At 39.7% G+C, this 57,671-nt stretch carries 52 protein-coding genes (1 of these 52 running past the window's edge); 20 read left to right on the forward strand and 32 right to left on the reverse strand.

What is annotated here, in order from left to right; genetic code table 11:
- A partial coding sequence (locus A3GE_RS11040) for an HTH domain-containing protein (protein ID WP_018355966.1) occupies positions 1-170 on the reverse strand: 170 nt, incomplete at its 3' end.
- A 466-nt stretch (positions 171-636) separates the two neighbouring features.
- Positions 637-1,959, reverse strand: a complete 1,323-nt coding sequence (locus A3GE_RS0103910; RefSeq protein WP_018355967.1) for a cation:proton antiporter — start codon at positions 1,957-1,959, stop codon at positions 637-639.
- Between the two features lie 109 nt (positions 1,960-2,068).
- On the opposite strand from A3GE_RS0103910, the gene A3GE_RS0103915 reads away from it, so the two are divergent.
- From A3GE_RS0103915 to pntB, 3 genes are all read left to right on the forward strand, one after another.
- Entirely contained in the window at positions 2,069-2,908 is an 840-nt protein-coding gene (locus A3GE_RS0103915) for an endonuclease/exonuclease/phosphatase family protein (protein ID WP_018355968.1), read from the forward strand.
- Positions 2,909-3,155: 247 nt separating this feature from the next.
- Positions 3,156-4,694, forward strand: coding sequence for a Re/Si-specific NAD(P)(+) transhydrogenase subunit alpha (gene pntA, locus A3GE_RS0103920; RefSeq protein WP_018355969.1), 1,539 nt, complete (start codon positions 3,156-3,158; stop codon positions 4,692-4,694).
- A 10-nt stretch (positions 4,695-4,704) separates the two neighbouring features.
- Positions 4,705-6,129: a Re/Si-specific NAD(P)(+) transhydrogenase subunit beta gene (pntB, locus tag A3GE_RS0103925; RefSeq protein ID WP_018355970.1), complete on the forward strand. Its 1,425-nt coding sequence runs from the start codon at positions 4,705-4,707 to the stop codon at positions 6,127-6,129.
- A 60-nt stretch (positions 6,130-6,189) separates the two neighbouring features.
- Here the strand turns inward: pntB and A3GE_RS0103930 are convergent, their stop codons facing one another.
- Positions 6,190-6,594 carry a Cd(II)/Pb(II)-responsive transcriptional regulator gene (locus A3GE_RS0103930; RefSeq protein ID WP_018355971.1) on the reverse strand — a complete coding sequence of 135 codons (405 nt, stop codon included), beginning with the start codon at positions 6,592-6,594 and terminating at the stop codon, positions 6,190-6,192.
- 95 nt (positions 6,595-6,689) lie between these two features.
- On the opposite strand from A3GE_RS0103930, the gene A3GE_RS0103935 reads away from it, so the two are divergent.
- Genes A3GE_RS0103935 through A3GE_RS0103955 form a run of 5 tightly spaced genes read left to right on the forward strand, consistent with a single transcriptional unit; the run spans position 6,690 to position 9,757 of the window.
- Positions 6,690-7,373, forward strand: a complete 684-nt coding sequence (locus A3GE_RS0103935; protein WP_018355972.1) for a DUF4198 domain-containing protein — start codon at positions 6,690-6,692, stop codon at positions 7,371-7,373.
- 15 nt (positions 7,374-7,388) lie between these two features.
- Positions 7,389-7,880 carry a hypothetical protein gene (locus A3GE_RS0103940; RefSeq protein WP_018355973.1) on the forward strand — a complete coding sequence of 164 codons (492 nt, stop codon included), beginning with the start codon at positions 7,389-7,391 and terminating at the stop codon, positions 7,878-7,880.
- An 11-nt stretch (positions 7,881-7,891) separates the two neighbouring features.
- Entirely contained in the window at positions 7,892-8,515 is a 624-nt protein-coding gene (gene cbiM, locus A3GE_RS0103945; RefSeq protein WP_018355974.1) for a cobalt transporter CbiM, read from the forward strand.
- Positions 8,512-9,153, forward strand: coding sequence for an energy-coupling factor transporter transmembrane component T family protein (locus A3GE_RS0103950; RefSeq protein WP_018355975.1), 642 nt, complete (start codon positions 8,512-8,514; stop codon positions 9,151-9,153). Before cbiM ends, A3GE_RS0103950 begins: the two co-directional genes overlap by 4 nt.
- Positions 9,140-9,757 carry an energy-coupling factor ABC transporter ATP-binding protein gene (locus A3GE_RS0103955; protein ID WP_018355976.1) on the forward strand — a complete coding sequence of 206 codons (618 nt, stop codon included), beginning with the start codon at positions 9,140-9,142 and terminating at the stop codon, positions 9,755-9,757. Before A3GE_RS0103950 ends, A3GE_RS0103955 begins: the two co-directional genes overlap by 14 nt.
- A 233-nt stretch (positions 9,758-9,990) precedes the next feature.
- Here the strand turns inward: A3GE_RS0103955 and A3GE_RS0103965 are convergent, their stop codons facing one another.
- Positions 9,991-11,466: a leucyl aminopeptidase gene (locus A3GE_RS0103965; RefSeq protein ID WP_018355978.1), complete on the reverse strand. Its 1,476-nt coding sequence runs from the start codon at positions 11,464-11,466 to the stop codon at positions 9,991-9,993.
- A 109-nt stretch (positions 11,467-11,575) separates the two neighbouring features.
- On the opposite strand from A3GE_RS0103965, the gene lptF reads away from it, so the two are divergent.
- Positions 11,576-12,670 (forward strand): LPS export ABC transporter permease LptF, encoded by a 1,095-nt coding sequence (gene lptF, locus A3GE_RS0103970; protein WP_018355979.1) that lies wholly within the window; start codon positions 11,576-11,578, stop codon positions 12,668-12,670.
- Positions 12,671-12,678: 8 nt separating this feature from the next.
- Complete coding sequence (gene lptG, locus A3GE_RS0103975; protein ID WP_026215377.1) at positions 12,679-13,755, forward strand: LPS export ABC transporter permease LptG; 1,077 nt, start codon at positions 12,679-12,681, stop codon at positions 13,753-13,755.
- Positions 13,756-13,830: 75 nt separating this feature from the next.
- On the opposite strand, the gene fbp is transcribed toward lptG, so the two are convergent.
- The 5 genes from fbp to A3GE_RS0104000 form a co-directional block, all read right to left on the reverse strand.
- Positions 13,831-14,835, reverse strand: coding sequence for a class 1 fructose-bisphosphatase (gene fbp / locus A3GE_RS0103980; RefSeq protein ID WP_018355981.1), 1,005 nt, complete (start codon positions 14,833-14,835; stop codon positions 13,831-13,833).
- A gap of 586 nt (positions 14,836-15,421) precedes the next feature.
- Positions 15,422-16,720 carry an adenylosuccinate synthase gene (gene purA / locus A3GE_RS0103985; protein ID WP_018355982.1) on the reverse strand — a complete coding sequence of 433 codons (1,299 nt, stop codon included), beginning with the start codon at positions 16,718-16,720 and terminating at the stop codon, positions 15,422-15,424.
- 203 nt (positions 16,721-16,923) lie between these two features.
- Complete coding sequence (locus tag A3GE_RS0103990; protein WP_018355983.1) at positions 16,924-17,703, reverse strand: hypothetical protein; 780 nt, start codon at positions 17,701-17,703, stop codon at positions 16,924-16,926.
- 157 nt (positions 17,704-17,860) lie between these two features.
- The gene (lysC, locus tag A3GE_RS0103995; protein ID WP_018355984.1) at positions 17,861-19,213 is read right to left on the reverse strand and encodes a lysine-sensitive aspartokinase 3; all 1,353 of its coding nucleotides are present in this window, start codon (positions 19,211-19,213) and stop codon (positions 17,861-17,863) included.
- A gap of 112 nt (positions 19,214-19,325) precedes the next feature.
- Complete coding sequence (locus A3GE_RS0104000) at positions 19,326-20,081, reverse strand: SanA/YdcF family protein (RefSeq protein WP_018355985.1); 756 nt, start codon at positions 20,079-20,081, stop codon at positions 19,326-19,328.
- A 105-nt stretch (positions 20,082-20,186) separates the two neighbouring features.
- Between A3GE_RS0104000 and metX the strand changes: the two genes are divergently transcribed.
- The gene (gene metX / locus A3GE_RS0104005; protein WP_018355986.1) at positions 20,187-21,272 is read left to right on the forward strand and encodes a homoserine O-acetyltransferase MetX; all 1,086 of its coding nucleotides are present in this window, start codon (positions 20,187-20,189) and stop codon (positions 21,270-21,272) included.
- Between the two features lie 27 nt (positions 21,273-21,299).
- Here metX and A3GE_RS0104010 read toward each other — a convergent pair whose 3' ends face one another.
- The gene (locus A3GE_RS0104010; RefSeq protein ID WP_018355987.1) at positions 21,300-21,854 is read right to left on the reverse strand and encodes an NAD(P)H nitroreductase; all 555 of its coding nucleotides are present in this window, start codon (positions 21,852-21,854) and stop codon (positions 21,300-21,302) included.
- 111 nt (positions 21,855-21,965) lie between these two features.
- Between A3GE_RS0104010 and sppA the strand changes: the two genes are divergently transcribed.
- Positions 21,966-23,819, forward strand: coding sequence for a signal peptide peptidase SppA (gene sppA, locus A3GE_RS0104015; protein ID WP_026215378.1), 1,854 nt, complete (start codon positions 21,966-21,968; stop codon positions 23,817-23,819).
- Between the two features lie 61 nt (positions 23,820-23,880).
- On the opposite strand, the gene A3GE_RS0104020 is transcribed toward sppA, so the two are convergent.
- The 6 genes from A3GE_RS0104020 to A3GE_RS0104045 form a co-directional block, all read right to left on the reverse strand.
- Complete coding sequence (locus A3GE_RS0104020) at positions 23,881-24,813, reverse strand: bile acid:sodium symporter family protein (protein ID WP_018355989.1); 933 nt, start codon at positions 24,811-24,813, stop codon at positions 23,881-23,883.
- Positions 24,814-24,876: 63 nt separating this feature from the next.
- Positions 24,877-25,686, reverse strand: coding sequence for a peptide ABC transporter ATP-binding protein (locus A3GE_RS0104025; RefSeq protein ID WP_018355990.1), 810 nt, complete (start codon positions 25,684-25,686; stop codon positions 24,877-24,879).
- A gap of 2 nt (positions 25,687-25,688) precedes the next feature.
- A complete protein-coding gene (locus tag A3GE_RS0104030; RefSeq protein WP_018355991.1) occupies positions 25,689-26,741 on the reverse strand; it encodes a peptide ABC transporter ATP-binding protein in 1,053 nt (350 codons plus the stop codon).
- Between the two features lie 2 nt (positions 26,742-26,743).
- Positions 26,744-27,631: an ABC transporter permease subunit gene (locus A3GE_RS0104035; protein WP_018355992.1), complete on the reverse strand. Its 888-nt coding sequence runs from the start codon at positions 27,629-27,631 to the stop codon at positions 26,744-26,746.
- Positions 27,621-28,586 (reverse strand): ABC transporter permease, encoded by a 966-nt coding sequence (locus tag A3GE_RS0104040; protein ID WP_018355993.1) that lies wholly within the window; start codon positions 28,584-28,586, stop codon positions 27,621-27,623. Before A3GE_RS0104040 ends, A3GE_RS0104035 begins: the two co-directional genes overlap by 11 nt.
- A complete protein-coding gene (locus A3GE_RS0104045; RefSeq protein WP_026215379.1) occupies positions 28,586-30,283 on the reverse strand; it encodes an ABC transporter substrate-binding protein in 1,698 nt (565 codons plus the stop codon). Before A3GE_RS0104045 ends, A3GE_RS0104040 begins: the two co-directional genes overlap by 1 nt.
- 69 nt (positions 30,284-30,352) lie before the next feature.
- Here A3GE_RS0104045 and A3GE_RS0104050 point away from each other — a divergent pair, with 69 nt between their 5' ends.
- Positions 30,353-31,795 (forward strand): YcjX family GTP-binding protein, encoded by a 1,443-nt coding sequence (locus A3GE_RS0104050; RefSeq protein WP_018355995.1) that lies wholly within the window; start codon positions 30,353-30,355, stop codon positions 31,793-31,795.
- Position 31,796: 1 nt separating this feature from the next.
- On the opposite strand, the gene A3GE_RS0104055 is transcribed toward A3GE_RS0104050, so the two are convergent.
- Positions 31,797-32,678, reverse strand: a complete 882-nt coding sequence (locus A3GE_RS0104055) for a VirK/YbjX family protein (protein ID WP_018355996.1) — start codon at positions 32,676-32,678, stop codon at positions 31,797-31,799.
- Positions 32,679-32,759: 81 nt separating this feature from the next.
- On the opposite strand from A3GE_RS0104055, the gene A3GE_RS0104060 reads away from it, so the two are divergent.
- Positions 32,760-33,818, forward strand: coding sequence for a TIGR01620 family protein (locus A3GE_RS0104060; protein WP_018355997.1), 1,059 nt, complete (start codon positions 32,760-32,762; stop codon positions 33,816-33,818).
- Between the two features lie 39 nt (positions 33,819-33,857).
- Here A3GE_RS0104060 and A3GE_RS0104065 read toward each other — a convergent pair whose 3' ends face one another.
- From A3GE_RS0104065 to cls, 5 genes are all read right to left on the reverse strand, one after another.
- Positions 33,858-36,026: a TonB-dependent receptor gene (locus A3GE_RS0104065; protein WP_018355998.1), complete on the reverse strand. Its 2,169-nt coding sequence runs from the start codon at positions 36,024-36,026 to the stop codon at positions 33,858-33,860.
- A 68-nt stretch (positions 36,027-36,094) separates the two neighbouring features.
- Positions 36,095-38,065, reverse strand: a complete 1,971-nt coding sequence (gene fhuB / locus A3GE_RS0104070; RefSeq protein WP_018355999.1) for a Fe(3+)-hydroxamate ABC transporter permease FhuB — start codon at positions 38,063-38,065, stop codon at positions 36,095-36,097.
- On the reverse strand, positions 38,059-39,027 hold the full coding sequence (locus A3GE_RS0104075) for an iron-siderophore ABC transporter substrate-binding protein (protein ID WP_018356000.1): 969 nt from the start codon (positions 39,025-39,027) through the stop codon (positions 38,059-38,061). The genes fhuB and A3GE_RS0104075 overlap by 7 nt, the downstream gene beginning before the upstream one ends.
- 1 nt (position 39,028) lies before the next feature.
- A complete protein-coding gene (locus tag A3GE_RS0104080) occupies positions 39,029-39,793 on the reverse strand; it encodes an ABC transporter ATP-binding protein (RefSeq protein ID WP_018356001.1) in 765 nt (254 codons plus the stop codon).
- 75 nt (positions 39,794-39,868) lie between these two features.
- A complete protein-coding gene (gene cls, locus A3GE_RS0104085) occupies positions 39,869-41,329 on the reverse strand; it encodes a cardiolipin synthase (RefSeq protein ID WP_026215381.1) in 1,461 nt (486 codons plus the stop codon).
- Positions 41,330-41,347: 18 nt separating this feature from the next.
- Here cls and A3GE_RS0104090 point away from each other — a divergent pair, with 18 nt between their 5' ends.
- The 6 genes from A3GE_RS0104090 (at position 41,348) to A3GE_RS0104115 (ending at position 49,980) form a co-directional block, all read left to right on the forward strand.
- Positions 41,348-42,085, forward strand: a complete 738-nt coding sequence (locus A3GE_RS0104090) for a TIGR01621 family pseudouridine synthase (protein ID WP_026215382.1) — start codon at positions 41,348-41,350, stop codon at positions 42,083-42,085.
- Between the two features lie 225 nt (positions 42,086-42,310).
- Positions 42,311-43,516 (forward strand): restriction endonuclease subunit S, encoded by a 1,206-nt coding sequence (locus A3GE_RS0104095; RefSeq protein WP_018356004.1) that lies wholly within the window; start codon positions 42,311-42,313, stop codon positions 43,514-43,516.
- Positions 43,517-43,528: 12 nt separating this feature from the next.
- Positions 43,529-46,672, forward strand: a complete 3,144-nt coding sequence (locus A3GE_RS0104100; RefSeq protein WP_018356005.1) for a type I restriction endonuclease subunit R — start codon at positions 43,529-43,531, stop codon at positions 46,670-46,672.
- Between the two features lie 12 nt (positions 46,673-46,684).
- Positions 46,685-48,319, forward strand: coding sequence for an HsdM family class I SAM-dependent methyltransferase (locus A3GE_RS0104105; protein ID WP_018356006.1), 1,635 nt, complete (start codon positions 46,685-46,687; stop codon positions 48,317-48,319).
- 74 nt (positions 48,320-48,393) lie between these two features.
- A complete protein-coding gene (gene xthA, locus A3GE_RS0104110; RefSeq protein WP_018356007.1) occupies positions 48,394-49,197 on the forward strand; it encodes an exodeoxyribonuclease III in 804 nt (267 codons plus the stop codon).
- A gap of 9 nt (positions 49,198-49,206) precedes the next feature.
- Positions 49,207-49,980: a TIGR01619 family protein gene (locus A3GE_RS0104115; protein WP_018356008.1), complete on the forward strand. Its 774-nt coding sequence runs from the start codon at positions 49,207-49,209 to the stop codon at positions 49,978-49,980.
- A gap of 112 nt (positions 49,981-50,092) precedes the next feature.
- On the opposite strand, the gene A3GE_RS0104120 is transcribed toward A3GE_RS0104115, so the two are convergent.
- The 10 genes from A3GE_RS0104120 to A3GE_RS12475 form a co-directional block, all read right to left on the reverse strand.
- The gene (locus tag A3GE_RS0104120) at positions 50,093-50,755 is read right to left on the reverse strand and encodes an NAD(P)H-dependent oxidoreductase (protein WP_018356009.1); all 663 of its coding nucleotides are present in this window, start codon (positions 50,753-50,755) and stop codon (positions 50,093-50,095) included.
- Between the two features lie 90 nt (positions 50,756-50,845).
- On the reverse strand, positions 50,846-52,300 hold the full coding sequence (locus A3GE_RS0104125; protein ID WP_018356010.1) for a glycoside hydrolase family 32 protein: 1,455 nt from the start codon (positions 52,298-52,300) through the stop codon (positions 50,846-50,848).
- 7 nt (positions 52,301-52,307) lie between these two features.
- On the reverse strand, positions 52,308-52,919 hold the full coding sequence (locus tag A3GE_RS0104130) for a glutathione S-transferase N-terminal domain-containing protein (RefSeq protein WP_018356011.1): 612 nt from the start codon (positions 52,917-52,919) through the stop codon (positions 52,308-52,310).
- Positions 52,920-52,989: 70 nt separating this feature from the next.
- A complete protein-coding gene (locus tag A3GE_RS0104135; RefSeq protein ID WP_018356012.1) occupies positions 52,990-53,916 on the reverse strand; it encodes an aminoimidazole riboside kinase in 927 nt (308 codons plus the stop codon).
- Positions 53,917-54,032: 116 nt separating this feature from the next.
- Positions 54,033-55,220, reverse strand: a complete 1,188-nt coding sequence (gene tyrS / locus A3GE_RS0104140; protein WP_018356013.1) for a tyrosine--tRNA ligase — start codon at positions 55,218-55,220, stop codon at positions 54,033-54,035.
- 166 nt (positions 55,221-55,386) lie between these two features.
- Positions 55,387-56,421: a tyrosine-type recombinase/integrase gene (locus A3GE_RS0104145; RefSeq protein WP_018356014.1), complete on the reverse strand. Its 1,035-nt coding sequence runs from the start codon at positions 56,419-56,421 to the stop codon at positions 55,387-55,389.
- 10 nt (positions 56,422-56,431) lie between these two features.
- On the reverse strand, positions 56,432-56,674 hold the full coding sequence (locus A3GE_RS0104150) for a DUF4224 domain-containing protein (RefSeq protein WP_018356015.1): 243 nt from the start codon (positions 56,672-56,674) through the stop codon (positions 56,432-56,434).
- A gap of 224 nt (positions 56,675-56,898) precedes the next feature.
- Positions 56,899-57,030 (reverse strand): hypothetical protein, encoded by a 132-nt coding sequence (locus A3GE_RS12435; RefSeq protein ID WP_018356016.1) that lies wholly within the window; start codon positions 57,028-57,030, stop codon positions 56,899-56,901.
- 85 nt (positions 57,031-57,115) lie between these two features.
- Complete coding sequence (locus A3GE_RS12470; protein ID WP_033259702.1) at positions 57,116-57,469, reverse strand: P22AR C-terminal domain-containing protein; 354 nt, start codon at positions 57,467-57,469, stop codon at positions 57,116-57,118.
- 59 nt (positions 57,470-57,528) lie between these two features.
- A protein-coding gene (locus A3GE_RS12475; RefSeq protein ID WP_306291838.1) for a KilA-N domain-containing protein crosses the window boundary here: on the reverse strand, positions 57,529-57,671 show its 3' portion. The gene runs 106 nt beyond the window's last position; only the last 143 of its 249 coding nucleotides appear in the window; its start codon lies beyond the right edge, outside the window; the stop codon is at positions 57,529-57,531.

A 57,671-nucleotide genomic window follows, 5' to 3' on the forward strand; every position in this document is an offset into this window, starting at 1 on the left:
AATTTAGGTGAATCGGTGTGTTGACGTTGATAGTTGGGAATCTCAATCATATTGAGATATTTTTTGACGGTACGACGGCTGAGTCGAAGTTTTTCAGCGATTTTACGCTGAGAAAGCCCCTCTTTATGATAAAGGCGACGTATTTTTAAGATGGTTTCCATGCAAAGCATACCAGGTTATTCCCTGTTTAAATAACAAGGAGTTTATCAAAAGATGCAGTGGATCACTTTTCGATGATCTTACTGCATCAGCCTGGCGCATTTTTGCATGATCATTAACACTCGTGTATTCCCGTGAATAATTGTGCCATCTACGGCATAAGGATGAAGAGAGTTTTGCATAGAGAACCCCTTTTGTTTTTTTAATAGGCATTATAGGAAAAATTAATGCAAAATGAAATACAGCGAATTGCTGATGGCGGACATCGTTTCGTACAGATGATTGTTTGAGGTATCTTCAGATAGAAGGACATAAAAAAGAGGGAAATGGGTCTAGCGGTAGAATTTTAGATAAAAGAAATGCCTTTCGCAATTTTGGATTAGAAAGGCATTCCGCATTTATATGGTAATTAGTCAATTTTAGATCTTTGTACGGCTGTTGTATAACGCCCTATTTTTTAACCGCACTTTTTCCGGATTATTCTTTGTTATTTTTCGCTAAACCTACGCCGACGTAACCACGTTCACGCATGATCACTTCTTTTGATTTACGGATCATACTTTCGATGGTCATTCCCTGCACGAGAATAGAGAAAGTCACGACGGCATAGGTCATTCCTAAAATGAGATCGCGCACATCCATATTTAAGCCTTCAATGTAAGATTGTCCCATAGGAATAGAAAGTGCCATTGCGAGAGCTAATCCACCGCGTAATGCCCCCCAAGTAAGCACTCGTAAGGTGTAAGGATTGTATTTACGATAGCGTTTCATGACTTGGAAGGGAAGCCACACACTGATATAACGACAAATCAAGCAAATGGGAATGGCAAGAGCAATCAGAATTAAACCTTGCCATGAAACATGAATCAGTAGAATGGCTAAGCCGATTAAAATAAATAGAAGTGAATTGAGGAAGTGATCGATCATTTCCCAAAAATGATTGAAGTAGTGCCGACTTTGCTTTGAAAATCCGGTGTAGCGTGTCCAGTTACCAATTAAAATTCCGGCAACAACCATGGCTAGGGCACCGGAAACATGGAGTAAATTTGCTAACATAAAACCGGCAGTGGGGATAGTCAGAGTTAATAAAATCTCTAATGAGCCGTCATCGGTTGCAGAAATTAAATAGTGCGCAAGTAAGCCGATAACAAAACCAAAAGCAATGCCGCCTAATGCTTCTTTAAAAAAGAGATGTAATACACCGCCGGCTGTCGGTTCTTGCCCTCCGAAGGCAACAGCAAAAACGGTGGTAAAAATCACTAATCCGATCCCGTCATTAAATAAAGATTCACCTTCAACCTGCATTGCTAAGCGTTTTGGTGCTTTTAAGTTTTTAATAATGGCGAGTACGGCGATGGGGTCGTCAGGGGAGATTAATGCACCGAATAAAATGCAGTAGATTAAATCGATATGCCAGCCGAATAATTGACTGATACCATAAAGCATAAAACCGATAAAAAAAGTAGAGGCAAAGGTCGAAAAGAGAGCGAAGGTGGTGATTTCCCATTTTTGGTTTTTTAATACCGGCAGTTTAATGCCTAATGCACCGGCAAAAAGCAAGAAACCTAGAATACCGTTTAATAAGAAATCTTTAAAATCAATTTGTTCAACGACTTTTATTGCAAGCTCATCTAAATTAAACCAATTTAAATATCCTAATAAAACCAATATTAACGATCCCAACATAGAGGTGGCGGTAATCGCAATAGTGTATTGAATATTGTCGTTGAGCTTTCGTGTAATAAAACTAATTAAAATGGCAATAGTGGCAAGAAAACAGAGAGAGGTATAAATATTCATGGTTTAGTCCCAAACTAAGTAAGAATAGTAGGCATGATTAAATTAAGTGTTTGTCTAGTATAAGCAAACTGCTATCATTTATAAAGTTTGTATTGAGAGAAATAAAATAATGAAGACGATTAGTAAAATTTTTGCATTTTTACTCGTGATAGGTATTGCATTTGGAATTTATATTTTTAATCAATTTCGTATTTTTGAGCCGATCCAAATTGATTTAAAAACTACCTCTCAATTTTCTTTTGCTCCGATAAATACATTTTGTTTTTCCCGTGAGGAATCTATTCCCACCTTAGAAAAAAAACATATTCGATTATTAAGTTGGAATATTCATAAAGGGGCAGATAAAGGTTGGCAGCAGGATTTAAGGCATTTTTCAAAAGAGCAAGATTTTGTACTTTTGCAAGAAGCCACGCCCGAACAAAATTTACCTTCGTTTTCGACCGCACTTTTTATTTCAAGTTTTGCTTATAAAGGGCTGCAATCAGGCGTGAAAACCTTTAGTCAATTTGTGCCGAAAAGTTATTGCGGCATTTCGCAGCCTGAACCTTGGATTCGTATTCCGAAAGTTGCCGGTGTGATGACATTTCCATTGAATAATGGCGAGGAATTATTCGTCATTAATGCCCATTTAATCAATTTTGAGTGGGAATCCAAAGCCTATCGTAAGCAATTAGAGCAGATTTTTTCTCTTATTCCTTCCGATCAAAGTGCGGTTATTTTAGCGGGAGATTTTAATGCGTGGAATGCGGAAAGAAAACGAATTTTGGATGAATTTATCGTGGAAAACGGGTTAAGTGAAGTTCCTTTTGAGCAGGATGAACGCGTACGATTTTTTAATTACCCGCTTGATTATGTATTTGTGCGGGGAGTGAAACACCTAACAGCAAAATCGAAAAAAGTCGCTTCTTCCGATCATTCTCCGGTTTGGGTGGAATTAATTCTAGAGTAAGTGAAAGCAACTTTTAAGCATATTGTTAGTGAAAAAATGCGCTAAAAAATCAACCGTACTTTTGTTTAGTGTTTAGTTTTTGTGATTCCTATCACAATATATTGTAAAAACAGTTAAAAAATATATCTTATTTTAATTGAAAAATGATACAGTTAGCGCCATCTGACTTTTTGTCATTTATCGGGAGAATGAACCTAAATTCATTCAATTAAATCATCAACCCAATCATCAAACAGAGGGAAACAGTATGTTAATTGGTGTACCAAGAGAACTGCTTGATAATGAAGCGCGTGTGGCTGCAACGCCAAAAACGGTTCAGCAAATCCTGAAATTGGGCTTTGAGGTAATCGTAGAACACGATGCTGGCTTTAAAGCAAGTTTTGAGGATCAAGCATTTTTAGACGCAGGTGCAAAGATCGGTACGGTAGCTGAAATTTGGCAAGCGGATATCATTTTTAAAGTGAACCCGCCGACAGATGAAGAAATCGCACAAATGAAAGAAGGAGCAACGCTGGTCAGTTTCATTTGGCGTGCGCAAAATCCTGAGTTAATGCAAAAATTAACTGCGAAAAAAATCAATGTTCTTGCGATGGACTCAGTACCGCGTATTTCACGTGCACAAGCCTTAGATGCCTTAAGTTCCATGGCGAATATTTCCGGCTATCGTGCAGTGATTGAGGCAGCACATGAGTTTGGTAGTTTCTTCACCGGACAAATTACTGCAGCAGGTAAAGTACCGCCGGCAAAAGTGTTGGTGATTGGTGCGGGTGTAGCAGGTTTAGCGGCAATTGGTGCAGCTAACAGTTTAGGTGCGATTGTGCGTGCGTTTGACTCCCGTCCTGAAGTAAAAGAGCAAGTACAAAGCATGGGCGCAAGCTTCTTAGAAATCGACTTTAAAGAAGAAGGCGGTAGCGGCGATGGCTATGCGAAAGTGATGTCGGAAGAGTTTAATCGCCGCGCGATGGAACTTTACGCCGAACAAGCTAAGGAAGTGGATATTATCATTACAACGGCGGCGATCCCGGGGAAACCGGCTCCACGTTTAATTACTAAAGAAATGGTAGATTCCATGAAACCGGGCTCGGTGATTGTGGACTTGGCTGCCGCAACGGGCGGTAACTGCGAATATACCGAAGCAGGTAAAGTGGTTCTCACTGAAAATCAGGTGAAAATCATTGGTTATACGGATTTCCCAAGTCGTTTACCAACCCAATCTTCTCAACTTTACGGTACAAACCTCGTCAATTTATTGAAACTTTTATGCAAAGAAAAAGATGGCAATATCAACATTGATTTTGAGGATGTGGTGTTACGCGGTGTAACCGTTGTGCGTGATGGGGAAGAAATTCCTCCGGCACAAATTCAAGTCTCCGCTCAGCCAAAACAAGAGGCGAAAGCTGCGCCTATTGCGGAGAAAAAAGAAGCTAAACCAATGGATCCTCGAGTGAAATACGGGCTGATGGCTGGTGTCGGCGTGTTATTCCTATGGCTTGCTTCTGTTGCTCCGGCAGCGTTTTTATCGCATTTTACCGTGTTCGTATTAGCCTGTGTGGTGGGATATTACGTGGTTTGGAATGTAAGCCATGCCCTTCATACTCCATTAATGGCGGTAACTAATGCCATTTCAGGCATCATTATTGTGGGCGCATTATTACAAATTCGTCAGCCGACAGGAAACCTCTTTATTGACGCGTTAGCCTTTGTCGCAATTTTGGTGGCAAGCATCAATATTTTTGGTGGTTTCCGTGTAACACAACGTATGTTAGCAATGTTTAGAAAAGGTTAAGGAGATCGCAATGTCTGAAGGTTTAGTACAGGCTGCGTATATTGTTGCAGCATTACTTTTCATTATGAGCTTAGCGGGACTTTCTAAACATGAAACTGCTAAAGCGGGTTGTTGGTTTGGGATTGTCGGGATGACAATCGCCCTAGTGGCAACGATTTTCGGGCCTCATTCTGAGGGAACATTTTGGATCATCATTGCGATGATTATCGGTGGTGTGATCGGTGTTCAACGGGCATTAAAAGTGGAAATGACGGAAATGCCGGAGCTTGTGGCAATCCTTCATAGCTTTGTGGGCTTGGCAGCTGTGCTTGTGGGCTTTAACAGTTATGGTTTACACAATATTCCAATGATGCCAAATGGTTTGGATGAAGTGCAACAGGCGCAATTCCTTGCAGAGCAGGCAACGTTGACAACCATTCACAACGTAGAAGTCTTCCTCGGTATCTTTATCGGGGCGGTAACTTTCACCGGTTCTGTGGTGGCATTCGGTAAGTTAAGCGGCAAAATTAACTCAAAAGCCTTAATGTTACCTCATCGTCATAAATTAAATTTAGCTGCTCTTGTGGTTTCTGCGTTATTGATGGTGGCATTCTTAAATAGTCCGGACAATATTTTCCCTGTATTGTTAATGACTGCAATCGCACTTGCATTCGGTTGGCATTTAGTGGCTTCTATCGGTGGGGCGGATATGCCGGTGGTAGTATCAATGCTTAATTCTTATTCCGGTTGGGCAGCGGCAGCGGCAGGTTTTATGCTGAGCAATGATCTATTAATCGTAACCGGTGCATTGGTGGGTTCTTCCGGTGCAATTCTTTCTTACATTATGTGTAAAGCGATGAACCGCTCATTTATCAGCGTGATCGCCGGTGGTTTTGGTAATGATGTTCAAGTGTCTTCAGATGAGGAACAAGGCGAACACCGTGAAACCACCGCAGAGGAAGTGGCGGAATTATTGAAAAATGCAAGTTCTGTGATTATCACTCCGGGATACGGTATGGCGGTGGCACAAGCACAATATCCGGTGGCGGATATTACCGCAAAATTACGTGAACGCGGCGTTAATGTGCGTTTTGGTATTCACCCTGTTGCAGGTCGTTTACCGGGTCATATGAATGTACTTTTGGCGGAAGCAAAAGTACCTTATGATGTAGTGCTTGAAATGGACGAAATCAACGACGATTTCGCTGATACCGATGTGGTGTTAGTGATTGGTGCAAACGATACGGTAAATCCGGCGGCAATGGAAGATCCGAACAGCCCGATTGCCGGTATGCCGGTATTAGAAGTGTGGAAAGCACAGAACGTGATTGTATTCAAACGCTCAATGGCGGTGGGGTACGCCGGTGTGCAAAATCCATTATTCTTCAAAGAAAATACCCAAATGCTCTTTGGGGATGCGAAAGATCGTGTTGAAGATATTTTAAAAGCACTTTAAAACGAGCTAAAAATAAACCGCACTTTGGGAGACTAAAGTGCGGTATTTTTTGTATTAGATTTACCATCTCACAAACCGTACGCCACTATGCTGTAATAATAATTTCATTGGGTCTTCATCTGTGGTGGCACTTTTTTCTCTCAGTTCAATTAATTTCATACGTAAATGAGCCAATTCGTGAATACGCTTGGCAATATCTTTGATGTGGCAATCGAGCAGTTTATTCATTTCTTCAGTACGCTGTTCAGGGTAATGTTCAAGAGCAATAAGGGTTTTGATCTCATTGAGGGATAAATCCAAACTTCGACAATGGCAAATAAAAGAAAGGCGCTGAAGGTGATCTTCATTGTATTGGCGAAAGTTACCGGTGGTGCGTTGAGGGGGAGGGAGCAACCCTTGTTTTTCGTAAAAACGAATGGTTTCAACGGTACAATTTAGGGCTTTGGCAAGCTGACCTATTTTCATGATTTTCCTCAAAATTTTGCTTGACTCTAAAGTTACTTCATATTTTATCATTAGCCCCGTTTTTTTAATAATTAAATAAATGAGGAGACAAACAAATGCAACTCAAAAAACTCACAGTGGGATTAGTCGCCCTTTTCGGGCTATCGATGGCAAATGCACACAATGTATGGCTTGAACCTACTTCATCACAAGGTGAGTATGTGATGAAATTTGGTCATACCGAAACGGGCTCTTACCCTCAACATAAAATCCAATCTTTTCAAGTCTTAAATTCTCAAGGAAAATTAACCGCACTTGATTACAAATTTAAAGATGGCGAAGCTTACATCGTGCCAAAATCAGATATTGTATTCATCACATTTAATAACGGTGTATGGTCAAAATTACCAAGTGGCAAATATGTGGAAAAAACCAAACGTGAAGAACCCTCTGCGGAATTTAGTACGAATCCGTTGAAGTTGGGGAAAGCCATTTTGAAATGGGATGAACAATCTTTTAAAGCCCATGATGTCGCTTATGAATTGATCCCGCAGGCGAGAGCGGAGGCGGGAAAATCCCTTGCTATTCTTGTTTTACACAACGGTAAGCCGGTTCAGGGAATCAAAGTAGGCGTAGGTGAAGATGCACCTTTTAATTTAACCAATGAAAAGGGCATTGCCGAATTTACGCCTGTTAAAGGTTATAACAAAGTATGGGCTGAGTTTGAAGAAAATGTGCAGGGAAACCCTGATTACGATCGCCGCTCCATTGAATATATGCTAACCTTTGATGGCCAGTAAATGTGAGAGGTTGTGATGAAAATCAAGTATTTTTTCACCGCACTTTTAACGGCGCTTTTCACTACATTCTATTTACCGAATGCCAATGCTCACGCACTTTATGTATTTGCCCAGTATGATGGGCAAATCCTTTCGGGCAAATCCTATTATTCCGATATGACACCGGCGGCTTCTACCTATTTGGAAGTGTTTCGTTCCGGTATTGAAGAGCCTATTTTAACCGCTAAAACAGACGTATTAGGGGCATTTAATATTGTTGTACCGGATGTGGCGAATACTATATTAAAGGTTGTCGTAGAAGGTGAAGAAGGGCATAAAGTCTCGGTAGTAGCCGATCGCATCGTGGCGACAAATACACATAATAGTGGTGAGAATTTTATGTTACTCCGTGAAGATATTGCGCATTTAAAAGATAAAATTTATTTGCACGATATTTTAGGCGGTATTGGTTATATTGTAGGGATAGTTGGCTTGATCATTTGGTTGAAAGCCCGAAAAGTTAAATAAGGATTCAAATAATGCATTTATCTGAAGGGGTATTGCATACCCCTATTTTATTGGCAGGCGCAACGCTTGCCGTTATCGGTGTAGCTGTCGGGCTTCGTCAGTTAGAGCATGAACGTTTACCGCTTGCTGCCTTGTTTGCCGCCGCTTTTTTTGTCGCAAGCACCATCCACGTACCTGTGGGGATTGGCAGCGTACATTTAATCTTAAACGGTATGGCGGGGCTGTTTCTTGGATGGGCGGTGTTTCCAGCATTTCTTATTGCATTGTTGCTACAAGTGTTGTTCTTTTCCTTTGGCGGGTTTGCCGTCCTAGGCGTGAATCTCTGTATTATGGCAATTCCGGCCATTCTTGTTCATCATCTTTTCCGTTCATCTCTACAACCCCAGATGACATTGAAGGCTTGCTTATTAACTGGTATTGGGGCAGGTGTGATTGGTGTAGGGGGAGCAGCAGCCTTAGCATCTTTTGTATTAGTACTTGATGGCGGAAAAAATTACATTGATCTTATTTGGTTGTTGCTTGTTTCTCATCTTCCGGTGTTTATTTTAGATAGCTTGATTAGTGTCGGTGTGATTTCACTACTTTGCAAAATATATCCGGATGCACTGAATCCCACTGCACGGATTGCTTCATGAAAATTCATACGTTATTTCAACCGCACTTTCGATTAATTTATCTCTTTATTTGGGGATTTATTATCAGTGGTTTACAGAATATTAATTGGCTTATCACGCTAAATATTAGCGTGATGTTTACCTTTATTTTGTTTATTTCAATGGGAAAGCAAGATTTTTTTCTTTATTTCCAACGTTGGATTCGTTTATTGATTTTCATTGCTTTAATGTGGACGACATTAAGTTGGCGAATTGAGGAAAATGGGATTGAATTTTACCCTCAGGGAATCCGGATTGCAGAGATCCTTAGCCTTCGGACGAACCTTTTACTGTTTTCTGTTTGGCTTTTTTTATGGAACATCAATGAAACTGTTTTGATACAGGCACTAGGTAAATTGCCCTTGCCTGAAAAATTAATTCAATTATTTGCGCTGACGGTACGTTACATTGCCCTTTTAGGTGAATTGAGACAAAAAATGGATAGAGCAATGCGTGCCAGAGGGTATCAACCGAAATTTAATTTTCGAACGCTTTATGTCACGGCACAAAGTGTCGCATTATTATTAATTCATGCGTTGTTAAAAGCTGAAATGGCACAAATTGCCCTGAAATGTCGTGGTTTTCAATTTGGTAAAAGGAAAGAAGATGCTGAGCGTTAAAAATCTTTGTATTGAACGTAATAATAAAACGATTATTGAGGATTTAACTTTTCACCTTGAGGGGCAAAAACATCTATTTGTTCAAGGGGATATTGGCACGGGGAAAACCACCTTATTACTTGCGTTACTCGGTTTTGTTCCTATTTCAAAAGGTGAAATTAGACTGTTTGATAAAATCTGTCAAAAAGAAAAAGATTTTGCGCCATTCAGAGGAATGGTGGGAATCTGTTTTCAAAATGCCGATGATCAACTTTTTGGCCCTACCGTATTAGACGATGTGGCTTTTGGTCCGCTTAACCAACAGCACCCTCGTGAATATGCCTATCAGCTTGCCGAACAACAACTTGAACGTTTGGGAATCGCTCATTTAAAGAATCGCACGGTGCATACCCTTTCCGGCGGTGAGAAAAATTTCACCGCCCTTGCCGGTGTACTTGCTATGCAGCCTAAGATTTTATTATTGGATGAGCCAACCAATGGACTAGATCGTAAAAATATCGAAAAACTGACCGCACTTTTGCGTGAACTTGGGCTGCCTATGCTCATTTCTTCACATCATCAAGGGTTTATTGACGGATTAGCCGATGAAATTATCAGTTTATGATTTTCATAAAAATATGAAATAAAAAAACGGATGCGTACCTTTGGGGAAAGGGCAGTAAACTATCAGGAATAGATGCTATTTCAGATATTTTCGAATTTGCTGCAAGAGCAGAGGAAGGTTGTGAGGAAAATAATTATGGCGATGGATAAGGCATATCGTTCGGGAAAATAATTCCTAAAAACTGACCGCACTTTGTTGTGATAACGAAAAGTGCGGTCAATTTTATCTCGGTTTTATTTCACCTGATTAATTAAAAATTGCGTGAGTAAAGAAACTGGGCGGCCGGTTGCGCCTTTATTTGCCCCTTGTAACCATGCTGTGCCGGCGATGTCTAAATGCGCCCAACGGTAGTTTTTGGTGAAGTTAGCCAAAAATGCACCGGCTGTACTTGCACCGCCCCAACGTCCGCCAATATTGGCGAGATCGGCAAATGGCGATTTAAGCTGTTCTTGGTATTCTTCGCTTAACGGTAAACGCCAAGCTTTATCCGTGGTTTGTTGAGCGGCGTTGAGTAATTCATTTGCAAGATTTTCATCTTCTGACATCAAACCGCTATTGTGCTGTCCTAGTGCGACAACGCACGCACCGGTGAGTGTCGCCACATCGATAACAAGCTCAGGCTCAAAGCGTTCCACATAGGTAAGTGCATCACATAGCACAAGGCGACCTTCCGCATCTGTATTTAATACTTCCACAGTTAAGCCGTTCATGGTGGTGAGAATATCACCCGGACGATAAGCATTGCCGTCCGGTAAATTTTCGCAACCGGCAAGTACGCCGATCACATTTAAAGGCAAATTAAGTTCAGCAATAGCTTTCATTGTTCCGAATACGGAAGCTGCGCCACCCATATCGTATTTCATCTCATCCATATCCGCAGCGGGTTTTAGGGAAATACCACCGGCATCAAAGGTTAGACCTTTGCCAACAAGTATAATCGGTTTGGTGTTTTTGTCCGGCGCATTATTGAAGTGGAGAATCGACATATAAGCCGGATTTGCCGAACCACGAGAAACCGCAAGATAGGCATTCATCCCTAATTCAGCCATCATTTGTTCATCAAGGATTTCAAGGGAAAGTGCGGTGGATTTTTCCGCTAAATTTTTAGCTTGATTGGCAAGATAAGCCGGGTTGCACACATTCGGTGGCATATTGGCAATATCCCGAGCGGCTTTCACGCCGCTTGCAATAGCTTGGGCGTGCGTTATGGCTTGTTGTGCCTGTTTGCAATCGGTATTGAAAATAAAATCTTCTAGGCTGATGTTTTCCGATTTTTTAGATTTAAATTGATCGAATTGATAGAGAGTATGTTCGATAGTTTCAATAGCGAAACGGATATTCCAGTAGAGATCACGATTTTTTAGTTCAACCTCCGTTAAGTAAGACACAACTTCCCGAACATTTGTTTCTTTTAGGTTTTTTAAAAGATTTTGAATGAGTTGCTTATATTGGTGTTCGTTGAGTTCGCCTTTTTTACCACAGCCGATAATTAAGAGTCGTTTTGCCGAAACGCCATTGAGATCCCGTAGTAATAAGGTTTGCCCTAATTTACCGGTAATTTCACCGGATTTTATGAGACCACTGAGATAACCTTGCGTTGCAAGATCGATTTCATTGAAACTTTTTGAAAATTCATTGTTCTCATACACACCTATTACAATACATTCGCTAGGTTGTGAAAGTGTGGTCAATTTTGCCTGATATTTCATATGATTTCCTTATTTTTTGACTATTTAAATCAGTGAAAATAAGGTATCATACGCGGTCAATTTTATCCAGTTTTCCCCTCAGTTTTAACGATAAACATAACGAAATAAGATGATTTTAACGCGATATTTAACGAAAGAAGTCTTCAAGAGCCAAGTTGCGGTTTTGTTCATTTTGCTGTTGATTTTTTTCTGCCAGCAACTTGTGCGAGTGCTTGGTTCTGCGGCAAATGGTAATGTACCGGCAGATTTGGTTTTTTCTTTGCTTGGGCTTGGTATGCCGACCATGGCGCAATTAATGTTGCCGTTGTGTTTGTTTATTGCCATTTTGCTGACATTTGGGCGTTTGTATGCGGAAAGTGAAATTACTGTGATGCGTGCTTGCGGTGTCGGTCAGCGGATTTTAGTGCGTGTTGTGCTCATGCTGTCTTTGTTCACCGCTGGTTTGGCCGCATATAATGCCTTATGGCTTTCTCCTTGGGCGATTCAAAAACAAAGCACTATTGTAGAAGATGCGAAAGCGAATCCATCAATGGGGGCACTTTCTTCCGGACAGTTTATGTCCGGCAGTAATAATAATTTTGTATTGTTTATTGATAACATTAAAGGCAATCAAATAAATGAGGTTTACCTATTTCAAACCGCACCAAAAGGACAAACCAAACCTTCCGTCATTACTGCGGAAAGAGGGGAATTAAAAGTCCTGCCAAATGGCGATCAAGTACTGAATTTGCAAAATACACAACGGGTGGAAGGCACTGCCGCGTTGCCGGATTTTCGTATCACCCACTTTGACGATTATCAGGCTTATCTGGGATTTCAAGCCACAGATAACAAATCTGACGAAGCCGCAGCACTTTCTTCTGAAGAATTAGTGAAACAAAATAGTGTAGCGGCAAAAGCTGAATTACATTGGCGGATTAGCCTTATTTTAGCTGTACCGTTAATGGCGTTAATTGCAGTGCCGTTAAGTCGTGTGAATCCAAGACAAGGGCGTTTTGCAAAGATTTTACCGGCATTATTGCTCTATCTCATTTATTTTTTATTACAAAGTTCATTTAAATCTGCCGGTTCGGCAGGAAAATTAGATGCGGCAATTTTTATGCCTGCCGTGAATGTTATTTTCTTATTACTTGGAATTGTATTAAATAGTTGGGATAGCGTACCGATGTATAAATTGCGCCGTCTTTTTAGCCGAAAAGGGTAAGCTGAATGATGATGAATACCTTAGACCGTTATATTGGTAAAAGCATTTTAGGGGCGATTTTTGCAACATTGCTCACCCTTGTGGGGTTGTCTGCAATCATTAAATTTGTTGAGCAGTTTCGCAGTGTTGGTAAAGGCACTTATGATGTTCTACAGGCGGTTAGTTTTACTTTTTTAACCATACCCAAGGATGTGGAAACTTTTTTTCCTATGGCGGCATTATTAGGTGCGTTGATCGCTCTTGGTAATTTAGCCAGCCGCAGTGAATTGGTGGTGATGCAATCAGCCGGTTTTTCACGTTTTAAAATTGGATTAGCAGTGATGAAAACCGCCTTACCATTGGTTATTTTGACGATGGTGATTGGTGAATGGGGTATTCCTCAAACGGAGCAATTCGCTCGTGATATGAGAGCCCGTGCAATCTCAGGCGGTTCAATGCTTTCAATAAAAAATGGCGTGTGGGCAAAGGATGGTCAACGTTTTGTTTTTGTTCGCCGTGTCACTGATAATGTGAAATTAAATGACGTTTATATTTACACTTTTGATGACAATCGAAATTTAACGCAGTTGAAACATGCCAATCAGGCGACTTATTCCTTGGAAGAAAATAAATGGAAACTTCATCAGGTAAACGATTCAACTATTCAAAAAGAAACGATTACTACGATAAATCGTTTAACCGAGTCTTGGGAAACGAATTTAACACCGGATAAGTTGGGCGCTGTATCATTGCGTCCAACCTCATTATCTATCAGCGGATTATATGAATATATTCACTTTTTAAAAGAAACCGGACAAGATACACGGCGTTTTGAATTAACGTTTTGGCGTAAGGTTTTTCAACCACTTTCTGTGGGGGTGATGATGATGTTAGCGTTGTCTTTTATATTCGGATCATTGCGTAGTGTAACGGCGGGCGCGAGAATTGTGACGGGAATCTGTTTTGGCTTCTTATTTTATGTCGTAAATGAGATTTTTGGACAAATGAGCGTAGTTTATAATATGCCGGCAGTATTTGGTGCTTTGATTCCAAGTTTATTGTTTATTGCGATTATTTGGTGGTTATTGAGCCGAAAGCGGGATTAATTTTTATATAGAAAAAGTGCGGTCAGTTTCAGAAGAGTTTTAAAATTCCTTTGAAACTGACCGCACTTTTGTTCATTATTCTTCTTTAAAGATAAGCATCATTTCTTCCGCTTTTTTTACCATTTCTTCAGAGCCAACAAACAACGGTACCCGTTCGTGTAATTCTTTCGGTTCAATATCTAAAATTCGACGATAGCCATCAGTGGCTAATCCCCCCGCTTGTTCAGCCAAAAATGCCATAGGGTTGCCTTCATAAAGTAAACGCAATTTCCCTTTTGGATAGTTAGTAGCGCTAGGATAAATGTAAATTCCACCTTTTAATAAATTGCGATGAAAATCGGCAACAAGGGAACCGATATAACGTGAAGCATAAGGACGTTGTGTCGCTTTATCTTCCTCTTGGCAATATTTAATGTATTTTTTCACACCTTGTGGAAATTTGAGATATTGTCCTTCGTTAATGGAATAAATACGCCCATCTTTTGGCATTTTCATATTTTCGTGGGAAAGACAAAATGTGCCAATAGAAGGATCGTAGGTGAATCCGTTTACACCATGTCCTGTGGTATAGACCAGCATCGTGGACGAACCGTATACAATATAGCCTGCGGCCACTTGTTTATTGCCGGGTTGGAGGAAATCTTCCATGGTGACCGGTGTGCCAATAGGAGAGACGCGGCGATAAATCGAGAAAATAGTTCCTACGGATACGTTTACATCAATATTGGATGAGCCATCAAGGGGATCGGTTAAAATCACATATTTCGCATTGCGACCACGTTCTGTATCAAAGGCGATAAAACTTTCCTCTTCTTCAGAGGCAAAGCCGGCTACTTCTTCGCGCGCCATAAGGGCTGCTTTCATTGTATTGTGAGCAAAGAGATCGAGCTTCATTTGGCTTTCACCTTGCACGTTTTCAAGCCCGGATTGACCTAAAATATTAGTTAGTCCGGCTTTGTTTATATCGCGATGAATAATTTTAGCCAATAAGCGGATCGATGATAAAATTCCACTTAATTCTCCTTTTGCATTAGGATATTCAGCTTGGCGTTCTACAATAAATTCACTTAATGTTTTCATAATGTTTCCTTTTAGTAATGCTTGTAGAAATTATATGTCATTTAAAATTTTCCCAAAAAGCCAATTTTCAATAATGAGATCTCGATCACAAAAATTTTATATTTTTAAAATTAGGGTAGCGCCACCACAGTGATAGCGATGCAGCCCATTATTGGCTAAGATATTTTTCTAAATGAATATCCATAATATCGACTAAATATTTGAGAAAAGAAACATCTTGCCTATTGATCTAATTTCTGTTCAAGGGAAAGGAAATTTTGAGCTTGAAAGAATTTCTTTTGGAGTGGAATTAATGCGAAGAAAATATTGGCTTCTTGGATCGCCAGTAGATGAAGTTTTTCAAGTTGTGAGGCGAGAGCGGTAATTTCTTGACGGTATTTGGGTTAATTGGGCTTCAGTGAGTGAAATCGTCCTTTTTTGCGGATGACGAAAAGTCAGCTTTTTTAAGAGTGAAGGGGGCGGCTAAAGAAAACGGGAGGCGTTTCAAGGTAATGAATAATGTCTTGTTCGTTCATAATGTGTTATTCAGAACAGAAGAAAAAAAGACCGCACTTTTGAGTGCGGTCGGAAAATAATAATAAGAAAATTATTCTGCAAAAGGGTCACGTAAAATCATGGTTTCAACACGATCAGGGCCGGTTGAGAGAATATCTACCGGTACGCCGGTGACTTCTTCAATACGTTTGATATAGTTAAGGCAGTTTTGCGGTAATTGATTCACATCAGTAACACGGAACGTATTTTCTTTCCAGCCCGGTAAGGTTTCATAAATTGGCTCAATGCCTTCCCAATCTTTCGCTGAAAGCGGCGCGTATTCTACAATTTCGCCATTTGGCATTTTATATGCTATACAAATTTTAATTTCATCAAAGCCGTCTAATACATCCAATTTCGTCATACAGAAACCGGAAATAGAGTTAAGCTGGATTGCCCGACGAATTGCTACGGCATCAAACCAACCGCAACGGCGTGGACGACCGGTTACCGCACCAAATTCATTCCCTTTGCGTGCAATTTCAGTACCTACTTCATCGAATAATTCAGTAGTGAACGGACCACCACCCACACGGGTACAGTAGGCTTTAATAATGCCCAATACATAGTCCAGATTACGCGGACCAAAGCCGGAACCGGTTGCGACTCCCCCCGCCGTGGTGTTTGAGCTCGTTACAAACGGGTAAGTTCCGTGATCAATGTCTAACATTGTTCCTTGTGCACCTTCAAATAGGATATTGTCACCATTTTTGCGTGCAGTATCCAAAATCGTCGTAACATCCGCTACCATGCCGGTAATAATATCCGCTACCGCCATCACATCATCTAAAGTTTGTTGATAATCAACCGGCTCAACTTTGTAGTAGTTTACTAATTGGAAATTATAGTATTCAAGGATGTTTTTAAGTTTTTCAGCGAAGGCTTTTTTGTCAAATAAATCGCTTACCCGTAAACCTCGGCGGGCAACTTTATCTTCATAAGCCGGACCAATACCGCGACCGGTAGTACCGATTGCTTTTTTACCTAGTGCCGCTTCACGAGCGTGATCCATCGCAACATGATAAGGTAAAATTAATGGGCAAGCTTCAGAAATGAATAAACGATCACGTACTTTAACGCCTCGGTTTTCAAGTTCTCCCATTTCTTGCATTAATGCAGCCGGTGAAAGTACCACACCGTTACCAATTAAACAGGTAACATTTGGGCGTAATATGCCGGATGGAATTAAACGTAATACGGTTTTTTCGCCATTAATGATAAGGGTATGTCCCGCATTGTGGCCACCTTGATAGCGCACAACGTACTTGACTCGGTCCGTTAATAAATCAACGATTTTGCCTTTACCTTCATCGCCCCATTGTGCGCCCAAGATAACAACATTTTTTCCCATAATTTCCACCTTTTAAATTTGCTTGATTGATCAAATGTATGACCAGATGTCTTTTATTCTTTTTGATTATCCTAAAAATTAAATTCTACACTTATACATTTAATTGAGGGATGAATATCAGTTTAGAACGAATCACGGCTGGCTATATTAAACTATTCTGCTATGACTTTCTAGCTTTGATGCCTCTTCAATGTAATGATAAATCAACGGTTTTTCCGTTCACGACGAAATAAAATGCTGAATAATCCAAGTAATAGACCGATTCCGGCACCAATGCCTCCCCAGCTGTATCGTCCTTTTGCTTCGGGCTGTTGTGGACTTTTGATGAAATGAAATGCGGTAAAATTATCGTCAAGCGGATTAACGGACTTCATCATCTCGAGTTTTCCTTGCCAATCTTGACGTTCTATACTACTGCCATAAGGAATGTTACTTAAATTAAGCTCTGCTGCGGTTTTCACTTGGGTAAATAAATTTTTCCATCGGAGAATGAGGTCATCATACATTACTTTTCTTGTGATGATATTGTTATTATCAAGAAGTGAGAAAAGCTGAGTCTGCGATTCTTCCGCTTCATTTAAGGTGAGTATGATTTTTCCGCTGTTATAACTAAGCGGTTGGAAACGGGTATTTTTGATTAAATCATCTAATAATTGGGTATTTTTTGTGGTGTCTTCACTGATTTTTTGCTTGTAATAGGGCGAATTTTCCCAAAAATTTTTTAGGTTGTCATAAGAAACCAGCTGCTCAGTAAAGTTTTGATAGACTAATTCGGAAATTTTACTTTCTGCATTATCTTTCCCTTGTATCAGTTGGTACATGGAGAAGAGAGAAAAATAGTTACCCAGCTCGGATAGGGTAGGATGAGTGATTTCCGCTTCTGTTTTCCATTCAGGCTTTATCCAATAGCTTGAGGTGTAGCTGATTACGCCAAAAAGTGCGGTTGAAATCAAGAGTGTTTTTAGTGTCTTCAAATATGACATTCTGTATTTCCTATTCGTTTTTTATTGAGATTTTATTCTAAGATTCCTTTTCTTTCTACATTATTTACGGCTTAGAATAAAGGGCAATAACATTGAAGTCACATTTTGATTGGCTTAAAAAGTGACTTCGTTGATTTTTAATTTTAAGTAACGGAGACTATTCAAATAACGATTTGTGTAAAGAGCGAAGCACCTCATCTGCGTGTTCACTCTGCACTAACATACAAATGTTATTGGTGCTGGCACCGTAGCTGATCATACGAATACTATAAGGCTCTAGCGTATCAAAAATACGTTTTGCCACTCCGGTTGCAATATGTAAATCATTACCGATTAGCGCCACTAAGGATAAGCCGGTATCCACTTTCACTGTGCAATATTGTCTGAGTTCTTCCAATAATTCGTCGGAGAGTAATTTTGTACCGGATGATGTTGAACCTGTTTTATCTAAGGTTAATGCGATACTGATTTCTGATGTGGTAATGGTATCCACTGAGATTTTATATTTTGCCAAAATACCGAATACATTTGCCAAGAAACCTTGAGCATGTAACATATTCAAGCTGGAAAGGGTCAATAATGTTTGGTCTCTACGCAATGCGATAGCTCGGAAAGTTGGTCTGGGTTGCGGATCGCGGGTTACCCAAGTTCCGCCATCTTGTGGCGCTTTACTCGAACCTACATATACGGGAATATTACTTCGCACAGCAGGTAATAATGTTGCCGGATGAAGAACTTTTGCGCCGAAAGTCGCCATTTCTGCCGCCTCGGCAAAACTCATCGTGTCAATGCGTTGTGCCACCGATACAATGCGGGGATCCGTGGTGTAAATGCCGGCAACATCAGTCCAAATCAACACATCTTTTGCGTTTAATACCTCGGCTAATAAGGCGGCAGAGTAGTCGCTGCCACCACGCCCTAATGTCGTTGTTTTCCCGCTCGGTTCACGACCGATAAAACCTTGAGTAATGATTAATTCACCACGATCAATTAATGGTTTTAAAATATTGTCGCTATTGTTTTGAGTTTTTTCGTCATCCGGTACGGCTTTGCCAAAATGATTATTGGTTGCCACGATATTACGCACATCCATCCAAGTTGCACTGGTGTTTTGTTCACGTAAAATTTCAATAAAAATTTGCGTGGACATCATTTCGCCGTGGCTGATTAATTCGTCTGTTAATGCAGTTGAAGTAGCGAGGCTTGCGGCTTCGGAAAGATATTCGATATTTTCAATGTATTTTTCAATGATCGGACGAACTTGGCTGTCATCTTTCAGCTCATTTAAGATATTTTCTTGAATTTGGCGTACTTCACCAACCAATCTTCTGCGTTCTTCCGCTTCTACACCCTTTGCGAGTTCCACTAAAAGATTTGTGACACCGGCAGAGGCGGAGAGTACGACAATGCGAGTATTTGGATCGTCAATAATAATTCTTGCGCAGGCTGTCATTGCTGTGTAGTTGGCAACGGAAGTACCGCCAAATTTAGCCACCGATAAATGAGACATAAGATATTTCCCTATTAATAGAATGTTTTAAGTATAGTGTTTGCAAGACATAGAAATAACGATTTAGTAAAAAATTGTCAAATAGATTTCATAGAAAATTGATTAGATTTTTTTATTCATTATCAGGAAGGGGAAGGGGTTCAGGGGATCCTAAAAAATAAGGTTGGATGCCTATCACTAAATCAAAAATTGCCTTCACTCGGGCAAAGGTTTCCCGAATACGTGTACCCAAATAAGTATCAGGCTGTTTTGCCGCGAAACAAATCGCATCAATATCATGATGTTTGGCGATAAACAAAGCGCGTTCGCAATGAAATTTCTGGCTGATAATAGTATATGAAGGGACTTGGAATACTTTATTGGCCCGCACCACAGAATCTAATGTGCGAAATCCTGCAAAATCCTGAAAAAGGCGATCTCTTGGGACATCCATTTTTCGTAAATCCCTTAGCATTGTGCGTGGCTCATTGTATTGTGATGTTCGATTATCACCGCTGAGAAGAAGATAGCTTACTTTTTGATGATCAATGAGCGTCTTAGCTGCTGCAAGACGATTGGTGTAGTAATCGTTGGTTTTGCCTGTGGCGACATATTTGGATGTGCCAAGTACAACACCATAAGGGTGATAAGGTAATTTGTCCACGTCTTCAAATACACTATCACGAACATAAAAACTGATAGATTGATCGATTATCAGGCAAATTAAAAGAAACGATACACTCACGTAGTACATCCAACGAATCATTTTTTTTAAATGAAAGCGATGCCAAAGGGAAAGTGTGGTCATTTTGAGAGATGTTTTTGAATCAATCATGCTAACTAAAGTAATGAAAACTTGAGGTAATTTCAAGCTGAATTTTGTATCCATCGTCCCGTGTTTTATTTTAGCCGTTTAGACGGCTAAAATTTCTTGACAAAGAGAATAAGCTGTTGATAATTTAAAACATCTTTTATTTCATGCGGTAGGTTTTCAATGTCGTCTGTCCAAAATGTGGTGCTTTTTCAAGATAATCCGCTACAGCTTGTGTTGGGCGGTGAAATTTCACTGATTAATGTGGCTTATCAAACTTACGGGACATTGAATACGGACAAAAGTAATATTGTTCTTATTTGTCATGCTCTAACAGGTGATGCGCAGCCCTATTTTTCGGATAAAGAAAAAAATGGTTGGTGGCAGAACTTTATGGGTGATGGGCTTGCACTGGATACTTCCCGCTATTTCTTTATCTGCTCGAATGTATTGGGGGGATGCAAAGGTACGACAGGACCGGCTTCAGTTAATCCTAAAACGGGCAGGCCCTACGGTAGCCAATTTCCGAACATTACTGTGCAGGATATCGTGCATGTGCAAAAGGCTTTACTTGATCATTTAGGCATAACACATTTAAAAGCCGTGATTGGCGGATCTTTTGGCGGAATGCAAGCGACTCAGTGGGGAATTGAATATCCGGATTTTGTTGATAATATTGTTAATCTTTGTTCATCACTTTTTTTCAGTGCAGAAGCCATAGGATTTAATCATGTTATGCGCCAAGCCGTGATTAATGATCCCCATTTTAATGGGGGAGATTATTATGATGGCGCACCACCTGAACAAGGATTATCCATTGCCCGTATGTTGGGGATGCTGACTTATCGCACCGATGTTCAGCTTGCTAAAGCATTTGGTCGTGCCACTAAATCGGAAGGGAATTTTTGGGGAGATTATTTTCAAGTGGAATCCTATTTGACTTATCAAGGTAAAAAATTTCTTGAACGCTTTGATGCTAATAGTTATTTGCATTTGTTGCGTGCATTGGATATGTATGATCCGAGCTTAGGTTATTCTGATGTTCAAACGGCACTTTCACGTATTAAAGCGCACTATACGTTAATTTCTGTGACAACGGATCAACTTTTTAAATCTATTGATTTACATAAAACCAAACAGCTTTTAGAACAAAGTAATGTTTCCTTGGTTTTTCACGAGTTTCCATCGGTTTATGGGCATGATGCCTTTTTAGTAGATTATGATGGATTTGATAAGTGGATTTGTGAAGGTTTGGCAGGTAAAAATTAAAAAGTGCGGTAATTTTTACCGCACTTTTTATAAATAGCTCACAAATTCTTCCATATTTCCTGTTCGAGATTCGCGTTCAGGTTTTTCCGCTGCTGTACCAAGCATTAATAATGCGACAATTTCATCTTTTTCACGACAGCCAAGTGCGTGCCGTAATGCACTGCTGTTGATCCATTTCCCTGTGATCCAAACGTTATCAAATCCTTGTGCATTTGCGGCAAGCTGGATGCCATAGGCGGCACAACCTGCAGTAACCAACTGTTCCCAAGTTGGCACTTTTTCCACATCTGGATTAATTTTTGCAACAACCGCGATTACCATCGGTGCACGATGAGCAAGTTTTTTAGCTTTTTTTAAGCCTTCTTCGCCAAGATTGAGCTCGACAGCGGCTTCTTTGAGTAAGTTTTCTAATTTATCTAATCCTTCATTTTCTATAATAATGAAATGATAAGGCTGCAATTTTCCATGATCCGGTGTGCGAAGTGCTGCCTGAAAAATTTGCTCAAGTTGGCTTTTACTTGGCGCAGGAGACGTAAGTTTTTTATTTGAGCGTCTTGTGGTTAAAAGGGTTAATGTATCCATTTGATTTCATAGAATAAATAAAAGTGCGGTGGATTATAGCATAGTTTTTAGACTGAGTTTATGTTACGCTAGACACAATTTTTTCACTTTCCTCAAGTCTTTATGAACCCAATTTTTAGAGTAATTAAATTTTGTTGGCATACATTAAATTTTATTCGTGATTTAGTGATGAATTTCTTCTTTTTAATTTTCATTTTGTTGCTGCTCACAATTTTCAGTATCACGGCGAATACCAAAAAAAGCGCAATAAATTTAAATATGGATAAAGGCGCATTATTACTGAATTTAGACGGTTATTTAGCCGACAATCGTGATGATTCATTTAGTTGGCAGCAGGTATTGCGTGAATTAAATAGCGATCGTATTCCGACTAAAATTTCTACTTTTGATGTGGTGTATGCAATTAATTTAGCAAAAGAAGATGAGAATATTCGTGGTTTAGTATTGGATCTCAATTATTTTTCAGGTGGTGATTTGCCCGCAATGAATTATATTGGGAAAGCCATTCAAGATTTTAAAACCTCAGAAAAGCCTGTAATTGCGTTTGCTAATAATTATTCCCAAGGACAATATTTCTTAGCAAGTTTTGCGGATCAAATTTATTTAAATCCAATTGGACAAGTGTCTATTCGAGGATTGGCACAAGAAAATCTCTATTATAAAGATTTATTGGATAAGATCGCCGTTACACCGCATATTTTTCGTGTCGGAACCTATAAATCTGCCGTAGAGCCTTTTTTGCGCAATGATATGTCGCCGGAAGCCAAAGAAAATATGAATCGATGGTTAAATGGAATGTGGAATAACTATGTGCAAACGGTGAGCGGCAATCGTCGTATTTCTGCAGACATGTTATTACCGCGAGCTAAACAATATTTGGCTGATTTAAAGGCATTAAAGGGCGATAGTACGGCTTATACAAAACAGCGAAAATTGGTGACGGATATTGCCGGTAATCTTGAATTGAATCAAAAATTGACCGCACTTTTTGGTAAAAATTTAGAAGGTGAGGCAAATATGATTCGCTTTTCAGATTATTTATCCGGTTTTGAGGATCGAATGGCTTCATCGAACGATGAAAATAAAATCGCAGTGATAAACGTAGAAGGCGCAATTATTGATGGTGAAAGTATCGAAAATGAGGTAGGTGGAGACTATGTGGTACGCCTGTTACGTAAAGCTTATGATGATTCACGGGTAAAAGCGGTAGTTTTACGCGTAAATTCACCGGGAGGAAGTGCTTTTGCTTCGGAATTAATTCGCCAAGAAGTGGATAATTTACAAAAAATAGGTAAACCTGTGGTTGTTTCTATGGGAGCAATGGCTGCTTCGGGCGGTTATTGGATTTCCGCAACCTCCGATTATATTATTGCGGATAAAAATACTATCACCGGCTCTATTGGCATTTTTTCGATGTTGCCGACTTTTGAAAATGCAATTAAAAAAATCGGCGTGAATACTGATGGAATTGCTACAACTGAACTAGCAGAAACTTCTGTTTTTAGTCCACTTTCTAAAAATACGCAAGATATTTACCAATTAGAAATTGAACATGGCTATGATAAATTCTTAGATTTGGTGAGCCGTGGTCGCCAAATATCAAAAACAGCCGTGGATAAAATTGCACAAGGGCAAGTGTGGTTAGGGGCGGATGCTTTTAAACATAATCTTGTTGATGAATTGGGGGATTTTGATCGTGCCGTAGAAAAAGCGGGTGAATTGATGAATCTCCATCGTGAGACCGTAATTGAAAATTTTACGGTGGAATGGATGACGGAAGAAGATGGCAGCATAATCGGTAAATTATTTCGAGATTTGAAATATAACGCCCAACAATTTATGCAGACTTGGTTTGATTTACCAAAACCGATTCAACAGCTCAAACAGCATTTAAATCAACTAAATAAATTTAATGATCCGAAAGGGCAATATTTGTATTGTTTGAATTGTGGCGGAGTGAAGTAATTTAGTTTGAAGAAAAAGCAGGGAATTTCCTGCTTTTTACTAAGTGCGGTCAATTTAGAGGTTATTTTGAGTTTTTCATATTCGAGAAAATATTCGCGAGTATTGGACCGGATACATTGTGCCAGAAACTGAATAATGCACTAGGCACAGCAGCGATAGGATTAAAGTGTAGCGCTGCAAGTGCCGCACCCAAACCGGAATTTTGCATTCCTACTTCAATAGCAATTGCTTTACTGTCCGCAGTATTGAGTTTGAATAGTCTTGCAGCCAAGAAACCGATGAGATAGCCTAAGCAGTTGTGTAGAACGACAACACTGAAAATTAATAAACCGGACTCAACAATTTTATCCTTACTTACCGCAACGACAGCCGCCAGAATTAAAACGATTGAAACGACGGAAATAAGCGGTGTAATTTTGCTTGCCTGTACAATCATATTTTTGAATAAGGCACGAACGACTAAACCTAAGAAAATTGGGAAAAGAACCATTTTTAATACCGACATAAACATTGCCGATGCGTCAATCTCTAACCATTGGTTTGCCAATATGTAGAAAATTGCCGGAGTAAGCAGAGGAGAAAGCAATGTTGAAATTGTGGTACAAGCAACAGAAAGGGCGGTATTACCTTTTGCAAGATAGGTCATAACATTGGACGATGTGCCACCCGGACAAGAACCGACCAAGATAACGCCCACCGCTAAATCAGGAGATAGATTAAATGCTTTGGCAAGTAAGAATGCAATAGCCGGCATAATAATAAATTGTCCTGCTACCCCGATAAATACTGCCTTAGGATGTTTTGCGACTTCACTAAAATCTTTGAAAGTGAGTGTAATTCCCATACCAAACATGACTAAACCAAGGAGGTAAGGAATGTAAGGGGCGAAAATTTTAAATTCAGCGGGGAATAAAAAGGCAAGAATAGCAAAAACAATTGCCCATAAAGCAAAAGTTCTGCTGACAAATTGAGTTAATTTTAGCAGTGCTTGCATGGATAGCCCTTATTGTGATGTAAATAAAAGAGTAATTGATTCTAAGGATGTTTTTCTTTCAAATCAATCATCCATATTAGGACGAATCCATGAGTTTTCATCAAGTAATCGACCAAAATGACTTTCTACTAATCGTTTTGTTATAGTCGTTTGGGGCTGACAAAAAAGATCTTTGGGTTTACCATATTCAATTATTTTCCCTTCATCCATCACTAATACATTATCTGCAATGTGTTTAATCAATCCCAAATCTTGTCCTACATAAATATAAGCAACGCCAAGGTGGGCTTGAAGATCAAGAGAAAGATTCATCAGTTGTGCGCGAACAGATGAATCAAGCGCGCTGAAAGTATCATCTACAATAATAATTTTAGGTTCTAAGATAAACGCTCGGGCTAGTGCTACCCGTTGTTTTTGACTCGCGGAAAGATTCTTAATTTTTAAATTCGTATAATCGGGATAAAGTCCCACCATTCGAAGGGTTTTAAAAATTTTTTGATTGCGGGTTTCTTCATCCCAATCTGTTGTTAAACGAAGAGGCGTATCTAAAATTTGCCCAATATTTTGGCGAGGATTGAATGCAGAATTTACATCTTGGAATACCATGCGAATGTGTTGGGTTCGATAGTGTAAATCCTCAAAATTAAGAGTAGTACCCTTAAACTTTATTTCACCTGAACTCGGCTTTATCATACCGGCAATCATTTTAACTAAGGTCGATTTTCCCGAACCATTTTTACCGATAATTGCAAGGGTTTGTTTTTTTTCGAGATTAAAACTCACTCTTTCTACGGCATTAAACATACTTGAACCAAACCAACGGGTAGGATCATTAAAGGCTTTAGATAATTCAATTACTTCCAATAATGGCATAATTATTCCTTGTTTGGTTCGGTGGATAATGTTAGAGGTGAATTGGCTAATGTTTCCTTTAAACGTTTTTCCCTAAGATTAATTGGAAAATGGCAGGAAAATTCCTGCTGTTTAATACGATAGCGGGCAGGTTTTTGCATACATTCTTTTTGCGAAAACGGACAACGAGGCCCAAAGCGGCAGCCCATTGGCATTTGTTCTAAAAGCGGTACTGTACCTTCTAATGTCCCCAATTTGGTTTTAAAGCCAAGAGGTTTGGTAAAATCGGGTACAGAATGAATAAGTGCTTGGGTATAAGGATGATGTGGTGATTCCAGCAATGTTTGAGTCGGTGCCGATTCGGCATTTTGACCACAATATAGTACGGACATTGTGTGACAAAGATCGCTAATACTACGAATGTCATTGCTTGCTAAAAGAATACTGGTTCCCTGATTTTGATTCATACTGGAAAGTAAACGAAAAACTTGGCGTGCAGTGATTGATTCTAACGTATTGGTCGGTTCATCTGCAATTAATAGGCGGGGTTGGTTCGCCACGGCAATTGCGATCATCACTTTTTGACCTTCACCTTCTGTGAGATCATTAGGATAGCTTGCCATAATTTCTTGATGATCTTTAATTCCAACACGATGTAATAGTTCAATGGCCCGTCGTTTTTTCCAGCCGAACCAATTCCACCATTTTCCTCGGTATGTCCAGTTTGGAATACTTTGAATCAGCTGTTTCCCCACCTTTTTGCTGGGATCTAAACAAGTAAGCGGATCTTGAAAAACCATCGAAGCTTCTTTCCCAATGAGCTTTCTGCGCTGCGCCGGTGATAGTTTTAAGAGTTCTACATCATTAAAACGAAAACGATCGGCAGTGATAATCCAATCTTCTTTTATTGAATTTGCAATGACTTTTGCAATCAAACTTTTTCCCGAACCGGATTCACCCACTAACCCTAAAATCTCACCTGAATTTAGGGTCAAATTCACTCCGTCAACAATTTTAATTTGTCCGTTTGGTGTTTTAATTTCAATGTTTAGATTACGAATATCCAGGAGTACCATAATTATTGATAATATTGGTTGATGGCTTTACATAAGCCGTTAGTAAATAAAATACTTAATAAAATAGTGATAATAATTGCAAAACCGGGTAGAAATACCGTCCAAGGTGCAAGATAGAGAAGTTCCAATGAATCTTTAATCATTGCGCCCCATTCAGGCATTGGGCGTTGTGCTCCAAGGGAAATAAAGCTCAAGGCGGTAATGTCCAAAATGGTAATGACAAATGCACGTGAAATTTCTTGAATATAGGTAACGGTAATATTTGGCAAAATAGTGCTACGCAACAATTCAATGTTGGAAATACCATCAAGTTTTAGAATGATCACATATTCTTTGTCTAGTTCTCGCTGAATTGCTTGGTATATGGTGTGAATGAAGTAAGGTAGCACAGCCAATATGGTCGATACCATTGCATTCATTAAACTGGGTTCCATAAAGGTCGAGATAATGATGGCAATTAACAAAATAGGAAGCGATAGAAACGCATCAAAAATATGTCCTAGGAAACGGGCTTTAATCCCTCCTGACATTCCGGCTAAAACCCCTAATGCTCCACCGATGATCGCCACGAGAAAGACGACAATGAGGGAAGAACCGAGAGTATAACGCGTTCCCATAATAACTCGACTTAGTACATCTCGAGCGAGATCATCAGTGCCGAAGAAAAAAGCAATTTGTCCTTTTTCTACCCAAGAGGGGGGCATTAATTCTTGCCCGGCAAACTCCATACTATCGCTATAGGGGGCGATAAAAGGGGCAAAAAGGGCGGTCAAAGTTAGCAGAAAAAATAAATAAAAGCTGAATAAGGCGATACGGTTTTTACGAAACTGTAACCAAATTTGATAAATTGATGTACTTTCACGAAATTCATCAGGTTCTTTATCTAGCATACCAACCTTTCTTATTAAACGGATCGAGAATAAACATCAGGGTTTTTGCCAATGTATCAAGGGTGATAATACAAATTCCCAATGCAATCACACCGGCTGAAATACTGTTGTAGTCTTGATGGGTTACGGCATCAATCAGCCAACGCCCAATGCCCGGCCAACCAAGAACCGTTTCCACCAACATACATTGTGTGATAACCAATGTGAATACGCGTGTAATCTGCGGCACTAGAAAAGGAAAGGTATTACGGAAAACATATTGTTGCAAAATTTTCCATTTTGACCAACCACGGGTGAGTGCAGCTTTGGCGTAATTTTGTTGCAAAATATACTCTGCACGCTGTTGAATAATGCGGATAATTTCCATAGTGGGCAAAATACATAAAATAAGTGTAGGCAAGGCTAAATGTTGCAATACATTTTGAATGATTTTTATACGATAGGGCGCATCTACAAACCATACATCAATCACCGGAAAGCCGGTAATCGGTTTAATTTCATAGAGCAAATTATATTGTCCTGTTGCGGAGATTTCCCAACCGTAAATTGCTGCCGAATAAAGTAGAATCGGTGCGAGCCAAAAAACGGGGATAGATAATCCCACATAAGAGAGGTTTTGTAAGCTCTTTGAAAAAATACCCTGATTATTAACCGCACTTAGAATCCCAAGGGGAATACTTAAAATAAAGGCAAGTAAAAGTGCGCTAAAACAGAGTTCTAATGTAGGCGGTAATACGGTAAAAATCAGTGATTTTAAAGATTGCCCGCCGTTGTAAGTAATACCAAAATCCCCCTGTAACAAGGCGCTAAGATAGTGAAAATAAGCACTATAAATGCTATTTGTGATAAGGGCTGAATTAAGCGGATCACGCATTAAAATAGCAAAGCTCAGTAAGGTTAAAATAAATAATAATAAGCTGGCCCAAAGGAGATGGCGTAGCGCTGACCACAACATTATTTTTTCTCCTTCTCAAAATAGAGTGTCGAAAAATGCATACTACCGAAAGGGCTCATTTTTACGCCTTTCACCTTTCTATTTGCCACCAAAAAGCGTTTAGCACTGGCAATGGGCACAATCGGTAATTCTCTTAGCACTAAATCTTGTGCAAGATTATAATTTCTAGCACGTTCTTGTAATCTTGTACTGGAAAGAGCATTATCCATCAACTGATTAAATTTAGGATTGCACCAATTGGACAAATTTGTAATGTCATCTTTGGTATCGCAGCTCAAAATTGGGCGCATAAAACCATCGGGATCTAAATTTCCGGCAAGCCAACCTGTAAGGATGATATCGTAATCCTCAGTTTTCTTAGCGAGTTGATCGAGTAAAAATACTCGAGTAACCGACCGTACTTTTACCTTTACACCGGCTTGAGCCAAATCCCATTTAATCAGTTCCGCCGTTTTTAATGGGGAGGGATTGTACACCTGTTCTTCATTTAATACCCACATATTTAGATGAAGATTTTTGCCGGATAGGATATTTTTCGCCTGTTTGGGGGAATAGTCAAACTCAAATTCCGGTGTATTTACAGTCGATGCCCAAGAAATATTAGGAATAATGTTATTCGCCACGGTAGCCGTGTTGTGATAGATATTACGTACAATGCGTGCTCGGTTGATACTTTGAGAAATTGCTTGGCGAATTTGCTCATTTTGCATAAGGGGTTTATTAAAATTAAACGCAAGATAGGAAAGATTCATTCCATCTGTTGATTGTAAATAATAACGTTCGTCATTATTGTGTAACAAGCCTAATTGACTCACTTCAGGATAAGAGGCAATTTGGCATTCATTGTTGAAAAATTTGATAAGCCGAGTGGTTCGTTCAGTGGATAAATCAACCAAAATATGTTTAATTTTGGCATCTTTGTTCCAATAATTATCATTGCGTAACAGCCTAACATATTGATTATATACATAGTTTTGAACTTGATAAGGCCCTGTGCCGACAGGGTGGGTATCTAATTGTGCGAGATTATTGTCAGCATTTAATTGATAGGCATATTCTTGCGAGAAAATAATCGCATATTGGCTGGCAAGATGTGACAAGATAGAGGAATCCGGCTCAAATAGTTCAATTTTTACTTGGTAAGGATTGATCGCAGTAATGGATTTTATTTTTTGGTTTAATTTTATGCTATCAAAATAAGGAAAGCGGACTTTTTTCGCCTGTTCATGAAATACTCGGTGCTGTGGATTTTTATCATGCTCAGGATTTTCTTGATCTAAAATGGGCAAATAGGTGTCATGTCCGAGTACACGGTTAATGGAAAATACCACATCCTCAGCATTAAAATCACGAGTTGGCGTAAACCATGGCGTATGGTGAAATTTTACCCCTTTACGGAGATTAATTAAAATCTCCTTACCATTGGATGAAATAGAATAAGATATCGCTAAAGAGGGAGTAACTGTTGCACTGTGGTTTTTGATTTCAAACAGCTTATTATAAATTTGTTCCGTGACTACATTCATACTAGTACCGGCATCTGCTGTTTGCGGATTGAAAGAGAAACCCGATACATTAGTGCAATAAATCAACCCGTTTTCCGTTAAACTTTCCGGCACACGCGGTGCAGCTTGAACTTGTGTAAACAAGCCCATATTTATCAGAAAGCAAAAAAATGTCAGATTTCGGCGTAACATAGAGTGTGTGTTATGGTAAATTATGTCGCGAATTGTAAGATATATTGGTAAAAATGGCTAGGCTATTGAATGTTTAACATATTCCCAAGAGAACTCAACCAACTAATTAATCGCGGGTTTGACCGCACTTTACGCCTTGCGGTAACCGGGTTAAGTCGCAGTGGTAAAACGGCTTTTATTACCAGTCTCATTAATCAACTGCTATCCGTTAATCAAGCCTCAAGGAGTCATTTGCCGTTATTTGAAGCATCGGGGAACGGAACAATTATTGCCGTCAAGCGTGTTCCGCAACAAGATTTGAGTGTGCCGCGTTTTGATTACGAAGCGAATCTTAGTGCACTTTCCCAACAACCGCCACAATGGTGTCAATCGACACGAGGGGTGAGCGAAACACGCCTCGCCATTCGTTTTCAGCGTCAAACAGGTTTACTTCGCCATGTGAAAGAACGTGGCACGCTTTATTTAGATATTTTTGATTACCCGGGCGAATGGCTGCTTGATTTACCTTTGTTACATTTGGATTTTGAACAATGGTCCTTAGAACAAAAGCAAATTCATCAAGGAATGCGGGCGGAGCTTGCCCAACCTTGGTTGGATGAGGTGAAAAAATTAGATTTAAGTGCGGTCGTTAATGAAGATGTTTTGGCAAAACTTGCAAACATTTACACGGCGTATCTTCATCAATGTAAAGCACAGGGAATGCAGTTTATTCAGCCGGGACGGTTTGTTTTAGCAGGGGAATTGGAAGGCGCACCGGTATTGCAGTTTTTCCCTTTATTGCATCTTACACAGGAGCAATGGAAGCTCCTTAAAAAAGAGGCAAAGCCAAACAGTTATTTTGCAGTGTTGAATAAACGCTACGATTATTATCGTAATCGTATTGTAAAAGGGTTTTACGAAAATTATTTTTCGACCTTTGATCGTCAAGTGATTTTGGCGGATTGCTTAACACCGCTGAATCATAGCCGACAAGCCTTTTTAGATATGCAGACGGGGTTAAATCAGTTATTCAAAAATTTTCATTATGGCAAACGGAGTTTTCTGAATCGTTTGTTTTCCCCACGTATTGATAAATTGATGTTTATTGCCACGAAGGCGGATCATATTACCAGTGATCAAATGCCGAATTTAGTAAGCCTGATGAGACAATTAGTCCAAGAAGGCGGTCGTCATGTGGAATTTGAAGGCATTGAGACGGAATACACGGCAATTGCAGCGATTCGTGCGACGAAGCAAGTGCTTGTGAATCAAAACGGCAAACAAATTAAAGCCATTCAAGGCATACGCAGCAAAGATAAACGGTTGATTACTCTTTATCCGGGCAGTGTGCCGAGCAAATTACCGAGCCAAGAATTTTGGCAAAAACAACCGCACTTTGCAGAAAATGAGGGAAACGCGGTACATTTTGAATTTGACAGTTTTGATCCGCAATCCCTTGAACAAGGTGAAACGATCCCCCATTTGCGTATGGATGCCGTGTTGCAGTTTTTGTTGGGCGATCGTTTTGATTAAATTAGCTGAAACGGTTTGCGATCTCACTTGTTAGGCGATCCAACATATCGTAACGTTTACGATACATTGAGCGTTTTTTACTGGCGATTTCTTCTAAAGGTTTACGTTCAATATCAAGGGGAAGTTGCCAATAAAGATCTTGATAAATTCCTCGGTTTTCTTGCCAAAATTCATCGTAGTTAAACAAGATTTTACTTCGTGCGGAGAGGCGGTATTTGCCTTGAAATTTATGTGGAATACCGACCAAATCACATTGCCAATGTTTCGCCAATTCACGGAACGCGTGCATCAACATAAACATTGGGCGAATGCCGTGTAAATCTTTCGTGGCTTGTTTGATTAATTCTTGTGTATTGCCGTGGCGAGGCCCTTGCATGGAGGCGAGTAGCAATTTATTTGGTGATAAAAAGGTGAATGACGCATCATAAATTCGCTCGTTATTTTGATTACGAATATTGATCGCAAAATAACCCTCAAAAGGATCGATAAAATTTAGACTTAAATTAAGGGAAAGATCCTCAGTTAATTGACTTAATAAAATAGATTGATCGTCAAGTAAACGGGTGCAGAATGCCGCGCCCCATTTTTCTTCGGCAAGTTGTAAATTTTGTGTGATTGCCATCAAGCGTTGCTGTGCAGAAAAACGTTTATCGCAATAAGTTGTCAGCAGTGGATTAAAACGATAATAATCTTGCGTAAAAAGTTGTTGCCATTGTGAGTTTGTATTTAGAAATTCAATGAATTGCTGACATTGTTTTTGATAAAGAAATGTATAGGCATAATAGCGAAGTTTCTCACGCACCTGTTTTGTTAATGGACGATCTTTTGAATAAGGATACATTTGCACATAAGTAGGAAAGGAAATATTAGTTGGTATTGCCATTTTGAACGCTATATTAGTTAGAAAAGTTAATAAGTCACCTTTATATGATGACAGAAAATAAAAAACGGGGATTATTTTATAATGGAAAAGCAAATTTTCAACCAATATGATGAAACCATGGAAGAAACTTTTCAGCCAAAGCAAGAATTTGATAATGTAGAAACCATTGAAGATGAACCTTTGGAAGGGGAATTACTTGACGAGCAATTTGAGCAGGCAATGAAACCGCAGTCAAAAGGTTGGAAAACCTTGTTGAAATTGACCGCACTTTTATTTGGCGTGGCAACAGTTGCTCAGTCAGTGCAGTGGATTTGGGACAGTTTTCAAAATCGGCAATGGATTTATTTCGCCTTTTCCCTTGTCAGTTTGGTTGTTGTATTGTTTGGTGTGAAAGAAATTGTGGGCGAATGGCGGCGTTTAGTTTATCTGAAAAAACGAGAAAATTTACAACAACAAAGCCGACTATTTTGGCAGAAAAGTGCGGTCAAAAATGCAGATGTTTTTGCAGCGGATGGTGAACAAGGTAAAAAACTTTGCCTAGAAATGGCAAAAAGTTTGAAATTAGACGACCAATCGCCAGCTATTGTTCAATGGCAAAGCCAGCTGAATGAAGCCTATTCTGCACAAGAAGTGGCACAATTATTCAGCCAAAATGTGCTTAAACCTTTTGATCTAAAAGCAAAGAAATTGATTAGCAAAATGGCGGCGGAATCTGCCGTCGTGGTGGCGATTAGCCCGCTTTCTGTAGTGGATATGTTTTTTGTCGCGTGGCGAAATATTCGGTTAATCAACAAAATTGCAGACATTTATGGTATTGAACTGGGGTATTTTGCCCGTATTCGTTTATTGCGTATGGTGTTAGTGAATATAGCTTTTGCCGGCGTAACCGAAGTGGTGCAAGAGATAGGTATGGATTGGCTTTCACAGGATATTACGGCGAAACTTTCAGCCCGTGCGGCGCAGGGAATTGGTGTAGGTTTGCTCACCGCCCGTTTAGGCATAAAAGCCATGGAGTTTTGCCGCCCACTTGCCTTTCAAACCGCTGAAAAACCTAAGTCGTCCCATATTCAAAAGGAACTTTTGACGACAATAAAAGACGTGGTATTGAATAAAAAAGTGAAGGAAAAGGAGCGGGTGTAAAAGAAAGCGCGTGAGGGATAGCGCGCTTTCTTTGTTTAATTAGAAATCAATAGTTGCGCTCACCGATAAGGTGCGTGGTGCGCCAGAAACCAGATAACCATAGTTTGGATAACCACCAACGGATTCCCAATATTTTTTATTGGTTAGGTTGTCTAAGCGGGCGCGTAAGGTTACTGGAGTATTGCCGAGCAAGGCGATATAACGAGCACCGATATCCACACGAGTCCAATCCTTCACTTTTAAAGTATTTTGCGGATCGGCATAGCTCGAACCGGTATAGGTTACACGGGATTCAAGCGTTAAGCCTTCAATTGCTTTTACATCATATTCCAACCCTAAATTGCCTTGGAGTTTTGGGACTCCGATTGTGTATTTGCCATCAGTGGTTGAAGAACCTGTATTACGTTGTTTGGCATGTAAGAAGGTTACTCCTCCAAGCAAACGTGTGTTATCTGTAATTTGTCCATAAAGATTGATTTCTGCACCATCATGGCGATCTTGACCTTTTGTGGTGTAAAAATTATTGGTATCTAAATAACCACGCGGTTTTTCCGTGCTGAAAAGAGCGAGGCTTGCACCAAATCCGCTATCGGATTCATATTTCACACCGATTTCTTTTTGTTTGGATACATAAGGTTTTTGTGTTTGTCCTTGGTTAATCGCATTACTTGGAGCGGTATCACCTTGTGAGAGGCTTTCAATGTAGTTACCATATACAGAAAATTCAGGAGTAAAACGATAAACCACACCGATGCTTGGGCTAAGCTTTGCTTCTTTATAAGCCGCAGATTGTACTCCTGTGTTGTAGGCAAAATCTTTTGATGAAAGCTGTTGCCAACGAGCGCCCAACGTTACTTGCAAAGTCTTCTCCAAGAAGGATAAAGTATCGCCCAGTGCAAAGCTGGTCAGCACCACTCGGTTGGTCAGTGCAGGTGAACTTAAATCATTTCCTCTAAAAGCATTGGGTGCATAAGAAATACTGTTAATATAACGTGGATTATAAAGATTTGTTGCAAAGGTATTAAAAAAATCCATCACATAAGCATTTTTACGTTTCTCTTGATATCGATTTGCGCTTAATACCATTTCGTGACCGATTGCACCTGTCTCAAATGAGCTTTTTAACCCTATTTCACCGGTGTGAATAATATTACGACGTGAATTGTCAAAACGATATTCCGTACCATCACCGTTATTATTACGAACGGTTAAATTGGCTAGCAGGTTCGCTTCTTTACCATCACGGAAACCATAGGCGACGTAACCGGTAAAATGAGGTAAAAAATCATATTCTGCACGTAACGTGCCAAATACGTCACGTTCTTCCGAATAAGTCCAGTGTTGTCCCCAATTGCTGGTCGCTTTCGGAGCAGCGGGGACTTCGTCCACACCATTTAATGTTACGCTCGGGCGTGGACTACCTAAATAGTTTTTCTGATAACCTAAATCCGCAGATACACGGACTTTTTCACCTTTCCAGTCAAGCCCTAAATGAAATACAGTGTTACGGGCTTTATCGCTATCAATGGCACTTTCCCCTTCTGTATGTGCTGCATTTAAGCGCACACCGAATTCTTTCTTGTTTCCAAAGCGACGTGATATATCAGTACCTACGTTAGCCCGTTCATTACTTGAAAGACCAATATTTAAACGATTCAGATCTTCCATTGCGGCACGTTTCGGCATGAGGGCGATTGTTCCACCAATAGAGCCGCCACTTGGTGCTATACCATTTAAGAATGCTGAAGCACCGCGTTGAATTTCAACGCGCTCAAACATTTCCGAGGCGATATACTGACGCGGTAATAAACCGTATAAACCGTTATACAAAATATCGTCAGAATTCGTGATGAAACCACGCATAAAATAGCTTTCTTGGAAATTGCCGAAACCGCGTGCAACACGAATATTCGGATCATTTTTTAATACGTCAGCTACGCTACGTGCTTGTTTATCTTGAATAAATTTATTGGTGTAGCTTGTGGTTGCAAAGGGATTTTCTAAATTAGTTTTATTGCCCAGAATTCCCGCACGACTACCCGAAGCCACTTGACCGCCTGCAAATTCTTTTGCTAAGCCTGTTTGTGTCGCATCAGCGCTGACTTCAATGACATCCAATTCCTCCACCTTTTGCTCATCCGCATAAGCAGAATTCATCGCCAAAATGACCGCACTTGTGAGTGCGCTATATACAAAGGTTTTTTTCATTTTATGTTCCTAATTTAAGTTGAGGTTAATGAAACAGAGCAACGGTATTTTTAATGGAAATATCATTGCTACACTTTTCGCATCATCAGTAAAAAATAGCTGCCGCCCACTAAGGTTGCCACTAAGCCGGCGGGAATTTCATAGGGGAACAGGATTTGTCGCCCGATCCAGTCGGCGATGAGCATAATGGTGCTACCAAGTAATGCAGAAATCAGTAATTGTTGCCGTGCTGTATGTACGCCTAAAAAATAGGTTAAATGGGGCACGAGCAACCCGATAAAACTTAATGGTCCAACAATTAAGGTTGCAAGTGCGGTCAAAATCGCACTGAAAATGATCAAAATCCACCGTGTTTGCGAAATGTTCAATCCCAAGGCTTGTGCTATTGGTGCTTGTAAACGGAGTAAGTCTAACCAGCGACTAAATACCAAACTGCTGGCTAATAAAAGCAATGTCAATAAGGTAAAAGGAACGGCGAGTGTCGGAGCAAGGGGTTGGGTTGAGCCTGAGCTCCAACTGATGAGTTGGTTCGCACGGGGATCGCCACTGGCAATAGCAATTCGTTGGAGCGTATCAAATAGGGCGGAAAGACTAATCCCTGTCAATAACACTTTTTCCGGTAACATTCCGTTGCGTTGGTTGATGGTGGCAAGCATCATCAAGGCAATGAATGCACCGCTGATGCCGGAGAGCCAAAACCAAAGAGGAGCTTGTGCGGAAAAGACAAAGAGTGAAAGCAAAATTCCCATACTCGCACCGGAAGACACGCCCAATAATTCTGGGCTTGCCATTGGGTTAAGGGTTAAACGCTGTAATAACACGCCTGCTACGGAAAGCAAAATTCCGGCACAAACTGCAATTAACATACGCGGATAAAGCAAGGCGAGAATCTCTAAATTAAAGGGATGAGCAGGGGTAAGCATTTGCCAAGTATTATTGGTGGTTTTACCTAAACCAAGAGCCATAATAAAACTCATTGCAAAGAAGGCGATGATCAGCCATGTAAAGTGCGGTCGATATTGGCGGACTTTTTGCAAGGTTGCATCGGTTAAACGTCCACTGTGGGGTAATGATCGGAACATTAACCAAAGTAGTAGTGGTGTACCGATCAGAGCAGTGACAGCACCGGTGGGAAGGTTTACCTGATAATAAAGGCTAATCAGTTGTAAGATTAAATCCGTGATTGCCAGCAATAATGCGCCGAGAATAAACGAAGTAATAAGTTGCCAAGTTAAGGTGCGGATACCCAGTTGGCGAACCATTGTTGCCGCCGCTAAGCCTATAAAACCAATCATTCCCACGGCACTAACAACCGAGGCGATCAAATAGGCACTGATGACGACACCGATAAAACGAAGTTTCCCCACAGGCACGCCGAGGCTTTTGGCATTACTGTCATTTAAAGTGAGAATTGTGAGTGGACGGCGTAATAAAAAAATCAGAAAAAAACAGACCGCACTTTGTATTGCCAACAGTTGGCTGTCATACCAGCTTTCTTGTACGAGAGAGCCTGCGCCCCATTGGACCAAACCCCGTGATTCTTCTGGGTAAAATAACATCATCATTGTGGTGCAAGCACCAAAATAAAGATTGACAACAAGCCCTGCAAGGATGAGTAATAACGGCGATATGGTTTTACGCATTGCCAGTGTAAGGACCAATAATAGACTAAATGCCGCTCCCACAAGAGCAATTAAACTTGAGCTATACTGTAAAAGTTGAGGGGCAAAAATGGCAATGCCAAACAAACTAAATTGTGCGCCGCTATTAATACCAAGGGTGCTATCGGAAGCCAAAGGATTCCCCATAACTTGTTGTAATAACAGGCTGGCAAAAGCCAGTATGCCACCGGCAAGTAAGGCGATGGTAATTCGGGGAAGGGTATAACTTTGTAACAATAATAAATCGAGATTATCAGTGGGTCGAAATAATTCGAAAATGCGGATGTTTTCAGGCAGTTGAACTGCGAATAGAAATCCTGAAAGTGCGCAGAATAATCCGCCTAAAAACATAAATAATAAAGTGTTACGGTTTACCACGTCTCACCTCCCTGTAATAATCCATTGGCAAAAATACCAATAAAACGTTGGGCGGAAGGAATCGCGCCGAATGTCCAGACAGCCGGTAAAATCAATGGTTCTTTGGCAAGGGGCAGATGTTGCCACAATGTATTGTGGGTGAGGGCGGTGGCAATATTATTCGGATAAGGTTTTATCACCACAAAACGGGTATTCGACGGTAATTTTGCCAGTTCGGTAATGTCTATATTTTGGAATCCCCAAGTGTTCACTTCAGGCAAATAGGCGTTTTTAAAACCGAGTTGGCGGATAACCGCACCAAGCAAACTATTCTCCCCATAAATGCGTAAATGACGGGTATCAATAAATTGCACCAGCGCGATCGGACGTTCGGTGAATTTCTGCAATAAGGGGCGATAGCGGGTAATATCTTGATCATATTTTGCGAGTAATTGGTGCACTGCTTGCGGTTTACCAATAATATTGCCAATTTTCTGAGTGGCAGCAACGACATTTCCCCAAGCATTGCCTTCCTTGTAAAATTCAACGTTATACACTTTCCCATAAGGGGCAAATTTCTCATTGAGCGCAGCATAGAAATTGCTATGAATAAAGGTTAATGATTGTTGATTTAATGAATGAGATAGTGTCGCAATTTGTTCAACATTGGGTTGTAAACGTACGCCTAAATCAATCGTATCTTTAGGCAGTTGGGGTTTTCTCACCCAAGTTTGATAGCTTTTCACATCGCCTACGGCAAGAGGCGGTTGTTCAAGGGCAATGAGCGTTTCGGCAACCGACCAATCCACAGTGGCATAGGCGGATTTTGTTTCTTCGGCAACGCTATTCAAGGCACTGAAAAGTGCGGTCACAAAAAACGAAGTTTTTTGAACGTTGGCTCTGCAAACAGTGGCAAAGCCATAAATAATCACGTCAGTGATTATGTATAAAATAGTCAGTGAATTTTTAAGACGGTGTAACATTTTAATAAAAACTCACAGGACGATGGGTTTTAGGGTGTTCAATGACATTGAGTTCAATACCGTAAATTTGTTGCAATGAGGGCGTATTCACAATGTCGTGAGCATTGCCTTGTGCTAATAATTTCCCACTGTGTAATGCCACTAAATGATCGCAAAAACGGGCGGCGAGATTGATGTCGTGAATCACAATAACCACGCCTAGGTTCAATTCACGGCTTAGTTGGTGAATCAGTTGCATTACCTCTACCTGATGGGCGATATCTAAGGCGGCTAAAGGTTCGTCAAGTAATAAAAATCGGCTTTCTTGTGCCATTAACATGGCAAGCCAAATTCTCGAACGCTCCCCACCGGAAAGGGTATCCACAAATTGATCGGCAAATTTTTCTGTATGGGTCAGTTGCAACGCTCGTGTGATGGCTTGTCTATCCGCATCGGTTTCACGTCCAAATAACCCATTCCAAGCATAACGTCCCATGGCGATGAGTTCTTTTGCCGTCATATTTGTAGTTTGTGGTAAATGTTGGGGCAGGTAAGCCACCTGTTTGGCAAAATCTCTATTGTTCCAATGCTGAATAGAGCGATTATTTAACAAAATATCACCACTAGAGAGGGGATGTTGTCGTGCCATTAGTTTGATTAATGTTGATTTACCGGAACCATTATGCCCGATTAGTCCATAAATCTTACCGCTTTCAAAAGAGAGGGAAGTTGGGGAGAGCAAGGTACGCTGGGGAATAGAAAATGAAACTTGCTGAAGTTGAAACACAAATTATCTCGGAAACATCAAAATTGCTGTAATTCTATGTGAAAATTATTCTTATTTCAATCTATGTTATATTGCTTACAACAACGGACTAAACAAAAAGAACAAGCGTTCAATAATGCGGTTATAAAATGGGCGGGAGAGCCATTTTTCTCTGTTTAGACGATCTGAATTGGCAATATAGCTCTCATGTAAAATTGAAACTTCATTGGCAAAAGTGAGATCCTCTACGGCAAGAGCCAGTTCGAAATTTAAGAAGAAACTGCGTAAATCCATATTCATTGTCCCGACTAAGGCGAGCCTGTTATCAATAAGAACGCTTTTCGTGTGGAGTAAACCGGCTTTAAATTCATAGATTTTCACACCGGCAGCAAGGAGATCGTCAAAAAAGATACGGCTTGCCCATCCCACCATAAGGGAATCATTTTTCTTTGGCAGAATAATTGAAACCTCTACGCCCCGCAAGGCAGCAATGCGTAGCGCTTCGGCAATACTATGACTTGGCACGAAATAAGGGGAGGTGATGACAATGCTTTCTCTGGCGGCATAAATTGCCAAGGCTAAAGTTTGTGGTGCCAGATCATCCGGAAATGCAGGTCCTGTGGCGATAACTTGAACGGAGTGCGTGTCATAATCATCAATGGGTACAAGCGGACAATTGGGTAAAAATAACGGTAATTCAACGCCGGTTTCAATTTCCCAATCCCAAGCGTGCAGACTGTTTAACACAGCAGAAGCCGCGCCGTTTACCCGAACCATAATATCCACCCAATTGCCCACTTTGCTATCTTGTTTAAAAAAGGCAGGATCCACCATATTCATACTACCGGTGTAGGAAATTTGATTGTCAATGACAATGATTTTTCGATGTTGACGCAAATCAATTCGACTAAAAAACATCCGAAATAGATTGACATAAAGGGTTTCGACAATTTCGATCCCCTGTTTGCGTAAATCCCGACATACTTTGCTTTTTAGAAAAGGACGGCTTCCCACTGAATCCAATAAAATCCGAATTTCCACGCCACGCTGTTTAGCGTCTGACAAGGCTTGGCTAACTTCTTCTACCATGCCTTTGTTCGACCAAATATAAAACACCATATTTATGGAATATTGTGCTTGTTGAATATCTTTGATAATGCTGTGAATAATGCTTTCGGGTTTGTCTAAAATATGCAATTCATTCCCTTTAATACAAGGAATACCGAGGCGTTGATAATTCAGATCAAAGAGCGGTCGATATTGTAGGTTTTTTGGCACACTGACTAGAGAGGATTGTTGTGATAAATGTGTCAGCCACTCACTGTATTTAGGATGTAATGTTTTGAATGCGTTGGCACGTTTTGTACCCAATTTTATCTCGCCAAAAACTAAATAGGCAATAACACCGATAACCGGCACTAAATAAATAATCATTAACCAAGAAAGGGTAGCGGAAACCGCTTGTTTTTTTACGAGCAAACGCAAGGTAACAGAAATTACCGATATCCAAACTATTATTGGGACGACATAAACCAGTATAATATGTTCAAAACTCATGAGATTTTAACTGCACTTATGAAACTAGATATTATTTTACAAGAACCGGATTTTATCATTATTTACAAGCCTTGTGGCATTAGCGTGCATAAAGACTGCTCAGACGTTGGTCTAACCACGTTGCTTGCCGAACAATTAGGCGTACCGCAAGTTTGGTTGGTACATCGACTGGATAAAATTACATCAGGGCTATTAATTCTTGCCTTAAATGCAGAAAGTGCGGCTGAATTTTCACGACTTTTTGCCGAGCATAAAATTAAGAAAACCTATCTCGCATTAAGCCATCAAAAGCCAAAAAAGAAACAAGGTCTGATTATCGGTGATATGAAAAAGGCCCGTAACGGTGCGTGGAAACTTTGCCAAAGCAAAGAAAATCCGGCGATTACCCGATTCGAAAGCGTCAGCTGCGAACCGAATTTACGCCTGTTTTTCCTCAAACCCCAAACCGGCAAAACCCATCAATTGCGTGTCGCCATGAAAAGCCTTGGCAGCCCGATTTTAGGTGATGATCTCTATGGCAAAAACACGGCTGAAATTATTCACAAACTCGATCACTCGTTTGTTCACCTCTCACGAGGACGTTGGCAAAGCCAACGTTCAAAAAATGTTGTTTTTTGTGACCGCACTTATTTGCACGCTGCAAGGTTGGAATTTGAATTCCTCGGTGAGAAATTTGATATAAAGGCAATGCCGAAAGAGGGGGAGTGGTGGCAAAGGGCGTCTGTGCAAAATATGATTTTGCAAGGTGAAATGTAATTGGTAGAATTTGCAGGTTTTTGCGGCATTATGTCGCAGTTGTACAAATTTTATTTTTTTGTAGGGACACACTGCGTGTGTCCGTTATAAAGTTAAATTATTTCAATATGTTAGGAACGGAAACACGCAGTGTGTCCCGATTCATTGAAATGACGATTTTGTGCATTGGCTGAATAATATTGCACTTTTTAGTGAAAGTGCGGTTAGTTTTATAAGAGATTTTCAATGACGATAAATTATAAAAAATTCGAGTATGCGGATGTGCAGTTTATTGACGGTGATCGTGGGGTAAATTATCCGAGTAAAGCTGATTTTACTAAATCAGGATATTGTTTATTTTTGAACACTGGGAATGTTACCTCCGATGGGTTTGATTTTAGTAATCTAGATTTTATTTCAAAAGAACGTGATGAGCTTTTAAGAAAAGGCAAAGTTGATGTTTATGATATTGTTTTAACTACGCGTGGAACGGTTGGAAATGCGGCTTATGTTTCAGACAATATCCCATATAAACATATTCGTATTAATTCAGGAATGGTTATTGTTAGAGCAGATCAAAATAAAATAGATCCTTATTTTTTGTATTCATTTTTCCGTTCTCCGTTATTTAAAAAACAATGTCTTAGTAATGGTTCTGGTTCAGCTCAGCCACAGTTACCTATTTCGGCATTGAAAAATATTGTTTTTCCTGATTTCAATTTAGTAACCCAACAAAAAATCGCCAATATTCTCTCAACTCTCGATCGAAAAATCGCCCTGAACCAACAAATCAACCAAAAGCTCGAAGCGATGGCGAAGCAGCTTTATGATTATTGGTTTGTGCAATTTGATTTCCCTGATGAAAATGGCAAGCCTTATAAATCTTCAGGCGGTGAGATGGTTTGGTGTGAGGTGTGGAAAAGGGATGTGCCGAAAGGCTGGCGGACAGCCAATCTAGCTGAATTAATTGAGCTGAAAACAGGGAAGGAAGACGCTAATTTTTCCTCTGAAAATGGACAATACCCATTTTTCACTTGTAGTGAACAAGTTTCAAAATGTGCTCAATATGCTTTTGATGAAAGAACAATATTGCTTGCAGGTAACGGTTCATTTTCTGTGAAAAAGTTTCAAGGAAAATTTAACGCTTATCAGCGAACTTATTTAATAACTCCCTTTGATGAAAAATTATATATGCCAATCTATTTTGTAGTAAAAGATAGCATTAGGAACTTTATTTCAGGTTCTAGAGGATCGATTATTAAATTTATTACAAAAGGTGACATTGAGAATCTTAAGATCACGATTCCTTTAAATGGAAATTTAGGGTTTGCAAAAATATTGTTAGTATTTTTTGAAAAACAACAACTGCTTGATAGTGAAACCCAAAAACTCACTCAACTCCGTGATGTTCTTCTCCCAATGCTAATGAATGGGCAAATTTTCGTGGAATAAAAAGGATATTTTATGGCGTCTAATTTTAATGAAAAAACGCGTGTTCAAGTACCGGCGGTGGTGCATTTATGCCGTTTAGGGTATCAATTTCTTTCCCTAAAACAGGCGAACTGGGACATTGCAACCAATATCTTCACTGATATTTTTAAACAAGCCGTGGCAAAAATTAACCCGAATTCCACCGCACTTGAGATTGAGCAAGAATTAAGGGATTTGAGCATTTCCCTTAAAAATGAAGATTTGGGCAAAGCCTTTTATCAACGCTTGGTGCAAACCGGCGGTGTGCGCTTGATTGATTTTGACAATATTGAGAATAACCAATTTCATGTAGTGCAAGAACTCACCTGTGGCGATAAAGAAGGAGACAATTTCCGCCCGGATATCACTTTGCTGATCAATGGTTTACCGTTGGTGTTTTTAGAAGTGAAGCGCCCGAATAATCCAAAAGGCTTAATTGCAGAAGCGGAGAGAATGGAATATCGTTGCCAAAAGGCGGCTTTCCGACCTTATCTTAATGCCACACAGTTGATGATTTTTTCTAATAATCAGGAATATCTTGAATTTGATCCTTATAAAACTCAAGGGGCGTTTTATGCCACGTTAGGCAGAAAAGGCGTGCAATTTAATTATTTCCGTGACGAAAATGAAATTTTGAACGAACAAGCCCTCGAACGCAATAAATCCTTAATAGAAATTCCAGAAGCAGAATTAAATCGGATTTTATTAGATTTTAATGCTCCGACTTTAAAAAACGATGCGCAATTCAACACGAATCTCAATTTCAATACGCCAACTCATCGCATTTGTACGGCATTATTAAGCAAAGATCGCTTGTTGTTTTTGCTGAAATATGGCTTGGTTTATGTGGATGAAACAACCGGTTTAGAAAAACATGTAATGCGCTATCCGCAACTTTTCGCCGCAAAAGCGATTATGCGTTATTTAAATGCAGGTAAACAAAAAGGCATTATTTGGCATACTCAAGGCAGTGGCAAAACCGCCTTGGCTTATTATTGCACCCATGTGTTGAGGGATTTTTATAAAACTAAACAGGTGATCCCCAAATTTTATTTTATTGTGGATCGCATTGATTTGCTGGAACAAGCGAAACGGGAATTTGTAAGCCGTGATTTACAAGTCAATACGGTAAATAGCCGTGAGGAATTTGCCAAAGCCATGAAAGAAAATGCCGCTTTAAGCGGTGTGGATGGCAAAGCTGAAATTACCGTAGTAAACATTCAAAAATTCCAGAATGTGGATGTATCAGACATCACCAAAGATTATGACATTAACGTGCAGCGCATTTTTTTCATTGATGAAGCGCATCGTAGTTTTGGTAATAAAGTGATGGAAGTCAGCCGTTTTCTTACTAGTTTAATTAATGCTGATCCTTGTGCCGTGCATATCGGTTTAACCGGTACGCCGTTATTAGGTGGGGCGAAAAATCGCATTGGTTCAACAGCAATCTTTGGGGATTACATTCACAAATATTATTACAATCAATCCATTTCCGATGGTTATACTTTGCGACTGATTAGGGAAGAGATTGAAAGTAATTACAAAGCAGAATTAAGCAAGGTGCTTGAAGAATTAAAAATTCAGAAAGGTAGCTTCAAAGGGCGTTCAGTTACTTGCCGTCGTCGTTTTGTGGAACCTATGCTGGATTATATTGTGCAGGATTTTGAGAAATTCAGAAAACAGAAAAATGATCCTTCATTAGGGGCTATGGTGATTTGTGACAGCAGCGATCAGGCCCGTATGATGAGTTTTGTATTTAACGAAAAATACGCCGAACATAAACAAGATTTGTCTGCTTATCGGGAAAAACTCGCTGAAAATGATCCGCACTTTGAGGGCGATTGGCGACAAACAGCAGACCCAAGGTCTTCGTACGCACCCTCACACGAAAGAACAGTAAAATCAGCAGCGTTGATTTTATCGGATGAAGGCAATAAACAATACCGTAAAGATTTGGTGGAAGATTATAAAGCCGCCAAGATTGATATGCTTTTTGTTTATAATATGTTGCTCACCGGATTTGATGCTAAACGTTTGAAAAAACTTTATTTAGGACGAGTGGTGAAAGAGCATAATTTATTGCAAGCTCTCACTCGTGTGAATCGCACTTATAAAGATTATGAGTTTGGCTATGTTGTGGATTTTGCAGATATTCAGTCAGAATTTGATAAAACCAATGCAGCTTATCAAGCCGAATTGCAAATGGAACTGGGTGATGAAGCGGAGCATTATTCGCAATTGTTTAAATCACAAGAAGAAATTGATGCCGATATTAAATCTATTAACAATGTGCTATCTGTTTTCACTACTGAGAATGCTGAAATTTTCCGCCAAGAAATTGATGATATTGATGAAAAGCCTAAACTGTTGGAATTAAAACGGACGTTAGAGCTGGCAAAAAACCTTTATAATCAACTTGCCATTTCAGATAAATCGCAATTAGGCAGGCTTCAGTTTGCGCAATTGAATTTGCTTTATCGACAAGTAATGGACAGATTAGGTGCGATAAATTTAATGGAGCGAATGGACGATGGCGATATGCAGGGCGTGCTGAAGGAAGCTTTAGAAAATATTTATTTCACCTTCCATAAAAAGGGCGAAGCGGAATTGAGATTAGCGGATAGCTTGCAAACTCAAATGCGTAAAACCCGTGAAGAAATGGCACAGAATATTGATCCAAAAGATCCGGAATATGTCTTGTTGTTGGATGAATTAAAGCGTTTGTTTGAGAGCCGCAATGTAAAATCGGTAAGCCAAGCAGAAATGCAGGAGCACATTCATATTTTGAAAGAAATTGAGACTAAGGTGCGACGAATGAACGCTGAAAATGCCCGCCTAGCTTCTAAATTTGAAGGCGATGCCAAGTTTGTTCGAGTATTTAAACAGGGCATTAAAGATTTTGGCTTAAAAGCAAGTCAGTCAGATTTTGTGAATGGTTTGAAGCAAATTAAATTTAGTAATGATCAATTTGTATTGAATCAAGGGCAATCAATTCAAACAGCACAGACCTATTTTGAAAAAGAAAGTTTGAGACAGCTTGTTAAGCTTACCGATGAATATCATCTACCATTAGACGTACAAGCGATTAAGAGATTGAATAAATTGATTGTTGATGAATATGTCAGCGCTAATTATTAACTGAGAAACAAAATGACAGAACAAGATTTTCAACTTAAAACAAAAGAACTTATTGATAGCCTAAAAGCCATTTGTGCGAACTATGGATTAGGTAATGATGGCAATGAATTTAAAATTATTACACAAGTTTTCTTGTATAAATTTTTAAATGACAAGTTTGCATTTGAAATTAAAAAGCGATATCCGGAATTGGCAGAAGCTGAAAACTGGGAGAGGGTTTTAACTGAAAAAAGTGCTGATTATTTTGAATTTCTGACAATGGGTTTAAATGCTAATACCGCCATTTTGAAACCATCACAGTTTATCAGCACATTATTTGGTCAATCCACTCAGGATGATTTTGCTACGATTTTTGATAAAACTTTAATTGATATTGCAATAGAAAATGAATCGATCTTCTCAGTAAAAACGGAAGGAGGGGCAAAAATTAATTTGTTTGAGCGTTTAAGCCAATATATTGCCGATCCTTCTAAACGCGATGCATTTTGTCGCGCTATTATTAATAAGCTGGTGGAATTTAGTTTTGAGCATATCTTTAATCAAAAATTTGATTTTTATGCCACGATTTTTGAATATCTCATTAAGGATTACAACACCAACTCAGGTGGTAAATATGCGGAGTATTATACGCCGCATTCCGTAGCGCGTATTATGGCGGCAATTTTAGTACCGGAAGCTGAACGTGGAAAAATTCAAAACGTGACCTGTTATGATCCTTCTGCGGGTTCAGGTACGCTATTAATGAATATAGCCCATGCCATCGGAGAAGATAAATGTACGATTTTTACGCAAGATATTTCGCAAAAATCCTCTAATCTTTTACGTTTAAATTTAATCTTAAATAACTTAGTGGCAAGTATTCCAAATGTGGTGCAAGGTAATACCATGACACATCCTTATCATAAAGAAGATGAGAGATTGCGTCGATTTGGGTATATTGTATCCAATCCACCCTTTAAACTTGATTTTAGTGAAGATCGCGAAGAGCTTAGTGCTTCAGCTCACAAACCTCGCTTTTTTGCTGGGGTGCCGAATGTGCCTAAAACAAAAAAAGAAAGTATGGCGATTTACCAGCTTTTTTTGCAGCATATTATTTATTCATTAAAAGAGAATGGAAAAGCCGCTATCGTTTTGCCAACAGGTTTTATCACTGCACAATCTGGAATTGATCGAAAAATTCGTGAGCATTTGGTAGAAAATAAAATGTTAGCGGGAGTAATTTCTATGCCCTCTAATATTTTTGCTACTACTGGGACGAATGTATCGATTCTATTTTTAGATTGTGCAAATAAAGAGAATGTAGTATTGATTGATGCAAGCAACCTAGGTGAGAAAATTAAAGAAGGCAAAAATCAGAAAACAGTATTATCCAAAGAGGAAGAGCAACGTATTGTGGATGTATTTAACCAGAAAAAAGCGGAAGAAGATTTTTCTGTAGTTGTATCTTATGACGACATTATCGCCAAAAATTATAGTTTTTCAGCCGGTCAGTATTTTGATGTGAAAATTGATTATGTAGATATTTCTGTTGAGGAATTTGAAAAACGTATGACAGAATTTAATGCAGATTTGACCGCACTTTTTGATGAGGGTAAAAATCTAGAAAGACAAATTCAGCAACAATTAAAGACCTTGAGATTTAACTAACTAAGGGCGAATTTGGCGAGATACTGTATAATACACTGCGTTTTTTCCCCTCTTTTTTACAAACAGGAACTTCAATGAAATTTATTTCTTTTAATATTAATGGCTTGCGTGCTCGTCCCCATCAGTTAGAGACAGTGATTGAAAAATACCAACCGGATGTGATTGGTTTACAGGAAATTAAAGTAGCGGATGAGGCTTTTCCTTATGAAATTACGGAAAATTTAGGCTATCACGTGTTTCATCACGGGCAAAAAGGACATTACGGCGTGGCGTTATTGACCAAGCAAGAACCGAAAGCCGTTCGCCGTGGTTTTCCAACAGATGATGAGGACGCTCAGAAACGCATTATTATGGCGGATTTGGAAACGGATTTTGGTTTGCTGACGGTAATTAATGGCTATTTCCCACAAGGCGAAAGCCGTAGCCACGAAACAAAATTTCCGGCAAAAGAAAAATTTTATGCAGATTTACAGCGTTATTTAGAGCAAGACCATGATAAAGCCAACCCGGTTTTAATTATGGGGGATATGAATATCAGCCCGAATGATTTGGATATTGGTATTGGGGAAGAAAGTCGCAAGCGTTGGTTGCGTACCGGAAAATGCTCGTTCTTACCTGAAGAGCGTGAATGGTATCAGCGTTTATATGATTATGGCTTGGAAGACAGTTTCCGCAGATTAAACCCAACCACAAATGACAAATTCTCGTGGTTTGATTACCGTTCAAAAGGCTTTGATGATAATCGTGGGTTGCGCATTGATCATATTTTGGTGAATCAAGTATTAGCAGAGCGCTGTGTTGATGCCGGCATTGCTTTGGATATTCGGGCAATGGAAAAGCCTTCTGATCACGCACCGATTTGGGCGGAATTTAAATAGGACGAAAACATGGATATGGCAAATTGGCAGAATTATCGTTCCAGCGTGAATGGTATGCCTGCTGTGTTTACTGCAAATATTGAAAACCTCGATAAATTTCATGGTAAGAATTGCAATAAAATTGTGCAATTCGCCATTAATTATGACAGTGATGAGAGCGGGCTTCCGTCAGAAGAGGAGTATGATAAGCTCATTAATCATATCTTCAAAACTTTGGCACAATTGACCGCACTTCCGAATGTATTTTTTGCCGGACATTTTATCAGTAACGGGCAGGCTAAAATGCATTTTTATTGTGAGCATTCGGAAATCTTACTTGAAACCTTATCACAAATTGATTTTGTGGAAGAGGTGAGTGTTCAAGATGATCCGAATTGGGATATTTATTTTGACTTTTTACTCGCCTCTCCCCTTGAGATCAAAATGAATGCCACTGAAGAACTACTAGGTTTATTGCAAAGTAAAGGACGTGATTTAAGTGATACTTATTTAGTGGAACATAGTTTTCACTTTGATGAGGAACAAAAGATGTTTCCTTTTATGGATGAATTGAGTCTGGGCGATCATTCCTTTGCGACATTGCAATATTCTGCACAACCTATTCAGTTTAACGAGGATGATGAGCCTTATTATCTCGTGAAACTTGAGCAAGAACTCTCCCTTGATAATGGCGAAATTTTTGAACAAGTGGAAAAATTTGAAAAGTTAGCCCAACAATTTATGGGCGACTATATTGGTTGGGAATGCGATAGTTTGATGGATGATAGTAAACAGTTGAATTAACCTACGCATCTGATCTCCCCCTCCCGTAAACGGGAGTGAGAGGGGCACTATTTTTTAGTTTTCCTCTCTAACGGGAATTGCCCTCCCACAAGCGGGTGAGAGGATTAAAATTTTATTCTACCCAAGTGACAATTTCATCCATGGTTTTGCGGGATTTCTTCGCAATATCTCTGGCACGATAACCGAATGTTGCCGCAACAGATACAGCGTATTCATTCGGATCGAACAATCCCTCTTCAGCAAGGGTTTGATTCATTAAATCATAATGGAAACCTTCAATCGGGCAAGAATCGATCCCCATCGCAGCGGCACCTGTCAGCATATTGGCAAGCGCGATGTAGGTTTGTTTGCTACACCAATCAAATAAAGTGCGGTCACTTTCCAGCAATTTCATATCGTTTTCTTGCAGGGTTTTGTATTTTGCTAAGGCCTGTTGCTGCTGTTCTTCAGTCAATCCCTTTCTGGTCATCACATCCACAAAAAACGGGCTATCGTAACGGGCATTTTTCTTAGCAAGCAAAATCACTACATGGCTACAGTTATCCAACTGATTCATCATTCCCCAGCTAAAGGGCTTGATTTTTTCACGTAACGCTTTGTTTTGAATCACTAATATTTTCCACGGTTCTGATCCCACAGAACTTGGTGAAAGACGGGCACATTCTAAAATGGCATGGAAATCTTCATCACTGATTTTTTTGCTAGGATCATAATAACGGGTTGAGCTACGTTGATTGAATAATTCAATAATTTCTTGAGCAGTAAGTTTTACCATATTTTTCCTCTCTTTAAAGTTTTTCAGTTCAGCTCTATTTTAGACAAAATGGAATGTCTCAGGCTTTTACCGATTTGGATTAGATGTTAATTAAACATAGTCGATTTTTTTCGGAAAGCCAAGCTCAATGTTTAAAGTGCGGTCTGTTACAACAATATTTTCTCGATTTTCAATAAAAAATCTTGATGTCATTGTTTTTTCGCCATTATTCAAGAAAATTTCCACAATCGATCGATCAAAGAAAATTTCCACTGTGCGAAGATTATCTATTTCACAATAGCGTTGCTCACCGAATTTCTTCATTAATTCTGTTTGTTCCGATTGGCTGCGATCCAAGCAAATTAAGCCGTTTTCATAGGATAAGCCCAAGGTATCGCCTTTTTCATTGGTGAAGAAAGATAATTTGAACGGTAGATTTTTTGCATCAAATTTTAAATAGGCACGATCTAAATGTTCTATCGTGGTTTTTTCTTGCAAAGTTCGTGCGGAAAGTGCGGTCATATTTTCATAAATTTTGGCAATCGGGCGTTGATAGATCCGATGGTTTTCAATACGCACTTCTCGTGGCATGGTGAGGGCAGAATGCCATTTGAATTTATCCGTTGGATAAGTTAAATCCGGCAAGCCGATCCAGCCAAACATTATCGTGTTTTTTTTATTTTCTAAACCGCCAAAGGTTTGAGGGGCATAGAAGTCAAAACCCTGATCAAGTTCGGCAATGTGTACCGCTTCCAGTACATCTCCGTTTAATTGCCCAATGGCATAAGTGGCGTGATAGTTATTTTGGAATTGATGTGTTTCACGGCCTTTGCCTTGTGGAGACCAGATGAAAATATCTTTATCGGCTAATTTCAGTAAATCAGGGCATTCCCACATAAAAACATTGTGGTTATTAAAAGCAGGAATAGACAATTCGCCGATTAAGCGTGGCGTATCATCCAAATGAGCCATTTCAAAAATAATGGCGGTGCCGGTAAGATTTTCACGTTGTGCACCACAGACAAAACGGATTTTTCCTTCTTTTGTGAGGTAAGGTTTCGGATCACGCACGTGTTCGGTATAGCCTTTGGGTGCATTTTCGATTAATGGGCGTTTGCTCAGCAATTTTCCGTCTAAATCAAAAATTGCCAGATTTTGATAAGGCACACGTTGGTTATCACTTGTGCGACGGGTATTGCCGGTATAAAACATGGCTAATTTATCGCCTACTTTTAATGCGCCACCGGAGTAGCAACCATGGGATTCAAATAATTCACAAGGAATTAAATTATCGGCAGTTTGATACGTTTGGAAATCATGGGTGATGAAATGTTTCCAATGTTTCATTCCGTGTATGGCATCGAAAGGAAACCATTGATAGAAAAGGTGATATTTTTCGTCATCAAAAATGAGCCCGTTCGGATCGTTTAATAGCCCCGTAGGTGGTGCAAGGTGGTAGGCAGGATAGAAATGTTTATCGCTTTCCACCGTTTTACGTATTGTATCAAGTTCGTCTCGTTCTGCTGCGAGAATACTTTTGTATTTGCCGTTGTTGAAGATAATCATTGTTGTCCTATTTTGGATAAGTTTTGTTTAAACAAGCATAGCGGGCGTTCATTTTTTCCGCCCACGATTTTAATGATTCTATAACGGGATGCTTTGTGGCGTATGTCCAATCTTTACGAAAGAGTAGAAAATCAATAGCGCACACCGTGTTTAGCGTACCGATATTGAGCTCTTCACCGAATAAATCAATGGACTGTTGAATGGCTACGAGGCTTTGTTCAGTTCGTTGGAAAATTTGTTGATGGCGTTCTATCCACCATTCCGACTGAGGGCGTAGGCGTTTTTCCGGTATAACGGATATTTCATTTTCTAAAATACCATCAGCTAAATAATGTAAGCGGAGAATTTGCCAACGTTGCTCACCCTCACCATAAAGGGAAGGTTGTGAACCTAAATGATCGAGATATTCTGCAATCAACGAGCTGTTATATAGCCATTCATTATTTGCCGTTTGAAGTGCAGGTAGGCGTCCAAGGGGATTATCTTGATTGTGTGGTGAATGTTTATCCATTCCGCTTGTTGTGGGTAATAATTCAATTTGATTTTGTAATTGGTGATAATGAATCACACTACGTACTTTTCGAGCGTAAGGGCTGGAATCGGAATACCATAGCTTCATAAAAAATACCTCCATTTATGACCGCACTTAATAGAAGAGTGTATGAAATATGAACTCACATATTTTCAGATTAATTTGTCAAAAATTCAGCTAATTGTGCTTTATTTGGTAAAGCTGACATTGCACCCTTTGCGGTTGTCGCTAGCGCACCACAAGCATTCGCTTGACGTATAATTTGCACCAGCACATCGTTGTCTTTCCAATTTTCGTGTTGAGAAAGTCCCGCTAATAATCCGCCTACAAAGGCATCGCCCGCCCCGGTGGTATCAACGGGTTTTAGGGCTTTACCTGCAACTACATCTTTTTTGCCGGCAAGATGATATAAAGCTCCTTCTTTGCCAAGGGTGACGATAATTAGTTTTTCCGGATAAACTGCGGTGATTTTTTCAAAGGCTTTTTCAAGGCTGTTCGTATTGGTTAAAAGGGTGAGTTCTTCCTCGGAAAATTTCAATACATCTGCTAATGCCACCGCTTCCATCACAACGGTTTTCATTTCCTCTAGGCTAGACCATAGAGATTCACGTAAATTTGGATCGAAAGAGAAGAATCCGCCTGCCACCTTAATGCGGCGGATCGCTTCAAAGGTTGCTTCCCGTGATGGGTTATTAATGAGAGCGATAGAGCAGCAATGTAACCATTCACCGGATTGGAATGGCGGTAGATCACTGGTCTGTAGAAATTGATCGGCACTCGGATTGACCATAAAAGTGAAACTGCGTTCACCGTTGTCGAGTCCTACAACCACGGTTGAGGTTCGATGTTGTGGATCTAAAATCATATGTGAGATATCCACATTTTCGGCATTTAAGGTTTCTTGCATAAATAGACCGAGCGGATCTTTTCCGACACGACCAATAAAGGCACTTTCGCTCTCTAAACGAGCGACACCCACTGCAACATTTGCCGGCGCGCCGCCTGCACAACGTAAATAATGATTTTCACCGTCCGGGATGAGATCCACCACTGCATCACCGGTTACCCAAATTTTATGGCTCATTGTAACTTCCTTATAAAATATACTCGGGCATAAAATTTTATGGTTTTCGCCCTATACTCATTCATTTTAGAAAATAACCGCACTTTTTAAAGTGCGGTTATTTTTTGTTATGTTTATTATTCCACTGTCACTCGTGCAAATTTACGTTTACCGACTTGGTAAATATTTGTACCTTTTGGCGCATTTTCTTTTACATTACCAATTTTTTCACCATTGATTTTTACGCCCCCTTGTTGGGCGGAACGAATAGCTTCAGAAGTGGAGGGCACTAAGCCCGCTTCTTTTAATAAGGTTGCCAAACCTATTTCACTGCTAAAAGTAAATTCCGGCATTTCGTCCGGCATTGCGCCTTTTTGGAAACGATTGATAAATTCTTGTTCCGCCGCATTGGCAGCTGCTTCATCGTGGAAACGGGCAATTAATTCTTTCGCGAGTAAAATTTTCACATCACGTGGATTTTTGCCATTTTTTACATCGACTTTTAATTGCTCAATTTCAGTTAATGGACGGAATGAAAGCAGATTATACCAATCCCACATTAACTCATCGGAAATAGACATCACTTTACCGAACATATCATTTGGCGCATCGGTAACACCGATATAGTTTCCAAGGGATTTTGACATTTTTTTCTCACCGTCTAAGCCCACAAGCAATGGCATGGTGATTGCCACTTGCGGTTTTTTACCGGCTGATTTTTGTAATTCACGGCCCACCAATAAATTGAATTTTTGATCCGTGCCGCCAAGTTCCACATCCGCATCAAGTGCCACGGAATCATACCCTTGTAACAGGGGATAAATAAATTCGTGAATTGCAATGGGTTGATTATTGGTAAAGCGTTTTTTGAAGTCATCACGCTCAAGCATGCGAGCAACCGTATAATTGCTCGCAAGGCGAATCATCCCTTCCGTACCTAATTGACCTAACCATTCGGAATTGAAGACGATTTTGGTTTTTTGTGGATCAAGAATTTTGAAAATTTGTTCTTTATAAGTTTCCGCGTTGCGTAGTACGTCTTCACGACTAAGGGGGGGGCGGGTTGTGTTTTTGCCGGAAGGATCGCCCACCATACCGGTAAAATCACCAATTAAGAAATGAACATCGTGACCGAGTTGTTGGAATTGGCGTAACTTGTTGAGCACCACAGTGTGCCCCAAGTGGATATCCGGTGCGGTAGGATCTGCGCCTAATTTTACTTTTAGCGGACGATTTTCTTTAAGTTTTTCGATTAAATCCGCTTCGGAAAGAATTTCATCCGTGCCACGCTTAAGTTCTGCGAGAACAGTATTAATATCAGTCATTGTTTATTTCCTAATTATGATTTTGAGATGGTTTATTATAGGGAATCTAAAAGATTTGTGAATAAAAAAAATGATGTTTTTAGTGCGTTAAAAACTCATTTTATATCAAGGTGTTATGAGTGATAAATCATTGAAGTGTTCCGAAATTCTGGATAGTATTCCGAAACTATACTTTAGTCGGTAAGATAATTTTATCTTTTCGGATGTAACGTTTTGTCATTTGTGGGGATGTGTGACCGAGTTGTTTTTGTGCTGTTTCCGTATCGGAAGAAAGGAATTTATCTGTACCGGCTTTAGCCCGTAGATCTCGAAACTGAACGGCTAAGATTTCGTCAGCATATTCTTGAAAGTGCTTAGCTGCCCTTTCTCTTATTTTAGCAAACCAGTTAGATAACGCAGCTCGACTTAATTTTGCTCCACGTTTATTACAGAACAGATACTCTCTATCTTCCGATAACCTTCTGTTGAAGATCTCTTTTAGTTGCCCTACTACGGCGATCCGCATTCGTTTCTTTGTCTTTTTCTGAACAATGTACAATTCATCATCAATAATTTGTTTTTTCTCAATGCTTACTATATCAATTGGTCTTTGTCCTGTAAGGTAGGCTACATCAATAAGATCACGAAGTTGCTGATCGGCGAAATAATAGATTTTTTCTAAGATTCGATCTTCTATATAGATTTCTCTGAATTTTACCTTGTATCGCTGAATCCCTTCGCTTGGACAAGGGAATCTAGTATAGCCCCACTCACGGGCTTTCATCCAAATGTGGTGGAATAATGCAATTTCATTATTGGCTGAGGCTGTGTAATTTTTTCTCCAATCTAAATATTGTTTGATATGCTGAGGTTCAATTTTATCCAGTGGTGCGGGAGGGTTGCCAAAGAAAGCAAGTAGATTTTTTAGATTTACTCGATTGGCTCTTTGTGTATTTAACGCTTTCAATGGTATGACTTCGTTTTGATACCGTATTGCGACTGTCACAAAGGTGATGACTTTCTCTCTTATCTTCACCACGTCACAGTTTAGCCTTGCCGTTTCCAATACAGCTAAATATTTGTCCATACCGAGCGGCTTTTCTTTTTTATCACTCATTACATAATAGTAATATGTGACAATTTTCCCATTCTTTCTTTGACGTTTTCGGCAAATTAGATTTTGTGGTAAGCCTTGGTTTTCTCTTTTGCGTGGACGGGCCATAATTCATCTCCTAAACTTGTAATACGGCAGGTCTCCAAGGGATTTCTTCGTGGCGTTGAGATTCTGCATGAGTAATTGATCGTGATTTAGCTTTGTCATAATCTCTGCGAACAATAGGGTAGCCATGGGCGTTTTCTTTGAAGGGGATTCCCATTGCATTGAGTTGTTCAATAATGAGTGATTTATTTTTTCTTCCCGTTAGAAACTCAATTTCAGGCTTGGAAAGAAAATCTTCGTAGATATTGATTTTCATATTTCCTCCATCATTTCAAAATATCCGGCACTTCAACAACTTTTAGCTGTTACGGTGTTACATCTTTGTAATTAAGTCAGTATTGGACGTGCGCCCTAGGTGAGGGTTTTTCTTGTTTCCATGACTACAAGCCATTCTCTTCGGAATTGGCTTTCAAGCACAATGTACCGTTTGCCGTTTATAACTTGTAATTCTTGTGGCATTTGTTCCTCCAAATAAAAAACCTAGATTTCGCTAGGTTGTGTGATTTGGTGTTGAATAATCCTTCCATCGTAATCATTACCGAGTTCTAAATGCCATGCCAACCTGATAAACACGAAGGCGTGCAGGGCGATTTTTATTCTCTTTATGCTCATTTTCTGTTCCTTTTGCTGAATTTAGGGTGCAAGAAACCGCCACAGGATTTTCACGGGGAAAAGTGTGGTCGGTTTTAATTAAGTTTTAGATTACTTGGTAGTTATTGGACTTTGGATTGTAATTGTTGAGATGTTTTAGCTCCCACCAATTACTCTTATAGTCGTATTGGAAACTGGCTGTGAGGCGTTTCAGGAACTTATGCACTTCCCGAATGGTGTGTCTATTCGTAGGCTTGTCCGTAGATTGCACCGGAATATTTTGACCGATAGTTTCCATTGCCGGATAAATCATTCGGCAGGTTTCTGTGCCTCGTGAAGCGATGAACCATACCCACGGTAACAGTTGTAATTCGTGTTCGGTAAATTCAAAGGTGAATTTCTTTTCCGGCTCGGGTAGGGTAAGTTGTTGCATTTTTTGCAACTGCTCATTTTTGTGCATATTCAAAAATACCCGTAGAACAACTAAATGAAATTTCGGGCTGATCCACATTGCGTAGGCTAAAATGAGTTCTTCGCAGGCGTATGTGCTTGGATTTTTACCACCTCGAATAGTTTAATCGCCAAAGTAGGAATTCCTACTTTGCTTTCTTGCTCTATTTCCGCAATAAGATCTTTGGTTTGTTGGTTTGATAAAAATAAAA

The organism is Rodentibacter pneumotropicus DSM 21403, from assembly GCF_000379905.1.
In the GTDB taxonomy this organism is placed as follows: domain Bacteria; phylum Pseudomonadota; class Gammaproteobacteria; order Enterobacterales; family Pasteurellaceae; genus Rodentibacter; species Rodentibacter pneumotropicus.

What these genes read in the sequence shown, in the direction of transcription:
- A3GE_RS0103965 (WP_018355978.1), bottom strand. Translation starts at nt 11,466, where the DNA reads ATGAAATATCAGGCAAAATTGACCACACTTTCACAACCTAGCGAATGT.
- A3GE_RS0104115 (WP_018356008.1), top strand. Translation starts at nt 49,207, where the DNA reads ATGGATATGGCAAATTGGCAGAATTATCGTTCCAGCGTGAATGGTATG.
- A3GE_RS0103910 (WP_018355967.1), bottom strand. Translation starts at nt 1,959, where the DNA reads ATGAATATTTATACCTCTCTCTGTTTTCTTGCCACTATTGCCATTTTA.
- A3GE_RS0104125 (WP_018356010.1), bottom strand. Translation starts at nt 52,300, where the DNA reads ATGATTATCTTCAACAACGGCAAATACAAAAGTATTCTCGCAGCAGAA.
- A3GE_RS0104120 (WP_018356009.1), bottom strand. Translation starts at nt 50,755, where the DNA reads ATGGTAAAACTTACTGCTCAAGAAATTATTGAATTATTCAATCAACGT.
- lptG (WP_026215377.1), top strand. Translation starts at nt 12,679, where the DNA reads ATGATGAATACCTTAGACCGTTATATTGGTAAAAGCATTTTAGGGGCG.
- A3GE_RS0104075 (WP_018356000.1), bottom strand. Translation starts at nt 39,027, where the DNA reads ATGTTACACCGTCTTAAAAATTCACTGACTATTTTATACATAATCACT.
- A3GE_RS0103915 (WP_018355968.1), top strand. Translation starts at nt 2,069, where the DNA reads ATGAAGACGATTAGTAAAATTTTTGCATTTTTACTCGTGATAGGTATT.
- tyrS (WP_018356013.1), bottom strand. Translation starts at nt 55,220, where the DNA reads ATGACTGATATTAATACTGTTCTCGCAGAACTTAAGCGTGGCACGGAT.
- lptF (WP_018355979.1), top strand. Translation starts at nt 11,576, where the DNA reads ATGATTTTAACGCGATATTTAACGAAAGAAGTCTTCAAGAGCCAAGTT.
- A3GE_RS0104050 (WP_018355995.1), top strand. Translation starts at nt 30,353, where the DNA reads ATGTTTAACATATTCCCAAGAGAACTCAACCAACTAATTAATCGCGGG.
- cbiM (WP_018355974.1), top strand. Translation starts at nt 7,892, where the DNA reads ATGCATTTATCTGAAGGGGTATTGCATACCCCTATTTTATTGGCAGGC.
- A3GE_RS0104060 (WP_018355997.1), top strand. Translation starts at nt 32,760, where the DNA reads ATGGAAAAGCAAATTTTCAACCAATATGATGAAACCATGGAAGAAACT.
- A3GE_RS0104035 (WP_018355992.1), bottom strand. Translation starts at nt 27,631, where the DNA reads ATGCTAGATAAAGAACCTGATGAATTTCGTGAAAGTACATCAATTTAT.
- A3GE_RS0104020 (WP_018355989.1), bottom strand. Translation starts at nt 24,813, where the DNA reads ATGCAAGCACTGCTAAAATTAACTCAATTTGTCAGCAGAACTTTTGCT.
- A3GE_RS0104130 (WP_018356011.1), bottom strand. Translation starts at nt 52,919, where the DNA reads ATGAAGCTATGGTATTCCGATTCCAGCCCTTACGCTCGAAAAGTACGT.
- A3GE_RS0103935 (WP_018355972.1), top strand. Translation starts at nt 6,690, where the DNA reads ATGCAACTCAAAAAACTCACAGTGGGATTAGTCGCCCTTTTCGGGCTA.
- xthA (WP_018356007.1), top strand. Translation starts at nt 48,394, where the DNA reads ATGAAATTTATTTCTTTTAATATTAATGGCTTGCGTGCTCGTCCCCAT.
- A3GE_RS0104055 (WP_018355996.1), bottom strand. Translation starts at nt 32,678, where the DNA reads ATGGCAATACCAACTAATATTTCCTTTCCTACTTATGTGCAAATGTAT.
- A3GE_RS0104145 (WP_018356014.1), bottom strand. Translation starts at nt 56,421, where the DNA reads ATGGCCCGTCCACGCAAAAGAGAAAACCAAGGCTTACCACAAAATCTA.
- A3GE_RS0104025 (WP_018355990.1), bottom strand. Translation starts at nt 25,686, where the DNA reads ATGCCATTATTGGAAGTAATTGAATTATCTAAAGCCTTTAATGATCCT.
- pntB (WP_018355970.1), top strand. Translation starts at nt 4,705, where the DNA reads ATGTCTGAAGGTTTAGTACAGGCTGCGTATATTGTTGCAGCATTACTT.
- A3GE_RS0103950 (WP_018355975.1), top strand. Translation starts at nt 8,512, where the DNA reads ATGAAAATTCATACGTTATTTCAACCGCACTTTCGATTAATTTATCTC.
- A3GE_RS0103940 (WP_018355973.1), top strand. Translation starts at nt 7,389, where the DNA reads ATGAAAATCAAGTATTTTTTCACCGCACTTTTAACGGCGCTTTTCACT.
- A3GE_RS0104010 (WP_018355987.1), bottom strand. Translation starts at nt 21,854, where the DNA reads ATGGATACATTAACCCTTTTAACCACAAGACGCTCAAATAAAAAACTT.
- A3GE_RS0104040 (WP_018355993.1), bottom strand. Translation starts at nt 28,586, where the DNA reads ATGTTGTGGTCAGCGCTACGCCATCTCCTTTGGGCCAGCTTATTATTA.
- fbp (WP_018355981.1), bottom strand. Translation starts at nt 14,835, where the DNA reads ATGAAAACATTAAGTGAATTTATTGTAGAACGCCAAGCTGAATATCCT.
- pntA (WP_018355969.1), top strand. Translation starts at nt 3,156, where the DNA reads ATGTTAATTGGTGTACCAAGAGAACTGCTTGATAATGAAGCGCGTGTG.
- A3GE_RS0104135 (WP_018356012.1), bottom strand. Translation starts at nt 53,916, where the DNA reads ATGAGCCATAAAATTTGGGTAACCGGTGATGCAGTGGTGGATCTCATC.
- A3GE_RS0104150 (WP_018356015.1), bottom strand. Translation starts at nt 56,674, where the DNA reads ATGAAAATCAATATCTACGAAGATTTTCTTTCCAAGCCTGAAATTGAG.
- A3GE_RS0104105 (WP_018356006.1), top strand. Translation starts at nt 46,685, where the DNA reads ATGACAGAACAAGATTTTCAACTTAAAACAAAAGAACTTATTGATAGC.
- A3GE_RS12470 (WP_033259702.1), bottom strand. Translation starts at nt 57,469, where the DNA reads ATGCACAAAAATGAGCAGTTGCAAAAAATGCAACAACTTACCCTACCC.
- A3GE_RS12435 (WP_018356016.1), bottom strand. Translation starts at nt 57,030, where the DNA reads ATGAGCATAAAGAGAATAAAAATCGCCCTGCACGCCTTCGTGTTTATC.
- lysC (WP_018355984.1), bottom strand. Translation starts at nt 19,213, where the DNA reads ATGTCTCATTTATCGGTGGCTAAATTTGGCGGTACTTCCGTTGCCAAC.
- A3GE_RS0104000 (WP_018355985.1), bottom strand. Translation starts at nt 20,081, where the DNA reads ATGGATACAAAATTCAGCTTGAAATTACCTCAAGTTTTCATTACTTTA.
- metX (WP_018355986.1), top strand. Translation starts at nt 20,187, where the DNA reads ATGTCGTCTGTCCAAAATGTGGTGCTTTTTCAAGATAATCCGCTACAG.
- A3GE_RS0104045 (WP_026215379.1), bottom strand. Translation starts at nt 30,283, where the DNA reads ATGTTACGCCGAAATCTGACATTTTTTTGCTTTCTGATAAATATGGGC.
- A3GE_RS0103955 (WP_018355976.1), top strand. Translation starts at nt 9,140, where the DNA reads ATGCTGAGCGTTAAAAATCTTTGTATTGAACGTAATAATAAAACGATT.
- A3GE_RS0104030 (WP_018355991.1), bottom strand. Translation starts at nt 26,741, where the DNA reads ATGGTACTCCTGGATATTCGTAATCTAAACATTGAAATTAAAACACCA.
- purA (WP_018355982.1), bottom strand. Translation starts at nt 16,720, where the DNA reads ATGGGAAAAAATGTTGTTATCTTGGGCGCACAATGGGGCGATGAAGGT.
- A3GE_RS0103930 (WP_018355971.1), bottom strand. Translation starts at nt 6,594, where the DNA reads ATGAAAATAGGTCAGCTTGCCAAAGCCCTAAATTGTACCGTTGAAACC.
- A3GE_RS0104065 (WP_018355998.1), bottom strand. Translation starts at nt 36,026, where the DNA reads ATGAAAAAAACCTTTGTATATAGCGCACTCACAAGTGCGGTCATTTTG.
- A3GE_RS0103990 (WP_018355983.1), bottom strand. Translation starts at nt 17,703, where the DNA reads ATGTCATATTTGAAGACACTAAAAACACTCTTGATTTCAACCGCACTT.
- A3GE_RS0104090 (WP_026215382.1), top strand. Translation starts at nt 41,348, where the DNA reads ATGAAACTAGATATTATTTTACAAGAACCGGATTTTATCATTATTTAC.
- cls (WP_026215381.1), bottom strand. Translation starts at nt 41,329, where the DNA reads ATGAGTTTTGAACATATTATACTGGTTTATGTCGTCCCAATAATAGTT.
- A3GE_RS0104095 (WP_018356004.1), top strand. Translation starts at nt 42,311, where the DNA reads ATGACGATAAATTATAAAAAATTCGAGTATGCGGATGTGCAGTTTATT.
- A3GE_RS0104100 (WP_018356005.1), top strand. Translation starts at nt 43,529, where the DNA reads ATGGCGTCTAATTTTAATGAAAAAACGCGTGTTCAAGTACCGGCGGTG.